The organism is Xanthobacter sp. NM-59, from assembly GCF_021401125.1.
Classification (GTDB): Bacteria; Pseudomonadota; Alphaproteobacteria; order Rhizobiales; family Xanthobacteraceae; genus Xanthobacter.
Genome location: NZ_JACBFQ010000002.1, coordinates 169,607 through 227,277 on the forward strand (window position 1 = coordinate 169,607; position 57,671 = coordinate 227,277).

The 57,671-nt window shown below is 68.0% G+C and carries 46 protein-coding genes (2 of these 46 running past the window's edge); 24 read left to right on the top strand and 22 right to left on the bottom strand.

Features of this window, described 5'->3' with window-relative positions:
- On the top strand, positions 1-750 hold the 3' portion of the coding sequence (locus L0966_RS06140) for a sodium:proton antiporter (protein ID WP_370640659.1). The gene continues 702 nt to the left of window position 1, outside the view; 750 of the gene's 1,452 nt are visible here — the last part of the coding sequence; its start codon lies off the left edge, out of view; the stop codon is at positions 748-750.
- A gap of 118 nt (positions 751-868) precedes the next feature.
- Here the strand turns inward: L0966_RS06140 and L0966_RS06145 are convergent, their stop codons facing one another.
- Positions 869-2,140, bottom strand: a complete 1,272-nt coding sequence (locus L0966_RS06145) for a cyclopropane-fatty-acyl-phospholipid synthase family protein (RefSeq protein WP_234050986.1) — start codon at positions 2,138-2,140, stop codon at positions 869-871.
- Between the two features lie 495 nt (positions 2,141-2,635).
- Here L0966_RS06145 and L0966_RS06150 point away from each other — a divergent pair, with 495 nt between their 5' ends.
- Positions 2,636-3,217, top strand: a complete 582-nt coding sequence (locus tag L0966_RS06150; RefSeq protein ID WP_234050987.1) for a YqaA family protein — start codon at positions 2,636-2,638, stop codon at positions 3,215-3,217.
- A gap of 188 nt (positions 3,218-3,405) precedes the next feature.
- Here L0966_RS06150 and L0966_RS06155 read toward each other — a convergent pair whose 3' ends face one another.
- Positions 3,406-4,239, bottom strand: a complete 834-nt coding sequence (locus L0966_RS06155; protein WP_234050988.1) for a PepSY domain-containing protein — start codon at positions 4,237-4,239, stop codon at positions 3,406-3,408.
- 561 nt (positions 4,240-4,800) lie between these two features.
- Between L0966_RS06155 and gltB the strand changes: the two genes are divergently transcribed.
- Both gltB and L0966_RS06165 read left to right on the top strand, forming a co-directional pair.
- Positions 4,801-9,513, top strand: a complete 4,713-nt coding sequence (gene gltB, locus L0966_RS06160; RefSeq protein ID WP_234050989.1) for a glutamate synthase large subunit — start codon at positions 4,801-4,803, stop codon at positions 9,511-9,513.
- Between the two features lie 279 nt (positions 9,514-9,792).
- Positions 9,793-11,214 (top strand): glutamate synthase subunit beta, encoded by a 1,422-nt coding sequence (locus L0966_RS06165; RefSeq protein WP_234050990.1) that lies wholly within the window; start codon positions 9,793-9,795, stop codon positions 11,212-11,214.
- A 272-nt stretch (positions 11,215-11,486) separates the two neighbouring features.
- On the opposite strand, the gene L0966_RS06170 is transcribed toward L0966_RS06165, so the two are convergent.
- Both L0966_RS06170 and L0966_RS06175 read right to left on the bottom strand, forming a co-directional pair.
- Entirely contained in the window at positions 11,487-12,062 is a 576-nt protein-coding gene (locus tag L0966_RS06170) for a hypothetical protein (protein WP_234050991.1), read from the bottom strand.
- A gap of 219 nt (positions 12,063-12,281) precedes the next feature.
- Positions 12,282-13,277, bottom strand: coding sequence for an AraC family transcriptional regulator (locus L0966_RS06175; RefSeq protein ID WP_234050992.1), 996 nt, complete (start codon positions 13,275-13,277; stop codon positions 12,282-12,284).
- A 165-nt stretch (positions 13,278-13,442) separates the two neighbouring features.
- Between L0966_RS06175 and L0966_RS06180 the strand changes: the two genes are divergently transcribed.
- The 6 genes from L0966_RS06180 (at position 13,443) to L0966_RS06205 (ending at position 21,063) form a co-directional block, all read left to right on the top strand.
- Positions 13,443-15,113, top strand: coding sequence for an acyl-CoA synthetase (locus L0966_RS06180; protein ID WP_234050993.1), 1,671 nt, complete (start codon positions 13,443-13,445; stop codon positions 15,111-15,113).
- Positions 15,114-15,148: 35 nt separating this feature from the next.
- Entirely contained in the window at positions 15,149-15,916 is a 768-nt protein-coding gene (locus L0966_RS06185; RefSeq protein WP_234050994.1) for a 3-hydroxyacyl-CoA dehydrogenase, read from the top strand.
- 20 nt (positions 15,917-15,936) lie between these two features.
- Positions 15,937-17,127, top strand: coding sequence for an acetyl-CoA C-acyltransferase (locus L0966_RS06190; RefSeq protein WP_234050995.1), 1,191 nt, complete (start codon positions 15,937-15,939; stop codon positions 17,125-17,127).
- A 472-nt stretch (positions 17,128-17,599) separates the two neighbouring features.
- A complete protein-coding gene (locus tag L0966_RS06195; protein WP_234050996.1) occupies positions 17,600-18,727 on the top strand; it encodes an acyl-CoA dehydrogenase family protein in 1,128 nt (375 codons plus the stop codon).
- 268 nt (positions 18,728-18,995) lie between these two features.
- On the top strand, positions 18,996-20,168 hold the full coding sequence (locus tag L0966_RS06200) for a CaiB/BaiF CoA-transferase family protein (RefSeq protein WP_234050997.1): 1,173 nt from the start codon (positions 18,996-18,998) through the stop codon (positions 20,166-20,168).
- A 241-nt stretch (positions 20,169-20,409) separates the two neighbouring features.
- Positions 20,410-21,063 carry an FABP family protein gene (locus L0966_RS06205; RefSeq protein ID WP_234050998.1) on the top strand — a complete coding sequence of 218 codons (654 nt, stop codon included), beginning with the start codon at positions 20,410-20,412 and terminating at the stop codon, positions 21,061-21,063.
- Positions 21,064-21,189: 126 nt separating this feature from the next.
- Here L0966_RS06205 and L0966_RS06210 read toward each other — a convergent pair whose 3' ends face one another.
- The 6 genes from L0966_RS06210 to L0966_RS06235 form a co-directional block, all read right to left on the bottom strand.
- On the bottom strand, positions 21,190-22,305 hold the full coding sequence (locus L0966_RS06210; protein WP_234050999.1) for an NAD(P)/FAD-dependent oxidoreductase: 1,116 nt from the start codon (positions 22,303-22,305) through the stop codon (positions 21,190-21,192).
- 367 nt (positions 22,306-22,672) lie between these two features.
- A complete protein-coding gene (locus L0966_RS06215) occupies positions 22,673-23,431 on the bottom strand; it encodes an ATP-binding cassette domain-containing protein (RefSeq protein WP_234051000.1) in 759 nt (252 codons plus the stop codon).
- Positions 23,428-24,324, bottom strand: coding sequence for an iron chelate uptake ABC transporter family permease subunit (locus tag L0966_RS06220; RefSeq protein ID WP_234051297.1), 897 nt, complete (start codon positions 24,322-24,324; stop codon positions 23,428-23,430). The genes L0966_RS06215 and L0966_RS06220 overlap by 4 nt, the downstream gene beginning before the upstream one ends.
- 61 nt (positions 24,325-24,385) lie before the next feature.
- Positions 24,386-25,321: an ABC transporter permease gene (locus tag L0966_RS06225; RefSeq protein ID WP_234051298.1), complete on the bottom strand. Its 936-nt coding sequence runs from the start codon at positions 25,319-25,321 to the stop codon at positions 24,386-24,388.
- 65 nt (positions 25,322-25,386) lie between these two features.
- Positions 25,387-26,331, bottom strand: coding sequence for a siderophore ABC transporter substrate-binding protein (locus tag L0966_RS06230; RefSeq protein ID WP_234051001.1), 945 nt, complete (start codon positions 26,329-26,331; stop codon positions 25,387-25,389).
- 747 nt (positions 26,332-27,078) lie between these two features.
- Complete coding sequence (locus tag L0966_RS06235; RefSeq protein WP_234051002.1) at positions 27,079-27,282, bottom strand: DUF2934 domain-containing protein; 204 nt, start codon at positions 27,280-27,282, stop codon at positions 27,079-27,081.
- A gap of 296 nt (positions 27,283-27,578) precedes the next feature.
- Here L0966_RS06235 and L0966_RS06240 point away from each other — a divergent pair, with 296 nt between their 5' ends.
- The 3 genes from L0966_RS06240 (at position 27,579) to L0966_RS06250 (ending at position 30,986) form a co-directional block, all read left to right on the top strand.
- On the top strand, positions 27,579-29,096 hold the full coding sequence (locus L0966_RS06240) for an aldehyde dehydrogenase family protein (RefSeq protein WP_234051003.1): 1,518 nt from the start codon (positions 27,579-27,581) through the stop codon (positions 29,094-29,096).
- A 352-nt stretch (positions 29,097-29,448) separates the two neighbouring features.
- Positions 29,449-30,285, top strand: a complete 837-nt coding sequence (locus L0966_RS06245) for a DUF2092 domain-containing protein (protein WP_234051004.1) — start codon at positions 29,449-29,451, stop codon at positions 30,283-30,285.
- Positions 30,285-30,986, top strand: a complete 702-nt coding sequence (locus L0966_RS06250; protein WP_234051005.1) for a hypothetical protein — start codon at positions 30,285-30,287, stop codon at positions 30,984-30,986. Before L0966_RS06245 ends, L0966_RS06250 begins: the two co-directional genes overlap by 1 nt.
- 120 nt (positions 30,987-31,106) lie before the next feature.
- On the opposite strand, the gene L0966_RS06255 is transcribed toward L0966_RS06250, so the two are convergent.
- Positions 31,107-31,682 (bottom strand): TetR/AcrR family transcriptional regulator, encoded by a 576-nt coding sequence (locus tag L0966_RS06255; RefSeq protein WP_234051006.1) that lies wholly within the window; start codon positions 31,680-31,682, stop codon positions 31,107-31,109.
- Positions 31,683-32,174: 492 nt separating this feature from the next.
- Here L0966_RS06255 and L0966_RS06260 point away from each other — a divergent pair, with 492 nt between their 5' ends.
- The 3 genes from L0966_RS06260 to L0966_RS06270 all read left to right on the top strand — a co-directional run bounded on the left by L0966_RS06260 (position 32,175) and on the right by L0966_RS06270 (position 36,449).
- Entirely contained in the window at positions 32,175-33,371 is a 1,197-nt protein-coding gene (locus L0966_RS06260; RefSeq protein ID WP_234051007.1) for an acyl-CoA dehydrogenase, read from the top strand.
- Between the two features lie 126 nt (positions 33,372-33,497).
- On the top strand, positions 33,498-34,688 hold the full coding sequence (locus L0966_RS06265) for a CaiB/BaiF CoA-transferase family protein (RefSeq protein WP_234051008.1): 1,191 nt from the start codon (positions 33,498-33,500) through the stop codon (positions 34,686-34,688).
- A 138-nt stretch (positions 34,689-34,826) separates the two neighbouring features.
- Entirely contained in the window at positions 34,827-36,449 is a 1,623-nt protein-coding gene (locus L0966_RS06270; protein ID WP_234051009.1) for a cisplatin damage response ATP-dependent DNA ligase, read from the top strand.
- A 69-nt stretch (positions 36,450-36,518) separates the two neighbouring features.
- Here L0966_RS06270 and L0966_RS06275 read toward each other — a convergent pair whose 3' ends face one another.
- Entirely contained in the window at positions 36,519-37,196 is a 678-nt protein-coding gene (locus L0966_RS06275) for a helix-turn-helix transcriptional regulator (RefSeq protein WP_234051299.1), read from the bottom strand.
- A gap of 281 nt (positions 37,197-37,477) precedes the next feature.
- On the opposite strand from L0966_RS06275, the gene L0966_RS06280 reads away from it, so the two are divergent.
- On the top strand, positions 37,478-37,822 hold the full coding sequence (locus L0966_RS06280; protein WP_234051010.1) for a DUF952 domain-containing protein: 345 nt from the start codon (positions 37,478-37,480) through the stop codon (positions 37,820-37,822).
- A 6-nt stretch (positions 37,823-37,828) separates the two neighbouring features.
- On the opposite strand, the gene L0966_RS06285 is transcribed toward L0966_RS06280, so the two are convergent.
- Together L0966_RS06285 and L0966_RS06290 are read right to left on the bottom strand one after the other, a co-directional pair.
- Positions 37,829-39,166 (bottom strand): MATE family efflux transporter, encoded by a 1,338-nt coding sequence (locus tag L0966_RS06285; RefSeq protein ID WP_234051011.1) that lies wholly within the window; start codon positions 39,164-39,166, stop codon positions 37,829-37,831.
- 10 nt (positions 39,167-39,176) lie between these two features.
- On the bottom strand, positions 39,177-39,449 hold the full coding sequence (locus L0966_RS06290; protein ID WP_234051012.1) for a DUF6460 domain-containing protein: 273 nt from the start codon (positions 39,447-39,449) through the stop codon (positions 39,177-39,179).
- 391 nt (positions 39,450-39,840) lie between these two features.
- Between L0966_RS06290 and L0966_RS06295 the strand changes: the two genes are divergently transcribed.
- Positions 39,841-41,121 (top strand): VWA domain-containing protein, encoded by a 1,281-nt coding sequence (locus tag L0966_RS06295; protein ID WP_234051013.1) that lies wholly within the window; start codon positions 39,841-39,843, stop codon positions 41,119-41,121.
- Positions 41,122-41,199: 78 nt separating this feature from the next.
- Here the strand turns inward: L0966_RS06295 and L0966_RS06300 are convergent, their stop codons facing one another.
- Positions 41,200-42,792 (bottom strand): sodium/solute symporter, encoded by a 1,593-nt coding sequence (locus tag L0966_RS06300; protein ID WP_234051014.1) that lies wholly within the window; start codon positions 42,790-42,792, stop codon positions 41,200-41,202.
- Between the two features lie 309 nt (positions 42,793-43,101).
- Between L0966_RS06300 and ffh the strand changes: the two genes are divergently transcribed.
- From ffh to L0966_RS06325, 5 genes are all read left to right on the top strand, one after another.
- The gene (gene ffh / locus L0966_RS06305; protein WP_234051015.1) at positions 43,102-44,655 is read left to right on the top strand and encodes a signal recognition particle protein; all 1,554 of its coding nucleotides are present in this window, start codon (positions 43,102-43,104) and stop codon (positions 44,653-44,655) included.
- A 10-nt stretch (positions 44,656-44,665) separates the two neighbouring features.
- Positions 44,666-45,175, top strand: a complete 510-nt coding sequence (locus tag L0966_RS06310; RefSeq protein WP_234051016.1) for a hypothetical protein — start codon at positions 44,666-44,668, stop codon at positions 45,173-45,175.
- 14 nt (positions 45,176-45,189) lie between these two features.
- Positions 45,190-45,564, top strand: a complete 375-nt coding sequence (gene rpsP, locus L0966_RS06315) for a 30S ribosomal protein S16 (protein WP_234051017.1) — start codon at positions 45,190-45,192, stop codon at positions 45,562-45,564.
- A 1,039-nt stretch (positions 45,565-46,603) separates the two neighbouring features.
- Complete coding sequence (locus L0966_RS06320) at positions 46,604-48,100, top strand: leucyl aminopeptidase (protein WP_234051018.1); 1,497 nt, start codon at positions 46,604-46,606, stop codon at positions 48,098-48,100.
- A gap of 149 nt (positions 48,101-48,249) precedes the next feature.
- Complete coding sequence (locus L0966_RS06325; RefSeq protein ID WP_234051019.1) at positions 48,250-48,699, top strand: DNA polymerase III subunit chi; 450 nt, start codon at positions 48,250-48,252, stop codon at positions 48,697-48,699.
- 185 nt (positions 48,700-48,884) lie between these two features.
- Here the strand turns inward: L0966_RS06325 and L0966_RS06330 are convergent, their stop codons facing one another.
- Positions 48,885-49,742: a LysR substrate-binding domain-containing protein gene (locus L0966_RS06330; protein ID WP_234051020.1), complete on the bottom strand. Its 858-nt coding sequence runs from the start codon at positions 49,740-49,742 to the stop codon at positions 48,885-48,887.
- A gap of 95 nt (positions 49,743-49,837) precedes the next feature.
- On the opposite strand from L0966_RS06330, the gene L0966_RS06335 reads away from it, so the two are divergent.
- Positions 49,838-50,284: a VOC family protein gene (locus tag L0966_RS06335; RefSeq protein WP_234051021.1), complete on the top strand. Its 447-nt coding sequence runs from the start codon at positions 49,838-49,840 to the stop codon at positions 50,282-50,284.
- A 131-nt stretch (positions 50,285-50,415) separates the two neighbouring features.
- On the opposite strand, the gene L0966_RS06340 is transcribed toward L0966_RS06335, so the two are convergent.
- The 6 genes from L0966_RS06340 to L0966_RS06365 all read right to left on the bottom strand — a co-directional run.
- Complete coding sequence (locus L0966_RS06340) at positions 50,416-51,951, bottom strand: EAL domain-containing protein (RefSeq protein WP_234051022.1); 1,536 nt, start codon at positions 51,949-51,951, stop codon at positions 50,416-50,418.
- Between the two features lie 368 nt (positions 51,952-52,319).
- Complete coding sequence (pyrC, locus tag L0966_RS06345; protein WP_234051023.1) at positions 52,320-53,369, bottom strand: dihydroorotase; 1,050 nt, start codon at positions 53,367-53,369, stop codon at positions 52,320-52,322.
- A gap of 99 nt (positions 53,370-53,468) precedes the next feature.
- Complete coding sequence (gene gltS / locus L0966_RS06350; protein ID WP_234051024.1) at positions 53,469-54,677, bottom strand: sodium/glutamate symporter; 1,209 nt, start codon at positions 54,675-54,677, stop codon at positions 53,469-53,471.
- Between the two features lie 123 nt (positions 54,678-54,800).
- Positions 54,801-55,310: a YqhA family protein gene (locus tag L0966_RS06355; protein ID WP_234051025.1), complete on the bottom strand. Its 510-nt coding sequence runs from the start codon at positions 55,308-55,310 to the stop codon at positions 54,801-54,803.
- A gap of 55 nt (positions 55,311-55,365) precedes the next feature.
- Positions 55,366-56,829, bottom strand: a complete 1,464-nt coding sequence (locus L0966_RS06360; protein ID WP_234051026.1) for a GntP family permease — start codon at positions 56,827-56,829, stop codon at positions 55,366-55,368.
- Between the two features lie 18 nt (positions 56,830-56,847).
- A protein-coding gene (locus tag L0966_RS06365) for a patatin-like phospholipase family protein (RefSeq protein WP_234051027.1) crosses the window boundary here: on the bottom strand, positions 56,848-57,671 show its 3' portion. Its footprint extends 202 nt past the window's final position; 824 of the gene's 1,026 nt are visible here — the last part of the coding sequence; its start codon lies beyond the right edge, outside the window — the gene reads right to left on this strand; the stop codon is at positions 56,848-56,850.

The following is a 57,671-nucleotide window of genomic DNA, read 5'->3' on the forward strand; positions in this document are numbered from 1 at the left end:
CTGCTCGACCGCTATTTCTATGCCAAGGAAGGCGGCCGCCGGCCGAAGATGGACCCCACGCCCGACACCGAGGGCCTGGGCCTGCGCGGCGCGCAGAACATTCCGCTGCTGGGCGGCATCATCGGCGCCATCCTGCTGTCCGCCCTGTGGAAGCCCGGCATCGTCTTCAACGTCTACGGCACCCATGTGGAGCTGCAATGGATGGTGCGCGACGTGCTCCTGGTGCTGATCGCACTCGTGTCGCTTGCCATCACTCCCAAGATCATCCGCGAGCGCAACGGCTTTGACTGGGAGCCCATCCTGGAGGTGGCCAAGCTCTTCGCCGCCATCTTCCTCACCATCATTCCCGTCATCGCCATCCTGAAGGCGGGGCTGGACGGGGCCTTCTCGCCGCTTGTTCAGATGGTGACGGGGCCGGGCGGGGAGCCGGTGAACTTCTGGTATTTCTGGCTTACGGGCGCGCTCTCCGCCTTCCTGGACAATGCGCCGACCTATCTGGTGTTCTTCAACCTCGCCGGCGGCGACCCCCACCACCTGATGGGGCCGCTGGCGGTGACGCTGGAGGCCATTTCGGCCGGCGCGGTCTTCATGGGCGCCATCACCTATATCGGCAACGCGCCCAATTTCATGGTGCTGTCCATCGCCCGCCACCGCGGCGTGAAGATGCCGACCTTCTTCGGCTACATGGCCTGGTCGCTCACCTTCCTGCTGCCCTGCTTCGCGCTGCTGACCTTCCTCTACTTCCTGTGAGGCAGGGGAGGCCCGGCATGCCGGGCCTCCGGAAAGAACAACGCCCGCCCCGTGGAACGGGACGGGCGCGGGGATTATCGCGGGAGCGCTGATTCGCCGGGGCGGAAGCGCTTTCGCCTCACTCTCCCGCCAGGCGCAGGGGCGAGCGCTGGCGGGTCTCCACGGCGCGCAGGCGCGCCTCCTCGGCCTCGATATAGCCGCGCGTGAGCGGCACCGCCTCCTGCCGGGCCGCGAGCTGAATGTGGAACACATTCAACCCCTGGTGGCGAAAGCCCATCTCGCTGCCGGCGAGGTAGAATTCCCACATGCGGCAGAAGCGCTCATCGGTGAGGCGCGCCGCCTCGTCCCACCGGGCCAGGAAGCGTTCGCGCCAGGCCTTCAGCGTCTCCGCATAATGCAGGCGCAGCAGCTCCACATCCGTCACCACCAGCCCGGCGCGCTCGATGTGGGGCAGCACCTCCGACAAAGCGGGGATATAGCCGCCGGGGAAAATGTATTTGGCGATGAATGGGTTGGTGACGCCGGGCGGGTCCGAGCGGCCGATGGAATGCAGCAGCATCACCCCATCGTCCTTCAAGAGGGCGCGGACCTTGCGGAAGAATTCGCCGTAGTGGGCAACGCCCACATGCTCGAACATGCCGACGGAGACGATGCGGTCGAATTTCTCCGGGATATCCCGATAGTCCTGCAGGCGGAATTCCACCCGCCCCGCGAGGCCCGCTTCGTCAGCGCGCTCGCGGGCGAGAGCGAGCTGCTCTTTCGACAAGGTGACGCCCGTGACCTTCGCCCGCGCCATCTGCGCCAGATAAAGGCCGAGGCCGCCCCAGCCAGAGCCGATGTCGAGCACCCGCAAGTCCTCCCGCTCCAGCATCAGCTTGGCGGCGATGTGGCGCTTCTTGGCGAGCTGCGCGTCGTCCAGGCTTTGGCCGGGATACTCGAAATAGGCGCAGGAATATTGCCGGTCCGCATCCAGGAACAGGGAATACAGGCGCCCATCCAGGTCGTAATGGTGCGCCACGTTACGCTGGGAGCGCGCGCGCGGATTGAACTGCGCCAGCCGCCGCACCAGCATGCGCGCCCAGAAGAAAACCTTCGAGGTGACCGTCGTCGTCGATGTGGACGTGGCCGGCTGAGCCATGAGCAGATCGAGCAGATCGGCGATGGAGCCTTCCTCCATCACCAAGCAGCCGTCCATATAGGCTTCACCGAGCTTGAGCTCGGGATCGAGGAGAATGGCCCGCTGGATGGCAGGTGTGGTGAAGCGCACTGCCACAGGCGGCCGATCCGGCGCCGGATGACCGATCGTCACCGTGCGGCCAGAGGCCATGGTCACCTTCAAGCCGCCATTCACCACCACGCGACGCAAGACACTTTCTAACAACCGCGACATCGGCCGTCTCCGCGCTCATGGTCGAGATCTGCCCAGGCCTTTCTCCCGTTGCCGGCTACGTCCGCCGCCAGGGAACCCGACTGAAGCGCCGGCCTCCGGTCGCGTCGCGCACCCGTTTTCCGGGTGATGCCGCCATTCCTCATTCATGCCTGCATACCGGGCGTTTGCAATCTACCGGATGGGATATCCCAGAGGCACAATCGTCGTATCACGACCGAAAGGGCGTAGCCGGTGGAATGAAACCACCAAGAATTTCACAAGACAAGTTTCGCGCCGCCCCTGGCGCATAATTTTTCGCCGCTCAGACACATCGCCCAAGATAGAGGCAGCCTCGACGCCCGTGCTACGGGCCTGCCCCGCCGCCCAAGAGCACCGCCACCCAAGAGCACCGCCACCCAAGAGCACCACTGCGCGCAGCGCCGCAGGCCGCGCGCCTTTACTCCGCCGCGAGGGGCCCTTAAGCGAAAGCCACCTTTCGCAAAAAAGTTCCCCCTCATGCTCCGCAAACTCTATGACTGGGTCATCGCCTATTCGGCGAAGCCTTCCGCCCCCTGGGCCCTCGCCTTCGTGTCGTTCGCGGAGAGTTCGGTCTTTCCCATTCCGCCGGACGTGCTCCTGGTGCCCATGACCCTGGCCCGGCCCGAAAAGGCGTGGCACTACGCGCTCATCTGCACCATCGCCTCAGTGGTGGGCGGGCTCGTGGGCTACGCCATCGGAGCGCTGCTTTATGAGAGCGTCGGCAAGTTCCTGATCGACCTCTACGGCTACGGCAACAAGGTTGACGCCTTCCGCGAGGCCTATGCCCATTACGGCCACTGGGTGATTTTGCTGAAAGGACTGACGCCCATCCCCTTCAAGCTGGTGACGATCACGTCCGGCTTCGCCGAATACAATCTCGGCTGGTTCATTGCGCTGTCCATCATCACGCGCGGTGCGCGCTTCTATTTGCTGGCGGCGCTGCTGCATTATTTCGGGCCATCCGCCCGCGAATTCATCGAGAAGCGGCTCGGCCTCGTCACACTCGGCCTGCTGGCGGCGGTGGTGCTGGGGCTGTTGGCGGCAGCCTATCTGGTCTAGCTCGCCTGCACGCGCAGCCAAGCCCGGGCGCGTGAAGAAGGCCCGTTCAGTCAAAAATTAAGGCATGTCCGCGATTCGCTGAAACGCAGGCATGCCCTCGCACCGCCCCTCCCTCAGAGGATCGCGGCACCACTCCAGCCGAGTGAGTTGCCGCGCTTCCCCGCATCAAAGAAAAGGTGGCCCTGCCGTCACTCGGTTCCGGCAGGGCGCGAGAGGACGGAGGCGGAACCCGCATCGGTGCTGCCGGGCGTCCCGCTACCGGCGCCGGTCGGCTCGGAAGATATCTCGGGAGCCGCCGGCTGCACCGCAGCGGCAGGCGCCGCCACCGCCCCATTGGACACGCCCCCGCCCGCCGGGGCACTGGCCGGAGTGGCGACAGCGGGCGCCGGCTCCACAGCTGCAGCCCCCGCCGGAGCGGACGTGGCGGGCGGCTGAGCAGTCGGGACCGCAGCAGGTGCGGAAAGCGCCACGTCCGCCTCTGCGGGCCGCGGCTGCGGCAAAGGTGCGCTCGGCAGGGGAGTGCTCGGCAAAGGCCTTGGCGGGGCATTGGTGATCCGCGCCGGCGGCACCATCACCGGCGCGCGGCGCGCGGGGCCGGGAGGCGGACCTGGAGGCGGGCCTGGCGGCAGGCCGGCAAGCGGCCGGACATTCAGCACCTCACCGGAATAGGCATCGACCCGCAGGCCGACGAACCCATCCTCGTCCACGGCGGTAACCTGATAGACGCGACCCGTCAGGGTGGGCCGGGAAATACGCCAATACCCCATGGCCTGCAGCCGACGGCGCACCTCCGCAGGGGGCAGCATCACATAATGCAGGGTCCCGCGCGGCGGCGGCCCGTAAACGGGCGGGCGCTCCACCACATAGGGCTCCTCCTCATAGATCAGAAACTGGGCCGAAGCCGGTGGCGCCGCGATCGCCGCGGGAATCACCACCGCCCCGCCGGCCAGCAGGGCCGCGAGGCGTACGCGCCGGCGGGCCGACATCGCGGGGGAAAACCACAAGGAAGGGGAAAAGGGCATGATCGAGCGTCACCTGCCAAGCCGAACCGGCCTGCCCCATGGGGATGGCCGCTGAGGGCACTAGAGCCGCCCAATGCGGCGGCGTTTGGACCGCTCCAAGGCCGCCGCGGCCCGCTTTCCGCCGCTTCCGCGCCAGCACGGCATCGAAACACCGTTGCGTGGCCGCGCCAGCCTCCGCACCCTTCTTTCGCGGCAGACGAGCCATGCGCAATTTTTAGTCATAAAGCCGTCAGAGAGGCCATCCTGGAGCTTGTGAAATGTTCATTTTTCTGCCATCGTCCGATGGATAGGGCAACTGTGCTGCCCTATCCCCCACATTGCCGGCCTTTCTTGCGCAGCGCCCGCGCCTGCGCGGCGGCGCGTGCGATCTGGTGGCGTGGAAGTTGCAGCACACGACGAGAGAGATAGACCATTGCGCGGTGCGCGGTGGCACGGCAGTTTGGGGCGAACGGCGGGGGCCGGATCGCGCCGGCCTGTCGGCGCGCGACGCCGCAGCGCAATGGGGCCAGCCGGGTCGGAAGCCAGTGACTTCCGACCCGACAGATGAAAAGGGACGACAAAATGGCAGGGACTGATCGCAAGGATGGCTTGAGCGGAAGCGTGGCTCCGGGTGCCGCCGCCGTGAAAGACACGGCGATCGTTGGTCGTCCGGCACCGTTCGGCCTGTTCGACCCGGCGCATGAACGGGATGCCTGCGGCGTGGGCTTCGTTGCGGACATCAAGGGCCGCAAGTCGCACAAGATCGTCGAGGACGGCATCAAGATCGTGCTGAATCTCGAGCACCGCGGCGCCGTGGGCGCGGACCCGCGCGCCGGGGACGGCGCCGGCATGCTGGTGCAGATCCCGCACAAGTTCTTCGCCAAGGAGGCCGCGCGCCTCGGCTTCACCCTGCCCGAGCCCGGCAAGTATGCCGTCGGCCACCTCTTCATGCCCCGCGACGCGGAAGGCCAGGAGATCGTGCGCGCGGTATTCGAGCGCGCGGTGGCGAGCGAGGGGCTGAGCCTCATCGGCTGGCGCGACGTGCCCACCGACAATTCCTCGCTCGGCGTGAGCGTTCTGCCCACCGAGCCCAAGCATGTTCAGGTGTTCATCGGTCACGGCGAGGATATCGCCGACGAGGACACGTTCGAGCGCCGGCTCTACATCCTGCGCAAGGTCATCTCCAACGCCGTCTATGACGCGCGCGACCCGCGCACGCAGGGCTATTACTCCGTGTCCCTGTCGTGCCGGACCCTGGTCTATAAGGGCATGTTCCTGGCCGACCAGCTGGGCGCCTATTATCCGGACCTGCATGATCCGGACTTCGAGAGCGCGCTGGCCCTCGTCCACCAGCGCTTCTCCACCAACACCTTCCCGGCCTGGCCGCTGGCCCACCCCTATCGCATGGTGGCCCATAACGGCGAGATCAACACCCTGCGCGGCAACGTCAACTGGATGGCCGCGCGGCAGGCCTCGGTGGATTCGGAGCTGTTCGGCTCGGACATCTCCAAGCTCTGGCCCATCAGCTATGAGGGCCAGTCGGACACCGCCTGCTTCGACAACGCGCTCGAATTCCTGGTGCAGGGCGGCTACTCGCTGCCCCACGCGGCCATGATGCTGGTGCCGGAAGCCTGGGCGGGCAACCCGCTCATGGATAACGAGCGCCGCGCCTTCTACGAGTATCACGCCTCCCTCATGGAGCCGTGGGACGGCCCGGCCGCCATCGTCGCCACCGACGGCCGGCAGATCGTCGCGACCCTGGACCGCAACGGCCTGCGCCCGGCCCGGTACATGGTGACCACCGACGACACCATCGTATTGGCCTCGGAAATGGGCGTGCTCACGCTGCCCGAGGAAAAGATCGTCACCAAGTGGCGCCTCCAGCCCGGCAAGATGCTGCTGGTGGACCTGGAGGAAGGCCGCCTCGTCCCCGACGAGGAGATCAAGTCCGAGCTCGCCAAGGCCCACCCCTACAAGGAATGGCTGACGCACACCCAGCTCGTGCTCGAAGACCTGCGCCCCGTGGAGGCGCGCGAGGTGCGCACTGACGTGTCGCTGCTCGATCGCCAGCAGGCCTTCGGCTACACCCAGGAAGAGCTGAAGCTGCTCATGGCGCCCATGGCCATCACCGGCCAGGAGGCCGTGGGCTCCATGGGCTCCGACACGCCCATCTCCGTGCTCTCCAACAAGTCGAAGCCGCTGTTCTCCTACTTCCAGCAGAACTTCGCCCAGGTGACGAACCCGCCCATCGACCCGATCCGCGAGGAACTGGTGATGAGCCTGGTCTCCTTCATCGGGCCGCGGCCGAACATCTTCGACCTGGAGGGCAATGCCCGCCGCAAGCGCCTGGAAGTGCGCCAGCCCATCCTCACCAATGAGGACCTGGAGAAGATCCGCTCCATCGGCTTCATGGAGGAGCGGTTCGACACCCGCACGCTGGACATCACCTATGCCGCCGACAAGGGCGCGGCGGGCCTGGAAGGCGCGCTAGAGCACCTGTGCGACCGCGCCGAGGCCGCCGTGCACGGTGGCTACAACATCATCATCCTGTCCGACCGCATGGTGGGCCCGGACCGCATCCCGATCCCGGCCCTGCTCGCCACGGCAGCGGTCCACCATCACCTCATCCGCAAGGGCCTGCGCACCTCCGTGGGCCTGGTGGTGGAGACCGGCGAAGCGCGCGAAGTGCACCATTTCGCGTGCCTGGCGGGCTATGGCGCCGAGGCCATCAATCCCTATCTCGCCTTCGAGACGCTGCTCGCCATGAAGGACGAGATTCCGGAGGAGGTGGACGACAAGGAGATCGTCAAGCGCTTCATCAAGTCCGTGGACAAGGGGCTTTTGAAGGTGATGTCCAAGATGGGCATCTCCACCTACCAGTCCTATTGCGGCGCGCAGATCTTCGATGCGGTGGGCCTCTCCTCGGAGCTGGTCAACAAGTACTTCTTCGGCACCGCCACCACCATTGAGGGTGTCGGCCTTGCCGAGATCGCCGAGGAGACGGTGCGCCGCCACCAGCTCGCCTTCTCCGACGCGCCGATCTATCGCCTCGCGCTCCCGGTGGGCGGCGAATATGGCTTCCGCATGCGCGGCGAGGACCACGCCTGGACGCCGGACACGGTCGCAACCCTGCAGCACGCCGTGCGCGGCAACGCCCAGGACAAGTATCGCGAGTTCGCCAGCATGGTGAACGCGCACAGTGAGAAGCTGCTCACCATCCGGTCCCTGTTCCGCATCCGCGAGGCGGAGGAGCTGGGCCAGCAGCCCATCGACATCACCGACGTCGAGCCGGCTTCCGAGATCGTGAAGCGGTTCGTCACCGGCGCCATGTCGTTCGGCTCCATCTCGCGCGAGGCGCACACCACGCTCGCCATCGCCATGAACCGGATCGGCGGCAAGTCGAACACCGGCGAGGGCGGCGAGGAGCCGGAGCGCTTCAAGCCCCTGCCCAATGGCGACAGCATGCGCTCCGCCATCAAGCAGGTGGCCTCGGGCCGGTTCGGCGTCACCGCCGAATACCTGGTCAATGCCGACGTGATGCAGATCAAGGTGGCCCAAGGCGCGAAGCCCGGCGAAGGCGGCCAGCTGCCCGGCCACAAGGTGGATGCGGTGATCGCCAAGGTGCGCCACTCCACCCCGGGCGTGGGCCTCATCTCCCCGCCCCCGCACCACGATATCTATTCCATCGAGGATCTGGCGCAGCTCATCTACGACCTCAAGAACGTGAATCCCGACGCGGACGTGTCGGTGAAGCTCGTCTCCGAGGTGGGCGTGGGCACGGTTGCGGCGGGCGTTGCCAAGGCGCGCGCGGACCACATCACCATCTCCGGCTTCGAGGGCGGCACGGGCGCAAGCCCGCTCACCTCCATCAAGCATGCGGGCTCGCCCTGGGAGATGGGTCTTGCTGAAACCCAGCAGACCCTGGTGGCCAATGGCCTGCGCTCGCGCGTGGCGCTGCAGGTCGACGGCGGCTTCCGCACCGGCCGTGACGTGATCATCGGCGCCCTGCTGGGGGCGGACGAGTTCGCCTTCTCCACCGCGCCGCTGATCGCGGCCGGCTGCCTGATGATGCGCAAGTGCCACCTCAATACCTGCCCGGTGGGTGTCGCCACCCAGGACCCGGTGCTGCGCAAGCGCTTCAAGGGCACGCCCGAGCACGTCATCAACTACTTCTTCTTCGTGGCCGAGGAAGTGCGCGAGTACATGGCGCAGCTCGGCTTCCGCAAGTTGGAAGAGATGGTGGGCCGCGCCGACGTTCTCGACCAGCAGCAGGCCATCGACCACTGGAAGGCCAAGGGCCTCGACTTCTCCAAGCTGTTCGCCCAGCCGGCGAAGCCCACGGACGAGCGCCTTGCCGGCATCCGCCACACCGAGCGCCAGCATCACCCCATCGAGAAGGTGCTCGACCGTACCCTCATCGAGAAGGCGGCGCCCGCCCTGGAGCGCGGCGAGCGCGTGGAGATCGAGACCCCCATCCGCTCGGTGGACCGTTCCGCCGGCGCCATGCTCTCGGGCGCCGTGGCCAAGCGCTACGGCAATGCGGGCCTGCCCGATGACACCATCCATGTGCAGCTCACCGGCACTGCGGGCCAGGCCTTTGGCGCCTTCCTGGCGGCGGGCGTGACCTTCGATCTGGTGGGCGAGGCCAACGACTATGTGGGCAAGGGCCTGTCGGGCGGGCGCATCATCGTGCGGCCCCCGGCGCACTCGGCCATCGTTCCGGAACAGTCCATCATCGTCGGCAACACGGTGATGTACGGCGCCACCGAGGGTGAGTGCTACTTCCGCGGCGTGGCGGGCGAGCGCTTCGCGGTGCGCAATTCCGGCGCCATCGCGGTGGTGGAAGGCACCGGCGACCACGGCTGCGAGTACATGACCGGCGGCGTGGTCGTGGTCATCGGCCCCACCGGCCGCAACTTCGCGGCCGGCATGTCCGGCGGCGTGGCCTATGTGCTCGACGAGGACAAGACCTTCGCCAAGCGCTGCAACCTGTCCATGGTCGATCTCGAGCCCGTGGAGGAGGAGGAGGACCTGCTGGAGCGCCTCCACCACCATGGCGGCGACCTGGAGTTCAAGGGCCGCATCGACGTGCACTCCGACATGTCGCGCCACGACGAGGAGCGCCTGCACCAGCTCATCGCCAAGCACCTGCACCACACGGGCTCGGCGCGGGCGCAGACCATCCTCGACAATTGGGCCGACTATCGCTCCAAGTTCGTGAAGGTGATGCCGGTGGAATACCGGCGCGCTCTGCGTGACATGGAGAAGCTGCGCGGCCTGGCCGCGGCTGAGTGAGCCGACACCCGCCCCCTCTCCCGCTCGTGGGGGAGGGCCCGGCGGGGAGAGCGCTGCCCTGACGGTCGCGCCTCTCCTTCCGCCGACATCGCGACACGGCGGAGGCCGCCTTTCCGGCCTCCCTCATCCCAAGCGCGGAGGAGTTGGCTGAACGGCAACCGCCGGCGCGCGCGAACAGGTTCTGCGCGCGGTTTCCGCCTCCTCAAGCTGTTCTAATTCTTGTAATGGAGCACGGTGCGCAGACGCGGCGCGCGCGGCGGCTCCCGCAACGAGGTTCCAATGGGCAAGGTCACCGGTTTCCTGGAGATTGATCGGCGCGAGCAGAAGTATCAGCCCGCCTCCGACCGCATTCGCCATTTCCGCGAGTTCACCCTGCCGCTGCCTGAATCCGAGGTGGTGAACCAGGCCTCGCGCTGCATGGATTGCGGCGTGCCCTTCTGCCACGGCCCCACCGGCTGCCCCATCCACAACCAGATCCCGGACTGGAACGACCTCGTCTATCGCGGCGAGTGGGAAGAAGCCGTCCGCAACCTGCACTCCACCAACAATTTCCCCGAGTTCACCGGCCGCGTCTGCCCCGCCCCGTGCGAGGAAGCCTGCACCCTGAACCTCGAGGACATGCCCGTCACCATCAAGACGGTGGAGCAGTCCATCGCCGACATGGGCTGGAAGAAGGGCTGGATCAAGCCCGAGCCGGCGGCCGTGAAGACCGGCAAGACCGTCGCCGTCATCGGCTCCGGGCCAGCCGGCCTTGCCGCCGCCCAGCAGCTCGCCCGCGCCGGCCATGACGTGCATGTCTATGAGCGCGAGCCCAAGGCCGGCGGCCTGCTGCGCTACGGCATCCCCGACTTCAAGATGGAAAAGAAGCACATCGACCGCCGCGTGGCGCAGATGGAGGCCGAGGGCGTCACCTTCCATTACGGTGTCAATGTGGGCGTGACCACCTCCCTCCAAGAGCTGCTGGACCGCCATGACGCGGTGCTGCTGGCCGGCGGCTCCGAGGCCCCGCGTGATCCGCAGCTCACGGGCCAGGAGTTTGAGGGCGTGCATTTCGCCATGCCCTATCTGGTGCAGTCCAACCGCCGCGAGGGCGACGAGCAGATCACCGAGCTGCCCATTCTCGCCGCCGGCAAGCATGTGGTGGTGGTGGGCGGCGGCGACACCGCGTCCGACTGCGTCGGCACGGCCTTCCGCCAGGGCGCCCTGTCCGTCACCCAGCTCGACATCCGCCCGGTGCCGCCCATGAAGGAGGACAAGCTGGCGGTGTGGCCTTATTGGCCCACCAAGTTCCGCACCTCCTCTTCCCAGGCCGAGGGCGCCGAGCGCGAGTTCGCCTGCGCCACCTTGGGCATCGAGGGTCGCAACGGTCGCGTCACGGGCGTGAAGTGCGCCCGCGTGGATGCCAAGCGCCAGCCCATTTCGGGCACCGAGTTCGTGCTGCGCGCGGACCTCGTGTTCCTGGCCATCGGCTTCGCCCATCCCCTGCACGAGGGCATGCTGGCTGAAAGCGGCGTCTCCCTCGACAAGCGCGGCAACGTCAGCGCCAATGACGAGGACTATGCCACCTCGGTGCCGAAGCTCTATGCGGCGGGTGACATGCGGCGCGGCCAGTCCCTGGTGGTGTGGGCCATCCGCGAAGGCCGCCAGGCCGCCCACGCCATCGACAAGGCGCTTATGGGCGCGAGCACCCTCCCGCGCTGACGCGCGTCGGCGCCCGGACCCCTCCGGGCGCCATTTTTGGCCGACGACAGTGAGCAAGCCGCTTTCGCAGATGTGACCGGGGTGGGATAGGCCCTGCCCCTGCGACCCAACCATTGCTTGGGAACCGCGGCCATGAGGGCAGCGACTGACGGTTGAACCGGGGCCGCCTGCCGCTCAGCTCCCTCCCCGCCAAGCCACGTCGGACACCGACCGCAACAGCTGGGCGGCATGGGAGATGGGAACGGGCGGCACGGGTGTCGTCACAGCGACAGTCACCAATCGCCGAGGTCTTGCCTCTGTTCCGGCGGCGCATATTGCGCGAAGAACTGTCGCCAAAATCGCACCACCGCATTGAACAACCTCGACGCTGGCTGCCAGCGATACTCCGCCGCGTCGGGCCCGAAGTCGATCAGCAGATATTCCTCACCCGTCACAAATGGCCTCGGGTCATCCGAATTCCCCTCATCGAGAGCAGCCTCCGCGTTGTCAAAGAGGAACGGTGCACTGGATGCGCGATGGCTGTCGAAGCTCTTTGGATGACCAAAATGCTTTGCGCCGTTGGTAAGCTCCTGAATGGTTGGAAACCACACACAGGCTGTGTCAATCCACCTAAGGAAGTCCTTCTTCTCCTTAATTTTAAGCGCCTTGCAGGTCGCATGGCCTTTCTTCAGCCAATCGCCCCACACCCATTCATGCAGGTGAAACGCGGTGATTGCGCAATTGAGCGCAAGCCGCGCCGAGGCGGGCTCTTTCTGATAGTCCGCGAAATCCGCCTCCAGCTTGTCGAGAAAATCACGGGCGGTGCGGATGTCGAACATGGCTGCGCCGGATTTCGTCTTCCTGCTCATCGCAAGACCTCGCCATTGTCCCACGGCCGCCATTGAGGCCCGCAGGCCTTGTCCGCTGGCTCGGCACCGGCCTGGGCCAGCGCCTTTCAGAATACCATGCAAAGCTCGTCGTTCCGCAACGAGGGCCAAGCACCCATTGGTCGCGGCGTCGGCCCAGCCGCCAAGCGCTGCCAGCCCAACTTGCCTCGAACGGCCTGCTCCACCACCGGCCCGCAAGCCTCACCCCTCCCCCATGGCCTCCCGCCGCCAGGCGCCCGGGCTCTTGCCGGTCCATTTGCGGAAGGCGCGGTGGAAGGCGCTGGGCTCGGAGAAGCCCAGCTCCGCCGCGATCTCCCCCACATCCCGCCCCCCTGCGGCAAGGGCCTCCATGGCCAAGGCCCGGCGCAGCTCATCCTTGATGTCGCGATAGGTCTGGCCCTCCAGGCGCAGGCGGCGCCGCAAGGTGGGCTCCGGTATGCGCAACTGGGCCGCGAGCTCCACAAAGCCCGGCCAGCTCACCGGTGGCGTCGCGCGCAGCCGCGCGCGGACCTTGGCGAGGAGGCCCGCATCGTGCCGGTAGCGCACCAGGATGTTGGCCGGCGCCCGGCGCAGGAACTCGCGCAGGGCCCGCTCGTCGCGGATAGCCGGAAGCTTCAGGAAGTCCGCGTCGAAGACAAGCCGGCTTTGCTCCTGGCCGAACCGCACCGGCGCACCGAAGAACAGGCGGTAATCCGCCCCATGGGCTGGCGGACCGCATCGGAAGTCCACCCGCCGCAGCGGAATGCGCCGGCCCACGAGCCAGCACGTAATGCCGTGCACCACGATCCAATAGGTGCGGTAGGCGAAGGCAGACCGGGGCGCGCCCGCGTCCTTCAGAACGATCTGGGCCAGCCCTTCGGCCACCACCAATTCCCCGTAGGGATCATCCATGACGAGCCGCAGAAAGCGCAGCGCGCGCTTCAGCGCCTGTTCCAGGGTCGCGGCGGACAGGATGGCGTGGCAGAGCAGCGTGAAGCTGCCCGAGCGCATGGGCCGCGCGCCCTCGCCGAAGAACTCGTCGTCGATCGCCTCCGCGATGGCGAGCCACAGCGCCCCATAACGCTCGGCCGACACCGGCTCGCTCACCTTAGCGGGTAGCCCGGCCCGGGCCAGCAGCACGGCCTCATCGATGCCGCGACGGCGCAGGCATTGCAGCGCATCGTCCACAAAGCCGGGCGAGATCATGCGCCGTTCCATCGCCCCTCCCCCGCTTCTGTCCGCCTTTGCCGGCGAATATTGTAAAATCGATCACAAAATTAGTCCCATTTGGTCATCGTATGCCACCTCCATCCATCGCTAGATCGAGGCAATCGAGAATGCGTCCCCGCCCACCGCGAAGCCGGGGACCGATGGAGGAGCACCATGGCCGACGCCCCCACACCCGCGCCCACCCATGCAGAAGCGGTTCGCGGCTTTCAGCTCGCGGACGTCGCGGCGCTGCTCGACGGCGATCTGGAGCAGGGCCTCAACGCCTGCATCGAATGCTGCGACCGCCATGTGGCATCGGGCGGCACCGCCCTCGACTGGGAGAGCGCCGACGGCCGCCGCGCCAGCTACACCTTTGCCCAGATGAAGGAGCTGTCGGCCCGCTTCGCCAATCTGCTCACCGCCCAGGGCATCAAGCCCGGAGACGTGGTGGCGGGCCTGTTGCCGCGCACGCCGGAATTGCTCATCACAATTCTCGGCACCTGGCGGGCCGGGGCGGTCTACCAGCCCTTGTTCACCGCCTTCGGCCCCAAGGCCATTGAGCACCGGCTGAAGACCTCGAGCGCGAAGCTTGTGGTCACGGACAGCCACAACCGCCCCAAGCTGGACGAGATCGAGAAAGCGCCGAAAGCCGCCCTCGTCACCCGGCCCGGCGAACCGGCGCCGCGGGTGGACGATCTCGACTTCCATGCCGAGCTGGCCCGCCAGAGCCCCGATTTCGCGCCGGTGCTGCGCAAGGGCTCGGACCTGTTCCTGATGATGTCCACCTCCGGCACCACCGGCCTGCCCAAGGGCGTTCCGGTGCCGCTGAAGGCGCTGATGGCCTTCACCATCTACATGCGCGATGCGGTGGACCTGCGCCCCGAGGACAAGTTCTGGAACATCGCCGACCCCGGCTGGGCCTATGGCCTCTATTATGCCGTGACGGGCCCGCTGCTGCTAGGCCACGCCACCACCTTCTATGACGGCCCCTTCACCGCCGCCGGCACCTACGATGTCATCCGGCGCCACGGCATCACCAACCTGGCCGGCGCGCCCACCGCCTACCGGCTGCTGATCGCCGCCGGACCGCAGATGGCGGAGAAGGTGAAAGGCCAGCTGCGCGTGGTTTCCAGCGCCGGCGAGCCGCTGAACCCGGAAGTTATCCGCTGGTTCGCGGAGCATCTCGATGCCCCCATCCACGACCATTACGGCCAGACTGAGCTGGGCATGGTGGTGAATAACCACCACCGCCTGAAGCACGAGGTGCATCCCGGCTCCGCCGGCTTCGCCATGCCCGGCTACCGCATGGCGGTGCTGAATGAAAAGGGCGAGGAGCTGCCGCCCAACGTGCCCGGCGTGCTGGCGGTGGACATGGCCCATTCCCCGCTGCTGTGGTTCACCGGCTACTGGCGGCAGGAAACCCCCGCCATGGCCGGCGGCTATTACCGCACCGGCGACACGGTGGAGCTGGAGCCCGATGGCCGCATCAGCTTCGTCGGCCGGGCGGATGACGTCATCACCTCGTCCGGCTACCGCATCGGGCCGTTTGACGTGGAAAGCGCGCTCATCGAGCATCCCGCGGTGATCGAGGCGGCGGTCATCGGCAAGCCCGATCCGGAGCGCACCGAGCTGGTGAAGGCCTTCGTGATCCTGCGCGAGGGGGTGGAGCCCACCGACGCCCTGGCCGAGGAGTTGCGGCAATATGTGAAGCACCGGCTCTCGGCTCACGCCTATCCGCGCGAGATCGAGTTCCGGACCGAACTGCCCAAGACGCCCAGCGGCAAGCTTCAGCGCTTCATGCTGCGCAACCAGGAAGCCAACAAGATCAAGGACAGCGCCGCCTGAGCGGGCAGCGCCAACGACAAATCGGGGGAAAGTCCATGCAGATCAAGGACCGCGTGTTTCTCGTCACTGGCGCAGGCTCCGGCCTTGGCGCCGCCGTCTCCCGCCTGCTGGTGGGCGAGGGCGCCAAGGTGGTGGGGCTCGACATCAATGCCGCGGCGGGCGACAGCGTCGCCACTGAGCTGGGCGATGGCTTCCGCTTCCTCAAGGCGGACGTGACCAGCGAGGCGGACGGTCTCGCCGCCGTGGCCCTGGCCAGGTCGGCGTTCGGCGCCGTGCACGGCCTCGTCAACTGCGCCGGCGTGGCGCCGGGCGAGAAGGTGGCGGGGCGCGAGGGCCCGCACCGGCTGGAGAGCTTCGCCCGCGCGGTCTCCATCAATCTCATCGGCACCTTCAACATGCTGCGCCTCGCGGCTGATGCCATCACGAAGGAAGAGCCGGGAGTGGATGGCGAGCGCGGCGTCATCATCAACACCGCCTCCATCGCCGCCTATGACGGTCAGATCGGCCAGTGCGCCTATGCCGCCTCCAAGGGCGGGGTGGCCGCGCTCACCCTGCCGGCGGCGCGGGAGCTGGCGCGGTTCGGCGTGCGGGTGGTCACCATCGCCCCCGGCATTTTCGAGACGCCCATGATGGCCGGCATGCCGCAGGAGGTGCAGGACGCCCTGGGCAAGAGCGTGCCCTTCCCCTCCCGGCTCGGCCGCCCGCCGGAATATGCGGCGCTGGTGAAGCATATCGTCGAGAACATCATGCTGAACGGCGAGGTCATCCGCCTCGACGGCGCGCTGCGCATGCCGCCGCGCTGAACATAAAAGGGAGGAAACACATGACCGCTTCGGATCCCATCGTCATCGTCGGCGCCGCCCGCACCCCCATGGGCGGCTTCCAGGGTGACTTCAAGGATGTCACCGCCTCCGCCCTCGGCGCCGCCGCCATCCGTGCGGCGCTGGCGCGCGCGGGGCTGGCCGCCGACCAGGTGGAAGAGGTCGTCTTCGGCTGCGTGCTGCCCGCCGGCCAGGGCCAGGCGCCCGCACGCCAGGCCGGGCTCGGCGCCGGGCTGCCGCTCTCGGCCGGCGCCACCACCGTCAACAAGATGTGCGGCTCGGGCATGAAGGCCGCCATGTTCGCCCACGATCTCCTCACCGCCGGCTCCGCCGACGTGGTGGTGGCCGGCGGCATGGAGAGCATGACCAACGCCCCCTATCTGCTCGACCGCGCCCGCGCCGGCTATCGCATGGGCCACGGCCGGGTGCTGGACCACATGTTCCTGGACGGCCTGGAGGACGCCTATGACAAGGGCCGCCTGATGGGCACTTTCGCGGAGGATTGCGCGGAAGCCTACCAGTTCACCCGCGAGGCGCAGGACGCCTTTGCCATCGCCTCCCTCACCAAGGCGCAGAAGGCCATGGCCGACGGCTCCTTCGCCGCCGAGATCACGCCGGTGACGGTGAAGGCCGGCAAGGCCGAGCGCGTGGTGGAAACCGACGAGCAGCCGCCCAAGGCCAAGCTGGACAAGATCCCCACCCTGAAGGCCGCATTCCGCGAGGGGGGCACCGTGACCGCGGCCAATTCCTCCTCCATCTCGGACGGGGCGGCGGCGCTGGTGCTCATGCGCCGGTCGGAAGCGGAACGGCGCGGGCTCACGCCGCTCGCGGCCATTGTCGGCCACGCCACCAATGCCCAGGCGCCGAACCTGTTCACGACCGCCCCGGTGGGCGCCATGGAGAAGCTGGCGCAGAAGACCGGCTGGGCGCTCAAGGATGTGGACCTGTTCGAGATCAACGAGGCGTTCGCGGTGGTGCCCATGGTGGCCATCAAGGACCTCGCTTTGCCCGAGGAGAAGGTGAACGTGCATGGCGGGGCCTGCGCACTCGGCCACCCCATCGGCGCCTCGGGCGCGCGGGTGATGGTGACGCTTCTGGCGGCGCTGCAGAAATACGGCCTCAAGCGCGGTGTCGCGTCCCTGTGCATCGGCGGCGGCGAGGCCACCGCCGTGGCCATCGAGCGGCTGAACTGAGGGGCACGAGCGCGGCGGGAAGACCTGCGGCGCCACCTCACCGCGTGATCCTCCGCCGGACCTGTCGCGGGTTCAGGCAATGGACGCGCGCCCATGCGGCAGGCACGCGGCCATGTGCCCCGCCGGCCACGGGCCTGCAAGCCCCCTCCCGCTCGCGGGGGAGGGTCAGCGGGGGAACGGGGCGCAGCCGCCGGGGACACCCTCTGAAGGCTGCTCCCCCGCATCCGCCTTCCGCCGCCTCGCCCGCAAAAGGGAGAGGGAGAGGGAGAGGAGCCGCGCCCCGCGCTCGCGCCCAAACCGCAGATCGCCGCAAACGACCAACCGCCCTGGCGACCGACCGCCCAGGTGCCCAACCGCCCAGGTACCCAACCGCCAAGGTGCCCAACCGCCGAGGTCACCGGCCGCCCAGGCCGCCGACCAACGACGCCAACACCTGCGACAACCGAACCCCACAGGCCCGAGGACCCCACTCATGATCCTCACCGAGACCCAGACTGATATTCGCGATGCCGTCCGCGCCTTCGCGCAGGAGCGGCTCGCCCCCACCGCCGCCGCGCGTGATCGCGCGCATGCCTTTCCCCGCGCCGAGCTCACCGAGATGGGGACGCTCGGCTTCCTCGGCATGCTGGTGCCGGAGGAGCACGGGGGCTCGGCCACCGATCTCGTCTCCTATGCGCTGGCACTGGAGGAGATCGCGGCGGCGGACGGCGCCTGCTCCACCATCGTCTCCGTGCATTCCTCCGTGGGCTGCGGGCCCATCGTGAAATTCGGATCGCAGGAGCAGAAGCAGCGCTTTCTGCCTAAGCTCGCGAGCGGCGAATGGATCGGCGGCTTCGCCCTCACCGAGCCGCATACCGGCTCGGACGCCGCCGCCATCCGCACCCGCGCCCGGCGCGAGGGCGACTCTTATGTGCTCAACGGCGCCAAGCAGTTCATCACCTCCGGCAAGAGCGGGGATGTGGTGATCGTGTTCGCCGTCACCGATCCGGATGCAGGCAAGAAGGGCATTTCCGCCTTCATCGTGCCCACCGACACCCCCGGCTATGAGGTGGTACGGGTGGAGGACAAGCTGGGCCAGCATGCCTCCGACACCTGCGCCCTCGCCTTCAACGACATGCGCATTCCCGCCGAGCTGCGCCTGGGCGCTGAGGGCGAGGGGCTGAAAATCGCGCTCGCGAACCTGGAGGGCGGGCGCATCGGCATCGCAGCCCAGTCGGTGGGCATGGCCCGCGCTGCGTTCGAGGCCGCCCGCGCCTATGCCAAGGAGCGCGTCACCTTCGGCAAGCCCATCTTCGAACATCAAGCCATCGCCTTCCGCCTCGCCGACATGGCGACGCGCATCGAAGTGGCGCACCAGATGGTGCTCCACGCCGCGGCCCTGCGCGAGGCGGGCCGGCCCTGTCTCACGGAAGCATCCATGGCCAAGCTTTTCGCCTCGGAAACGGCGGAGCAGGTGTGCTCGGCCGCCATCCAGATCCATGGCGGCTATGGCTATCTGGCGGACTTCCCGGTGGAGCGGATCTATCGGGATGTGCGCGTGTGCCAGATCTATGAGGGCACCAGCGACGTGCAGCGCATCGTCATCGCCCGCAGCCTCTGAGGCGCGGCTCCCGCCATAAATGCCCTCTCCCGCCTGCGGGGGAGGATGGGAGGGGGAGAGGCTCAATTCTTCCCCCCTCCCGCGCCGGCCACCTCTCCGCCGCGCGCCCCCCTCCCTCGCAAGCGGGAGAGGCAGAGTGCGCCGCCCCAAGCATGCGGTCTCAAGCGCTCTCGGCCTCAAGCGCACGGCAGAAAATGCGCGGCCTGAGCCGCCCTTCGACCTCCAAATCAACACAGCGGCCGCCAAGGCCCGCCCGAGGAAACGCCAGATGACCGAAGCCGCCAGCCCAGCATCGCACACCAGCCCAAAAGGCCCCCTCGCCGGCCTGCGCGTCGTCGATCTCTCGCGCCTCGCGCCGGGGCCCTATTGCACCATGCTGCTGGCCGATCTCGGCGCCGAAGTCATCGTGGTGGGCGGCGGGCGCGCGGGCGTCGCCATTCCCGAACTGTCACGCGGGAAGCGCTTCATTTCTCTGGATCTGAAAGCCCCGGCGGGCCGCGACGCGCTGCATGCCCTGGTGAAGACCGCCGACGTGCTGGTGGAAGGCTTCCGCCCCGGCGTCGCCGCCCGCCTGGGCGCGGGCTATGAGGAGCTGTCCGCGCTCAATCCGAAGCTGGTCTATTGCTCTCTCACCGGCTTCGGCCAGGACGGCCCGCGCGCCCAGGAGGCAGGGCACGATCTCACTTATCTTGCGCTATCCGGCGTGCTGGGCGGCCTTGGGCCCAAAGGTGCGCCGCCGGTGCCGCCGCTCAATCTGGTGGCCGATTTCGCGGGCGGAAGCCTCGTGGCAGCGCTCGGCATCCTGGCGGCGGTGATCGAGGCGCGCGGCTCAGGCCGGGGCCAAGAGATCGACGCGGCCATGGTGGACGGCTCGCTTTCGCTCATGGCCATGCACCTGCCCTTGTGGCACACGCCCCATTGGCCGGCGCGGGGCGAAGGGCTGCTGGCGGGCGATAAGCCTTTCTACCGCACCTATGCCTGCGCCGACGGGCGCTATCTGGCGGTAGGCGCGCTGGAACGCGGCTTCTTTGAAAATCTCTGGCGCGTCCTCGATCTCGGCGCGGTGCCGGACCACATGGCGGCGGCCAACTGGCCCACCATCGAGCGCACGTTGACCGAGACCTTCCTCACCCGCCCGCGCGATGAATGGGCGGCCCTGTTCGCGGGCACCGATGCCTGTGTGGCGCCGGTTCTGGAACCCCACGAAGTGTGGGACGAGCCCCACATCGCCGCACGCCATCCGACCTCCGGCCCCCATGAGGTGCCGGCGGTGCCGCGCCTCTCCCGCACCCCCGCCATCGCCCGCCCCCTCGACCAGTCCGACCAGAGCCGCGCGGTGCTGGGCGCGCTCGGCCTTTCCGAAGCGCAGATGGATGCCGCCATCGACCCACCGCAGAAAGCCCAGCGCACCGGCCTCGATTGGCCACCGGCCCTGCGCTGAGAGCGCACTGAGCGGAACGAAAGCGCGGCCGGCCCGTCGGCACGGACCGGCACCGCGCCCATCACACACTTAAAACGTGTATCGACTATTTCCCGAGCGCTGAAAGGTCCCATATCACCGCGCACATCCTTGTGGCCCCGCCCCTGCTCGGCTTAAACAAGCTGAAGCGTTGCAGGAAAGCCGAGACCGTGCAGACGTTCGGTTATCCCGGCGGGGTCATTTCACTTAAGGATGTTGCTCCATGTCGAACATCATCGAAGACATCTATACTGAGCCCGAGGATTTTTCGCCGGATACACTTGCCAATCTCGGCCCCCTGCGCCGTCTTGCCGGCGTGTGGCAGTCGGACACGGGGATGGACGTGAACCCCAAGGCCGATGGCCCGGAGCGCCGCGCCTTCAGCGAAGTCGTAAAGATGGAGCCCATCGACCCGCAGACCAACGGCCCCCAGTTGCTCTATGGCCTGCGCTATCACGTCCACATCACCGCGCCGGGGGAATCCGGCACGTTCCACGACCAGATCGGCTATTGGCTGTGGGAGCCGGCCACCGGCCTCATCATGCAGACCATCGCCATCCCGCGCGGCCAGGTGGTGCTTGCCGGCGGCACGGCCGGGGCGGCCGACAAGACCATTTCGGTGGAAGCGCGGCGGGGTGACACCCGCTTTGGCATCAGCTCCACCACCTTTCTCGAAGACGCCTTCCGCACCGACTTCTATCGCATCGACATTACCTTCAACGACGATGGCAGCTGGACCTATGTGACCCGCGTCGATCTGGCGATCCGGGGCCAGGAGCCGGCCTTCAACCATACCGACACCAACACCCTGCGCCGCATCCTGCGGCCGCGGCCCAACCCCATGGCGGCCACCCCCATGGAAGGCGCCGAGGGCTGATCCCCACTGCCCGTGAGCGCTGCTCATGGGCCTCGGGTCACACCCGTGCGGCGGCGGTCAAAGACCGGGGCCGATGGTGTGAAGGATCGGGCTCCCACGGCGGGAGCCCGTCCACCTGAAGCGACTTCAGCGGGGCGCGGTGCCGGCCAGCATCTTTTCCACCTCGTCGCCCAGCGCCAGGGCGCTGGTGAGGCCGGGGGACTCGATGCCGAACAGGTTCACCAGCCCCGGCACGCCGTGGACCTGCTCGCCCTGCAACACGAAATCCGGCGTCGCGCCGTCCGGCCAGTCCAGCTTGGGGCGGATGCCGGAATAGCCGGGAATGAGGTCGTCCTCCGTCACGTCCGGCCAATAGCGGCGGATGGAGGCGAGGAAGGGTGCGCGGCGCGCCGGGTCCACCGCGTAATCGCGCGTCTCCACCCATTCCACATCGGGCCCGAACCGCCCCTGCCCGCCCAGATCGAGGGTGAGGTGGGTGCCAAGGCCGCCCGGTTCCGGCACCGGATAGATGAGGTGGCGAAACGGCACCTTGCGGGCGCAGGTGAAGTAATTGCCCTTGGCATATTTCGGCCGGGGCACGAAGCGTGCCTCCAGCCCCTCAATGCGCCCGGCCACAGTGGTGGCGTCGAGCCCCGCGCAATTCACCAGGACCCGGCAGCCGAGGGTCAGCGGGGCTTCGCCGCCCGCCTCCACCACGAAACCGTCATTGCCCACCTCAGCCCGCACGAAGGGCGCGGCGAGCGCCACCATGCCGCCCGCTGCCTCCAGGTCCCCTTGCAGCGCCAGCATCAGGCCATGGGAATCCACGATACCGGTGACGGGCGAGAACAGAGCCGCGTGCACGGACAAGGCCGGCTCCAGGGCCTTCACCTCGGCGGCATCGAGCAGGCGCAGCTCTTCCACCCCGTTGGCCTCGCCGGTGGCCTTCAATTTCTCCAGATAGCCCACCTCGTCCGCACTGCCGGCGACGATGAGCTTGCCGATGCGCGACACCCCCACCCCATGGTCGGCGCAATAGCCATAGAGCGCGCGGCGCCCGGCCACGCACAAGCGCGCCTTGAGACTGCCGGGGGCGTAATAGATACCGGCATGGATGACCTCGGAATTGCGGGCGCTGGTGACGGTGCCGATGGCGCCTTCCGCTTCCAGCACGATCACGTCGTGCCCTGCCTGCGCCAGCGCCCGCGCCACCGCGAGCCCCACCACGCCCGCGCCCACGACGATGCAATCCACCCGATCCATGCCCGCTCCCGTTCTCTGCCTGCGGCGAAACGCACCATAATGCGCGGAGGTGTGCTTTCAAGCCGAGCGGGTGGCCCGTTTTCGGGTCACAGCGCGCTCCCGCGAGACGCAGAACCCGATCGTCATTCGACGCGGGCAGTTCACGAATGGCGCATTCCCGCTCCCGCTTGCCGGAGAGGGAGGGGCCGGCGTGTTCCGGCGATGCAGACGACAGGCATTGAACGCGCCATCGCCCTTCGCAGCCCCCCGTTCGCCTTGCTGCTCCGTGTTCGTGCCCAGCCCGCTGGTCCCCTCCCCCGCAGGCGGGAGAGGGAGAAGCGGCCGGGCGCTGAGCGGTCGGGTCGGCCGCCAGTCGGTGGCCCTCCCGTCAGCGATAGAACAGGCCCACTTTGTCGCCCGCCACGTCCATCACCGTGATGTCCATGTCGTAGATGGCGCGCAGCACATCAGAGCGCATCAGCTCGGCGGGCGGGCCCTGGAACGCAAGGCGGCCGTCGCGCATGGCCACCACGCGGTCGGCATGGCAGGAAGCGAAATTGATGTCGTGGAGCACCACCACCACCGTCTTGCCCAGCTCGTCCGCCGCCCGGCGCAGCAGGCGCATGGTGGCGGCGGCATGCTTCATGTCGAGATTGTTCAGGGGCTCGTCGAGCAGCAGATAGTCCGGGTCCTGCGCCAGCACCATGGCGATGAAGGCGCGCTGGCGCTGGCCGCCGGACAGCTCATCCAAGAAACGGTCCTTCAGCGCATCGAGGTCCACATAGCCGATGGCGCGCGCGACCATGTCTCGGTCCTCGCCCGTCAGGCGTCCGCGCGAATAGGGGAAGCGGCCGAACGCCACCAGTTCCGCCACCGTGAGGCGCGGCGTCACCGCATTGGCCTGCCGCAGGATGGCGAGCCGCCGCGCCAGCACGGGACCCGGCACGGCGGTGACATCCTGACCGTCAAGGGTGACATGGCCGCCGCTCGCCGGCATCAGCCGCGCGACGATGGACAGGAGCGTGGACTTGCCCGCCCCGTTCGGCCCGATGAGCGCGGTGAGCCCGCCGGGCGGCAGGTCGAAGGACACGCCATCCAGCACCCGGGCAGCGCCATAGGCCTTGGCGAGATTGCGGATTTCAATCACGACCGGTCCCTCCGCAACAGCAGCAGGATGAAGACGAGCCCGCCCACGAACTCGATGACCACGCTCAGGGTGGTGCCCAGGTTCAACAGCCGCTCCAGCACCATCTGTCCGCCCACTAGGCAGATGACGGCCACCAGCACCGCCGCCGGCAGGGTGTAGCGGTGACGATCCGTGCCCGTGAGGTGATAAGCAAGGTTCGCCACCAGCAGGCCGAAGAACAGCACCGGCCCCACCAGCGCCGTGGACACGGAAACCAACACCGCCACCAGCGCCATCAGCAGCGCCACCACCCGGCGATAATCCACCCCCAGATTGATGGCCGCCTCGCGGCCCAGGGACAGCACGTCCAGCACCGGCGCCAGCCAAAGGGCGAGCGCGCTGCCCAGCACGATCACCACCCCGGCGAGGGGCAACAGCGTGGTGTCCACCGCATTGAACTGGGCGAACAGCAGCCCCTGGAGCACGGCGAAGGCATTGGGATCCAGCACCCGCTGGAGCAGGGCCGCGAGGCTGCGGCACAGCACGCCAAACACCACGCCCGTGAGCAGCAGCAGATGCAGGCTGTTGCGCCCGTCGGCGAACAGCAGGCGGAACAGCAGGAGCGCCGCCGCCACCATTACCAAGGCCTCGCCCAGAAAGCGCAGGCGCGGATCCAGCATCAGCACCGCCTGGGCGCCGAAGGCGAACACGGCAAGGGTCTTGAACACCACGAACAGCGCATCGAAGCCCATCACCGCCGGGGTGAGGATGCGGTTCTGCGTGAGCGTCTGAAACACCACGGTGGAGACCGCCACGGCCGTCGCCACCGCCATCAGCCCGGCGAGCTTGGTGCCGCGAAAGGTGAGCACGAAGCTCCAATTGCCCCGCGCCCCCACGGTGAGGAAGGCCGCCATGGCGAGCAAGGCGAGGGCGGCGAGCAGCAGCAGCGTCCGCGCCGGCCTTTGGGAGAAGAGGCTAGCCAAGGCGATAGCGCCGCCCGAGCAGGAGATAGAGAAACACCGCGCTGCCCACGACACCGGCCACGGTTCCCACCGGGATCTCATAGGGAAAGCGGATGAGCCGGCCGATGATGTCGCAGGCCAAAAGGAAGGCGGCGCCGCACAGCGCCACCCAGGGCAAGGTGCGGCGCAGATTGTCGCCCATCACCAGCGCCACCACGTTCGCGACGATGAGGCCCAGAAAGGGCACCGTGCCCGCCGTGACCACGCAGGCAGCCGTCACCAGCGAGACGATGACGAGGCCGAGCGCCACTACCTTGCGATAATCCAACCCCAGATTGGTGGCGAAGGCATCGCCCAGCCCCGCCACCGTGAACCGGTCCGCCGCCACATAAGCGAGCACGGCAAGGGGCACGCTGATCCACAAGAGCTCATAGCGCCCCCGCAGCACGCCGGAAAAATCCCCCGTGGTCCAGGCGGCGAGCGCCTGCAGCAGATCGAAGCGATAGGCCAGGAAGGTGGAGACGGAATCGATCACTCCGCCCAGGATCAGCCCCACCAGCGGGACGATGAGCGTGGTCTTGAGGCTCAGCCGATCGACGATGCGCAGGAACAGGAAGGTGCCGGCGAGGGCGAACAGGCCCGCCACCAGCATCTTGGCCAGCATCGGAAGATCAGGCGCCGCCACCATCACCACCACCAGGCCCAGGCGCGCCGCCTCGGCGGTGCCGGCGGTGGTGGGCTCCACGAAGCGGTTGCGGAACAGCATCTGCATAATCACCGCAGCCACCCCCATGGAGAGGCCGGCGAAGATCAGGGCCAGAGTGCGCGGCACCCGGCTCGCCAACAGCACCAGCAGCGCCTGGCTCTCCCCGCCCGACCACAGGGCGGAAAGGCTCATGTCGCCAACGCCGATGAAAAGGCTCGCCGCCGCCAGCACCATGAGCAGCATGAACGCGGCCGCGAACGCCCCCGGAGCCACCGGCCACCGGCCGGCCGCCCCCGCCTGAACGGCGCTCATCGGGCCACGCCAGCTTCCGGCGGCGCCCCATCCGCGCGGGTGCCATCGAGCGCCGAAGCGAGGGATTCCAGCGTCTCCGCCACGGCCCGGCCGCCGCCCGCCGTCAGATACCAGCGAGGCGCGTCGAGATAGACGATACGGTCGGCCTTGGCGGCGGCGGTTGCGGCGATGATGTCGTTGTCGAGCACCACCTGGGCCGCCCCGGAGGCACGGCCCACGGCCGCGTCGCGGTCCAGCACCAGCAGCCAGTCCGGATTGGTCTTCAGGATGTATTCGAAGGAAATGACGTCGCCGTGGGTGTCCCCCGCCTGGCCGGTGGCCACCGGCGTCAGGCCGAGATCGCCATAGAGCCAGCCGAAGCGGGAGCCGGCGCCATAGGCCGAGAGCTTGCCGCCATTGACCATGATCATGAGCACGCGGCCCGCCTGCGGCGCCACCGTCTTCACCCGCGCGAGGGCCGCCTCGATCCTGCCATTGAGCGCGGCGGCCTCGCCCTGCTTGCCGAACACGCGGCCCAGCGTCTCCACATTGGCCCGCGCCCCGGCGATGAAATTCCGCGGATCGACAGTGAGGTCGATGGTGGGGGCAAGGGCCGCCAGCTCCGCATATTTCGGCGCCGAGCGGCCGCCGACGATGATGAGATCCGGCGCCAGCGCCGCAACCGCCTCATAATCGGGCTCGAACAGGGTGCCGACTTTCACATGGCGGCCGTCGCCATAGGCCTTCAGCGGCCCGGGCAGAACCGCATCTGGCACGCCCACCACCGCCACGCCCATGGCGTCCAGCGTGTCGAGGGAGGGCGCGTCGAACACCACCACGCGGGTGGGGCGCTGGGCCAGCACCGTCTCTCCGCGTGCATGCTTTACCACCACCGGGTTCGCCGCCGCCGGCAACGCCGCGAGCGCTGCCAGAAGGACGATGGCCCAAAGGAGGGGGGCCAAAAGGACCGGGGCCAGGAGACAGGCGGCCGGGCGGAAGAGCCTCGGTCGCATGAGAAGGCCCAAGGACCGGCGCGCAAGCGCGAGCGCCGGGCTCCACCGTCCAGCCGCCGTCACGGCACCCGGCCAGCGGGCCACGGGGCACACATGCCGCAACGAAAAATGAGAGTGGAAGCTCTGGAAGCGGCTATTGATTGAAATTAGAATAAATAAAAACAAGAGCCGAACCTCGATCTTATCGAGAAAATTGCAGACTCTCGGCGCGCCACCGAAATGTTGTTTCTCCGCCGATGCTTCCCTCACTCATCTTATACATGCCCATGGGCGTCAAGCCACTCGCTCATGCGCGCGATGGGTCGAATACAAGCCTGGAAGCGCCTGGAGTGAACCGCCTGGAATGACGGATCAGGAAACGAAGGATCCGGCAACGGCCGCGCGGATGAGGCACGGCATTCAAGCCGCACAATGCGGAGGCCGGCGAACGGGGAACCGCGCCGCCCTCGGGTTCCCTCGCACGTCGCGAGACCCCTGCGGGGGATGAGCGAGGGGCGATCAGGCGCCCCCGTCGCTTTCCCGTGCCGCACACACACGCTCTCGCTCCTCGCACACGTTCATGCGAGGAGCGGACGCATTTCCACTGCCCATTTTCCCGGCCCCAAGAAGCGGGAAAATGCGCCCAGGCCACGCCAGCGGGTAGCTGCCCCCTGCCCTGTCACTCCTCCCATCCGGTGACGGAGTGGCGCGGAGGCGTCAGGGCCGCAAGCCGTTTTTCAGCACCTGCAGTTCGGCCAGGGCCCAGTGCTCGCGATCCCGTCCGGCGGGACATCCTTCCTCGCGCCAGATGGCGCGCGCGCGCCGACGGATCTGGTCCCGCTCGAATTCCGAAAGCGCAGCCCGCCCGCTCTCCGATGCGGCCGGGGAAGTGGTTCCGGTGGTATTCGCGGCATCGCTCATGTCGTCCTCCCTATGGCTGCTCGGGCGCATCCGGGCTCCCTTGACCTCAGCCTCTGTTGCATCAGGCTCTCCTGCCTCAGGCCCCCTTGGCCTCGTCCCCGGGGGCCCGGACCGGAGCACCCTCGCCTCTTTGGAAACGACGCGGCGGCCGGCTGGTTCCCTCCCCATGCGCGAGCGCCATTCCCTCGGCGCCGCTCCGGCGTTATGGGAGGGATCCGCGAGCGGACGGGCGGACCACGCGCCGCCCCACCAAGGACACGAGGAGACGGGCGGTGACGGCGGCGAACCTTCCTCCCATGAACACGTTTCCCGATGCGGCGCGGGAGATCCTCGCGCGCCTCGGCGTTCCGGCCACCCGCCTCGCCGGCCCGCGCGCCGCGCGCACCCCGCTGACCGGCGAGATCCTCTCCCATGTTCCCGAGGCCGGGCCGGACCAGGTCGAAGCCGCCCTGGCGCAGGCAGGCGTGGCCTTTCGCGCCTGGCGCGCTCTTCCGCCGCCGCGCCGGGGCGAGCTGGTGCGCCTGTTCGGCGAGGAGCTGCGCGCCGCCAAGGGCGACCTGGCCCGCCTCGTCACCCTGGAAGCGGGCAAGATCCCCTCGGAGGGGGCCGGCGAAGTCCAGGAGATGATCGACATCTGCGATTTCGCCACCGGCCTTTCGCGCCAGCTCCACGGCCTCACCATCGCCAGCGAGCGCGCCGACCACCGCATGATGGAGACCTGGCATCCGCTGGGGCCGGTGGGAGTCATCTCCGCCTTCAATTTCCCGGTGGCCGTGTGGGCATGGAATGCGGCCCTGGCGCTGGTGTGCGGCGACCCGGTGGTGTGGAAGCCCTCGGAGAAGACCCCCCTGACCGCCCTGGCGGTGGAAGCCGTGTTCGCCCGCGCCACCGCCCGCTTCGGCGGTGCGCCGGAAGGGCTGCTGAGCGTGCTCATCGGCGGGCCCGAGGTGGGCGAGGCGCTGGTGGACGATCCGCGCGTACCGCTGGTCTCCGCCACCGGCTCCACGGCCATGGGCCGGGCGGTGGCGCCGCGGCTCGCCCAGCGTTTCGCGCGGGCCATCCTGGAGCTTGGCGGCAACAATGCCGCCATCGTCTGCCCCTCCGCGGATATCGAGCTGACGGTGCGGGCCGTGGCCTTCGCCGCCATGGGCACGGCCGGCCAGCGCTGCACGACCCTGCGCCGCCTCATCGTGCACGAGGACATTCACGACACCCTGCTGGAGCGCCTCGGCCGCGCCTATGCATCGGTGAACGTGGGCGATCCCCTGGCGGCGGGCACCCTCGTCGGCCCGCTCATCGACGAGGCCGCGTTCGAGGCCATGCAGGTGGCCCTGGAGGCCGCGCAGGCGTCGGGCGGCCGCATCGTCGCGGGGGGCGAGCGGGTGGGTGGCGAGGCCCTGCCCGGCGCCTTCTACGCGCGCCCCGCTTTGGTGGAGATGCCGGAGCAGACCGACACGGTGGCCGCCGAAACCTTCGCCCCCGTCCTCTATGTGCTGCGCTATCGCGACCTTGACGCCGCCATCGCCCTGAACAATGCGGTGGGGGCCGGCCTTGCCTCGTCCATCTTCACCACCGACCTGCGGGAGGCGGAGCGCTTCCTTTCAGCGTCGGGCTCCGATTGCGGCATTGCCAATGTGAATATCGGCCCCTCGGGCGCCGAGATCGGCGGGGCCTTCGGCGGCGAGAAGGACACTGGCGGCGGGCGCGAGGCGGGCTCCGACGCCTGGAAGGCCTATATGCGCCGCGCCACCAACACCATCAATTACGGCCACACGCTGCCGCTGGCTCAGGGGGTCGCCTTCGACATCGGCTAATCGGTGCCCGAATGCGGCCTGGCGCCGCACGCCCGGCGCCGCCAGGCCAACGGCCCGCGGCCTGGCCAGTGCCGGCTTCCACCGCAGGTCGCAGCCCCGGCCGCTTTCGCTATGGGGCTGATTTGCTCTAGCGTTAGGGCAAGTCGATGCAAGGGCGAATCGGCGCCCGCGCGCGAGGCGCACCGGCCCCCCGGGGCCGCCGCGCCTTTTTGCCCGATGTTCGAGGGGGCGAGCCATGCTGATCGAACGAACCGCGCATCGCCCGCCGCCACCGCGACCTTGTCACAACACGCCGGATCACGGGGGCATTGGCGCCCTTCCGGCATCCCACCCCAGCAGGAAAGGCATGCTCATGCTGCATCCCAAAGGCCTGATCAGATCCATGGCGGCGCTTGCCGTCGCGGGGCTGGTCACGGGCACCGGCGTTCCGCTTGCCCTCGCGGCGCCGCCCGAGCAGATGGAAGATCGCGCCGCGACCACCATCGACCCCGCAGCCACCGCCGCCCTCTCCGCCATGGGCAAGTATCTCGCCGGCCTGAACAGCTTCGAGCTGACCGCCCGGACCACCATCGAGGTGGCGCTGAAGGACGGACACCAGGTGGAGATCGGCGGCCTCGTCCATTACTGGGTGAAGCGGCCCGACCGGGTGCGCATCGACAGCGAGACGGACACCGTCTCCCGCCAATATTTCTTCGACGGCAAGACCTTCACCGTCGTCGCCCCGCTCCACGGCTACTTCGCCCAGACCGCGGGCAAGGGCAGCATCGGCGAGACGCTCGCCGCCGCCGCCGACACCTTGAACATCGAGGTGCCGCTCGCCGACCTGTTCGCGTGGGGCACGCCGCAGACCCCGCTCAAAGAGTTTGATCGCGGCTTCTACGTGGGCACCGCCAAGATCGACGGCACCGCCACCGAGCATTACGCCCTCATCGGCAAGGACATGGACCTGGAAATCTGGGTTCAGCAGGGTGATGTGCCGCTGCCGCTGAAAATCGCCCTGGTGGATCGTCGCGTCGCCGGCAGCCCGCGTTTCTCCGCTACCCTGGCCTGGGTGCCGGCCGCCACCATTCCGGACAGCATCTTCACCTTCGCCCCGGCCGACGGCATGGCCCGCATTCCGTTCGGTAAGGCGAATGGCGACACGCCAGCCGGCGCCGCCCCCGCCGACGCGCCCAAGGGAGGCAAGTGATGAAACCTGCGATGTCGAAGCCACGCGCGCTTCGCACCCGCGCGCTGCGGCGCGCCGGCGCCGCCCTCGCTTTGGCCGCCCTCGTTTCGCAGCCGGCGTCCACCGCTTTGGCCGCCGGCTTCCATGGCGGCGGCGGAGGCTTCGGCCACGGCGGCATCTCCATGGGCGCGCCCCACTTCAATGCCGCGCCCAGCTTCAACGCGAATCCCGCCTTCAACCGGCCGATCCCGCCCGGCCACGCCTTCGTGCCGCCGCCCGGACCCCATCCCATGCCCGGTCCCCATCCGGTGCCGCCTCCGCCGGGACCGGGGCCACTGCCTCCGGGGCCGCACCCGCTCCCGCCTGGGCCTGGTCCTCACCCGCTGCCGCCGGGGCCGCACCCCTTGCCGCCGCCTCCCGGGCCGGGGCCCCATCCCATGCCTCCTCCGCCGCCTCCGGGGCCCGGGCCTTATCCGCCCTATCATCCCGGCTATTGGCCCGGCCCCTATTATCCGAACAATTGGGGCGCGGCGGCCGCTGGCGCTGCGGTGGGCGCGGCCATCACGGCCGCGGCCATCGGCTCCTACGTCTATTCGCTGCCGTCCACCTGCTCGCAGGTGATCGTCAACGGCATCGCCTATCAGAGCTGCGGGCCGAACTGGTACCTGCCGCAGTTCCAGGGCGGCAGCGTCGTGTATGAGGTGGTTCCGAACCCCAACTGACAGCAAAGCTGGCGGCGCTTCCAGGCGCCGCCTGCCCCTTCCCAGCTGCCGCCGGCCTTCCCTGGCGCCGCTAGCCTTGCCGGCCAGCGCATCAGCGGGCGCCCGGCACGATGGCGCGCCTTAGCCCGGCAGCAGGCCGCGCACCAGAAGATCGTGATATTCCAGTGCCACTTCCTCGGCCGACTTGCCCCGGCCCGGGCGGAACCAGCGCACCATCCAGCTCAGCAGCGACAGCACGGCACGGCCGCTCATCGCCTCGCCCACGGCGCGGAACGAACCGTCCGCCACGCCATCGGCGATGATCTCGCGCAGCAGCCCCTCATGGGCGTCGCGCAGGGCCAGCGCATCATCCTTCAGCTCACTGTTCGCCATGCCGGAGAAGCCCACCAGCATGGTGACGAAGCAATCATAATTGTCCGCCAGGAAGCGGGCATGCGCCACCATGTATTGGCGCAATTGGTCCACCGGCGGATCCTGCCGGTTCACCGCGATGGCCGAGGCCTCATACAGGCCGGTCAGAGTGAAAATGATGATGGCGTCATAAATCTCCTGCTTGGAGGAGAAGTAATTGTAGATGGCGCCTTTGGAATAATTCATGGCGCGGGCAAGCTCCGCCAGGGAGCCGGAGGAAAAGCCTTTCTCGGCAAACAGCCGCGCCGCCTGCTGCAGGATTTCCGCGCGCGGATCATCGAGCAAGGGCGGACGCCCCAGCGGCCGCGGCGCCGTGGCCTTCGAGGCAGCTGCCCCGCGGGGCGCGCTGGCAACCTTCGGCGTGCTGGCAACCTTGGGCGCACCCGCGACAGCGGGAGGACCAGACGGCGACGCCGCCCGTTCGCCGCCCGCTTTCGTCGCCCGCGCCTTGCGGCTCGGGGCAGGAGGCCTGGTTCCGACATTGCCAGCCATCTCCACCGGGGGCGCGAGGCTCGACGCCTTGCCGCGCCGGACCCGCGCCGGCTTTAGCTCCTTCTCGCTCAACCCATCCTCCCCGGCACGCCTCGATGCGCGTCTTGTTCCTGCCGCGCGGCCATCGGCAGCCTCGGGCTACCCCGCTCTTAACGTTCGCAGGGCGCAGGCGAAACCCACCCGGTGCGGCGCGGCGCACAAGGCCCTTGACCGCACCCTTCGAATTATATACCGACTGGTCGGAAAGTAAATCACGGCGACCAACCATACCGAGGAGACACGTCCATGGCCGCATCTTCCGCCAAGCCGAAGTTCGACTGGGCCGATCCGTTCGATTTCGAGAGCCAGCTCAACGAGGAAGAGCGGCTGGTGCGCGACACCGCGCGTGACTATGCGCAGGAAAAGCTGCTGCCGCGCGTGACCTCCGCCTATCTCGACGAGCGCTTCGACCGCGAGATCATGAATGAGATGGGCGAGCTCGGCCTGCTCGGCTGCACCATCTCCCCGGAATACGGCGGAGCCGGCCTCAACTACGTGTCCTACGGCCTCGCCGCCCGTGAGGTGGAGCGGGTGGATTCCGGCTATCGCTCGGCCATGAGCGTGCAGTCGTCCCTCGTCATGCACCCCATCAACGCTTACGGCACCGAGGAGCAGAAGAAGAAGTATCTGCCCAAGCTCGCCACCGGCGAGTGGGTGGGCTGCTTCGGCCTCACCGAGCCCGACGCCGGCTCCGACCCGGCCGGCATGCGCACCCGCGCCGAGAAAATCGACGGCGGCTATCGCCTCAAGGGCGCCAAGATGTGGATCACCAACTCCCCCATCGCCGACCTCGCGGTGGTGTGGGCGAAGTCGGCGGCCCATGACGGCGCCATCAAGGGCTTCGTCGTGGAGCGCGGCACCAAGGGCTTCACCACCCCGAAGATCGAAGGCAAGCTCTCGCTGCGCGCCTCCATCACCGGCGAGATCGTGCTCGACGACGTGGAGATCCCGGAAGAGAACCTGCTGCCCAACGTGTCCGGCCTCGCCGGCCCCTTCGGCTGCCTGAACCGCGCCCGCTACGGCATCGGCTGGGGCGCCATCGGCGCGGCGGAAGCCTGCTTCGCCCAGGCCCGCCAGTACACGCTGGACCGCAAGCAGTTCGGCCGCCCGCTGGCCAACACCCAGCTGGTGCAGAAGAAGCTGGCCGACATGGCGACCGAAATCGCCCTGGGCCTGCAGCTCGCTCTGCGCGCCGGCCACATGATGGACGCGGGCACGCTGCCGGTGGAGACCATCTCCTTCCTGAAGCGCAACAATTGCGGCAAGGCCCTCGACATCGCCCGCGTGGCGCGCGACATGCACGGCGGCAACGGCATCTCGGCCGAGTTCCACGTGATCCGTCACGCGGCCAACCTCGAGACCGTGAACACCTATGAGGGCACCCACGACATCCACGCCCTCATCATCGGCCGCGCCATCACCGGCCTTCAGGCGTTCTTCTGATCGGCGCTCTCCCGAGCGCCCTTGTGCCCTCTCCCCTCGCGGGAGAGGTTAGGGCGAGATTCCGCCCCGCCTTTCCCCTCTCCCCCGCGGGAGAGGGGCCCTTATTTCCGAGTTGGAAGAGTTGACATGTCCGCCGAAAAGCCCGCCCCCCTTGCTGGTCTTCGCGTCCTCGAACTCGCGCGCATCCTTGCCGGCCCCTGGTGCGGCCAGATGCTGGCCGATCTCGGCGCGGAAGTGATCAAGGTGGAGCGCCCGGGCGCCGGCGACGACACCCGCACCTGGGGCCCGCCCTTCCTTAAGGGCGCCGACGGGGCCGAGCTGGGCGCAGCCTATTTCCACGCCACCAATCGCGGCAAGCGTTCCGTGGCCATTGATTTCGAGACCGCCGAGGGCCAGGCGGCCATCCGCGCGCTGGCGTCCCAGTGCGATGTGGTCATCGAGAATTTCAAGCTCGGCGGCCTCAAGAAATACGGGCTCGATTATGAGAGCCTGAAAAAGGTCAATCCGCGCCTCGTCTATTGCTCGGTCACCGGCTTCGGCCAGGACGGCCCCTATGCGCCGCGCGCGGGCTATGACTTCCTGGTGCAGGGCATGGGCGGCATCATGGACCTGACCGGCGACCCCGACGGCGAGCCACAGAAGGTGGGCGTCGCCTTTGCCGACATCTTTACCGGCCTTTACGGCACCATCGGCATTCTCGCCGCCTTGCGGCGCCGCGAGACCACGGGCGAAGGCGGCTATGTGGACATGGCCCTGCTCGACACCCAGGTGGGCGTGCTCGCCAACCAGGCCATGAACTACCTCGCCTCCGGCAAGGCGCCCAAGCGCATGGGCAATGCGCACCCCAATATCGTGCCCTATCAGGTCTTCCCCTGCGCGGACGGCTATTTCATCGCCGCCGTGGGCAATGATGGGCAGTTCACCCGCTTCTGCGCGGTGCTGGGTGCGCCCGAGCTTGCCGGAAACGACGACTTCAAGACCAATCCGGCCCGCGTTGCCCATCGGGCGGACCTGGTGCCGCAGCTCTCGGCCCTCACCCAGACCTTCAAGCGCGATGACCTGCTTGCCGCCCTGGAGAAGCAGGGCGTGCCGGCCGGCCCCATCAACACCGTGCCCCAGGTGTTCGCCGATCCGCAGGTGATCCATCGCGGGCTGCGCGTGGACCTGCCCGAGGCCGGCGGCGGCACGGTGCCGGCCGTGGGCAGCCCCATCGTCCTCGATGGCGAGCGGCAGGTGGCCAAGACCGCCAGCCCCCGTCTCGGCGCCGACACCGAGGCGGTGATGGCGCTCATCAAGGACATCATCGGAAAGGTGTGACGGCGAAAGCCGTCTCACCCGTCGGACGGCGGCGAACGGGCGGGGGTCCGCCCGCCGTCCGACCACCCCCTCCGAGGCCGCCGCCTTGCTCGCGCCACCGGGAAGTGACATGGGTAAAGAGCCCATGATCCGCCTCCCATGAACCGCTTCGCCGCCCTCATCGACCGGCTCGGCTTCGAGCCGGGGCGCAATGCCAAGATCCGCCTGATGGCGGACTATTTCCGCTCGACCCCCGATCCCGAGCGCGGCTTTGCCCTGGCCGCCCTCACCGGCGCCTTCTCCTTCGCCAATGCCAAGCCGGCTTTGGTGCGCACGCTCATCATGGAGCGGGCGGACCCGGTACTGTTCGAGATCTCCTACGATTATGTGGGCGATCTGGCGGAAACCGTCGCCCTCATGTGGCCCAAGGCAGAGGGCGCGGAGGCGCACGCGCCCCTGCTCTCGCGGATCGTGCAGGACCTTGCCACCCTGCCCAAAACGCGCCTGCCGGGCGCGCTCGCCACCTGGCTCGACGGGCTCGACGAAACCGGCCGCTGGGCGCTCTTGAAGCTCATCACCGGCGCGCTCCGCGTGGGCGCCTCCGCCCGGCTGGCCAAGACCGCCGTGGCGAGCCTCGGCCCCCTCACCGCCGACGACGTGGAGCTGGTGTGGCCGGGCCTGAGCCCGCCTTACACCACGCTGTTCGCCTGGGCGGAGGGCCGGGGCCCGCGCCCGGAAACCACCAATCCCGCACCCTTCCGCCCCGTGATGCTGGCTCATGCCATCGAGGAGGCGGACTTCTCCACCCTCGCGCCGGGCGACTTTTCGGCGGAATGGAAATGGGACGGCATCCGCGTGCAGGCGGTGGCGGGCGTGGATGGCGCCGGGCAGAAGGTGACGCGCCTTTATTCCCGCACCGGCGAGGACATTTCCGCAGCCTTTCCCGATGTGCTGGAGGCGCTGGACTTCGAGGGCGCGCTGGATGGCGAGCTGCTGATCGTGCGCGCGGGGCGGGTGGAGCCGTTCGGCGTTCTCCAGCAGCGGCTCAACCGCAAGAGCGTCACCCGCAAGCTGCTCACCGATTTTCCCGCCCACATCCGCGCCTATGACCTGCTGGCGGAGGGCACGCAGGACCTGCGCGACCAGCCCTTCACCGCGCGGCGCGCCCGCCTGGAAGCACTGGTGGCGAAAATGGGCTCTCCGCGGCTCGACATCTCAGCCTTGGTGCCGTTCTCAAGCTGGGACGACCTCGCCGCCGCCCGCGCCACCCCCGCCGCGGCGGGCGGGGATGCGGAAGCCGTGGAAGGCGTGATGATGAAGCGCGCCGACAGCCTTTATCTCCCCGGTCGCCCCAAGGGGCCATGGTGGAAATGGAAGCGCGATCCGCACACGGTGGATGCCGTTCTGATGTATGCCCAGCACGGTCACGGCAAGCGCTCATCCTATTATTCAGACTACACTTTCGGCGTCTGGACGGCGGGGGAGGACGGCGATGTCCTGGTGCCCGTGGGCAAGGCCTATTCCGGTTTCACGGACGAGGAGCTGAAGACCATCGACGCCTTCGTGCGCAAGAACACCGTCAACCGCTTCGGGCCGGTGCGGGAGGTGGTGCACGAGAAGGAGGCGGGGCTGGTGCTGGAGGTGGCGTTCGAGGGCCTTTCCCGCTCGCCGCGTCACCGCTCCGGCCTCGCCATGCGCTTTCCCCGCATCGCGCGTCTGAGATGGGACAAGCCACCGGGAGAGGCGGACCGGCTGGAGGCGCTGGAAGCGCTCCTGAAATAGACCGCGCCGACGCCTGATCCGCCTCAAGCTCCTGCCGCAAGCCGTCGTCCGCTTCGCTTGAAAGCGCCCCTATTGGCTTGCCCACACGATGCGGGCCATCCACTCCACCTGGTCGAGAGGCAGCAGGCGGTCCTCGTGGGCGGGGTTGAGGGAGCGCAGCTCGATCTGCCGGGCGGTCTTGCGCACCAGCTCCTTGGCCATCACCTCGCCCTCGCGGGTCTTCACCACCACCCGGTCGCCCCGGCGGATGTCCGCCTGGGGCGAGACCACCACGATGTCGCCATTGCGATACACCGGCTCCATGGAATCCCCGGCGATCTCCAGCGCGTAAGCGTGGGGGTCCTTCACCTCGGGAAACATGATCTCGTCCCAGCCCGCCCCCACCGGAAACCCTGCATCGCCGAAAAAGCCGCCGCGGCCGGCCTGCGCGAAACCGATCTGGGGAATGGAATGGATCGTTCCCTTCATGGGCGTCGCTTCCTCCTCGAAGCCGTCGCCGCCCAGATGGCCGGACAGCTCCGGCTCCAGCAAAGCGAAGAAATGCTCCACGCTGGTGCCGGTGGCATCCAGCGCCTTGGCGATGCTCTCGGTGGAGGGCCAGCGCGGCCGCCCATCCGTGGTGACCCGCTTCGAACGATTGAAGGTTGTGGGATCGAGCCCCGCCCGCTTGGCGAGACCGGACGTGGACAGCCCATGCTGCTCGGCCAGCTGATCCACCGCCCTCCAGATCTGCCCGTGGGTGAGCATGGTCATGTCGTGTCCTCGCGAGCCTTGCACATGATATGAATTTGTTCCCTATTTGTCCAGGAACCAAATCCTATTGCAACCTAATCACAACCATACCGCGCATTATGGCGTGTGTTATGCACGAAAATCACGGGGCTCCGCCTGTCCGGATGAATCAGGGCTTAAATCAGGGCCCGTATCGGGGGAGGACGCCAGGTCCCTTCGCCTTTGCCTCACCGGCGCCCGGTTCGCGTGGAAAAGGCTGCGGATAGACCCATGATCCAATGCCGCAGGGAGCCCCCATGTCTCGCCCCATCTACAAGATCAGCCCCTCGGGCCTCTGGGCCAGGGCCGAGGCCGAAGGCGCCTTCACCGGTGCGGCGGTGGATCTGGCGGACGGCTTCGTTCATTTTTCCACCGCCGCGCAGGTGCGCGAAACGGCGGCGCGCCACTTCGCAGAGGCCACCGACCTGAAGCTGGTGGCCGTGGATGCGGCCGCCTTGGGCGATGCGCTGAAATGGGAGCCCTCGCGCGGCGGCGCCCTGTTTCCACACCTTTACGCACCATTGCCCCTTTCCGCGGTGATCTGGGTGAAGGATCTCCCCCTCGGCGCCGATGGCGCCCACATCTTCCCGCCGCTGGATTGACGCGCTTCAGGCAACCGCGAACGTGCGGCGCATCAGGGATGGCAGGCGCAGGGCCTGCAGCACGCCGCGCGCCACCAGGAACACCATCAGCGCGGCCCACAGCCCGTCATTGCCGAATGATCGCAGGGCCCACCAAGCGGCGAGATAAAAGCCCACCGCCACCAGCATCAGGTTGCGCATCTCGCGCGACCACAGGGCGCCGATGAAGACCCCATCGAAAGCAAAGGCGCCCACCCCCACCACCGGCAGCAGCGCCGCGTAGACAAGGTAGCGCCGCGCCTCATCGCGCACCTGCGCGCTGGTGCTCATCAGGTCGATCAGCGCCGGCCCCACCAGCAGGTAGAGCACGCCGGCCGCGAGGGCGAAGCCGAAACCCCACATCAGCACCAGCTCGATGCCGCGCGCGAAATCGCTCCGCCGGCGCGCACCCACGGCGGCCCCGCACACCTGCTCGGCGGCGGTGGCGAATCCGTCGAGGAAATAGGCGGCCAGAAGGCCCAGATTCTGCAGCAGCGCATTGGCCGCCAGGGTCACATCCCCCGCCCGCGCGCCCTGTGCCGCGAAGAAGAAGAAGGCGAACATCAGCGCCGCCGTGCGGATCATGATGTCGCCATTGAGCAGCAGGGCCTCGCGCAGCCGCGCGGCATCGCGCAGCACCGCCCCGGGGACGCCGCGAAACAGGCCTGCCGGCCCGCCGCCCAGCAGGCGCACGCACACCGCGAGCCCCGCCACCGTGCCCGCCGCCTCGGCCACCAGCGTTCCGGCCGCGGCCCCCGCGATACCGAGCCCCGCGCCCAGCACCAGCACGATGGTGAGCGCCATGTTGAGCAGGTTCATGCCCATCTGCACCGCCAGCGCCCGCCCGGTGCGCCCAAGCCCCGTGAGCCAGCCCAAAATCGCGTAATTGGCCAGGCTGAACGGCGCTGCGAAGATGCGGACATGGTAGTAATCTGCGACCGCCCCGCTGACCTCGGCGCTGGCCCCCGCCAGCTTCAGGGCCAGGGCGAGAATGGGCACCTGCAGCAGCACCAGCCCCCCGCCGCAGAGCATGGCGATGAGCAGCGCGCGGGCGAGCACCGCCCTCTTCTCCACCCCATCGCCCCGCCCCACCGCCTGGGCGGCGAGCCCCACCGTGCCCATGCGCAGGAAGCCGAAGCCCCAGAACAGCATGTCGAAGATGACGGATGCCAGCGCCACCCCGCCGAGCAAAGCCGCATCGCCGAGGCGCCCCACCACCGCGGCGTCCACCACCCCCAGCAGCGGCGTGGTGAGATGCGCCACCGTCATGGGCAGGGCGATGGCGAGCACCCGCCGGTGCGTGACGGGCCCCTCGCCCCCGCTCATGGGCGCCGTCTCAGCGCCGAGCGCTCGCGATGCGCAGGATGAGCCACAGCGGCACCACGATGACCGCGCCCAGCAGGAAGTAGCGCCACAGCCGCTCAACCGCCTCGAAGCCGAAGGAGAACAGGCTGCGCACCAGCCGTTCCAGGCTCTGGAAGATGTTCATGGGGTCGAGCCCCAGCGCCGCCAGGATCACGCCCACCACGACCGACAACACCACGAGGCGCACCAGCACCCAGGCGGGCGAGCCGCCAAAGAAGCGGGTGAGCTCGTTATTGTCCGACATGGCGCGTCTCCTGTGCTCTGCGTCGTTTAGAGCAAATTCAGCCAAAGTGTAACGCGGTTTTGCGTCCGCATCCGCGATCTCCCAAGACGCCGGGGCAGGTTCCAGCAACCCGTGCGCGAGCATCGTCCCCCAGCGCAGGCCCGGTCGCGCCGGGACGATTCTCGCACACAAACTGCGGGACCACATCGCCCATCCCCTGCAACGGGGGCGCCCCTTGGCAGGGCGCTCGGGCGAAGGGCGCCGGGCCATGATCCGCTCGACACGGGACGCGTCTGCCGCTACGGCATTGCCGCAGCTTCGCACGCGCCCTCGCACGGCGCGTCGCAGGACCATCGACGGACACATGCGGGCGCCGGCGAAAGCACGCGGCCGCGAGGAGATGAGGCCCCCGATGACTTTCACCCTGCCCCGCCTTTGCGCCGCGTTCGCCCTCGCCCTGTCGCTCCTGCTGGGTCCGGCCCCCGCCTCTCCGGCCAGGGCCGCCGCGGAACCGGCGCGGACCATCATCATTCTCGACGGTTCCGGCTCCATGTGGGGGGTCGCCGGTGGCAAGCGCAAGCTGGTGGTGGCGCGGGAGACGGTGGAGAATGTGATGTCCCGGCTGCCGGCCGACCGCGAGGTGGGGCTGATGGCCTATGGCCACCGCCGCAAGGGCGACTGCGGCGACATCGAATTGCTGGTGCCGCCCGCCGCGAATTCCGGCCCGGCCGTGCGCGAGGCGGTGAAGTCCCTGCGCTTTCTTGGCATGACGCCGCTCTCCGCCGCCCTGCGCAAGGCCGCCGAGGCCCTACGCTACACCGAGGGCCCGGCCACCGTGGTGCTCGTGACCGACGGCATCGAGACCTGCGACGCCGACCCCTGCGCCACCGCCGCCGAGCTGGAGAAGGCGGGCGTCGCCTTCACCGCCCATGTGATCGGCTTCGGCCTCACGCGCGAAGAGGGCGCCCAGGTGGCCTGCATCGCGCAGAAGACCGGCGGCCGCTATATCGAAGCGCGCGACGGCGCCTCCCTCGACAAGGCCCTCACCGAAACCGTGAGCGACGCACCGCCCGCCAAGCCGGAACCCCAGCCCAAGGCGGCACCCCACCATCCCGGCGCCCCCATGATGCTGAATGTGGGACTTACCCCCACCGGCCGGACCACGGCGACCAAGGCCACCCCGGTGACGCAGCCCAGCTTCCCGCCCACCGGCACCATCGCCCAGTGTGAGGCCGCCTGCACCGCCGATGCCACCTGCGCCGCTTGGCGCTATGAGCCCAAGGGCAGCTATTTCATCGACCATGCGCGCTGCGCCCTGTTCGACGGCGGGACGGAATTCGAGATCGAGCGCTTCGACCCTGCCGACGGCTGGGCCTCCGGAATCAAGGACGGTCATCGGATGCTGGTGCGTCCGTATCTCATCGCCGTGACCTTCCAGGCCGACGGCGCCGATGCGCCCGTCTCCTGGTCGGCCGTGCCCGCCCCCGGCCAGACCCTGCCGCCCGAGGCCTGGGGCGCGGCCGAAGCCAGCGCCGACCCGGTGCGCGGCGAATTCCTGCCCGGCACCTATGACGTGCTCGGCACGGTCACGGAGGGCCCCTCGGCCGGCGCCACCTTTGGCGCGCAGGTGAAGATCACCCCCACCAGCCAGACCGCCTTCACCATCCCCCGCGCCGCCAACCCGGCACGATAGGGCGCCTCAAACGAAGGGGATCCCCCCTCGCGCTGAGAGGGCGCGCCAACGCAATGGTCCGGGGTCTGGCGCCTCCCTTCAGCGGAAGATCCAGACCACGCAGGCCACCGCGAGCAGCACCAGCAGCGCCGGCAAGCGATAATCCGCGACCCCGCGCCAGGGGCCGCAACTGTCCGCCCGTCGCCACAGGCTGATGTCGCTCCGTTCCGGTCCCGGCTTCGGAAAAATGCGGCTGACGCTCACGCCCACCAGCGCGGATGCGAGGGTCGAGAGGCCCGCCACCACCGTGAAATGCGGCAGCGGATCCATCATCCCGCTCCGCGCGAAATAGGCGCGCAGCACCAGCAGCCCGAGCCCGAGCCCATGGCCAAACACCAGCGTGGTGAGGGCACCGATCGCCGTCATGCGCGGCCAGAACATGCCGAGCAGGAACACCGCCACCACGGGCGGCACCGCATAGGAGAACACCTGCTGGATATAATTGAAGAGCCCGGGAAAATCGCGGATCACCAAGGGCCAGAAGGCGGCCACGACGATGAACAGGCCGGTGACCACCCGCCCCAGGCGCACCGCCCTCTTAGGGCTCCAGTCGCGGCCGTGTGCACCCGCGAAATCATACATCACCAGGGTGGCGGCCGAATTAAGGGTGGAATCGATGGTGGACATGATGGCGGCCAAGAGCCCCGACAGCACCAGCCCCACGACGCCCACCGGCAGGAAATGGCTCACCATCATCGGAAACACCTGGTCGCCCTTGTCGAGGGGCGGCAGCAGCGCCACCGCGAGCGCCGCCGGCAGGGCCATCATGAACAAGGGCAGGATTTTCAATGCCGCCGCCAGCAGCGCCCCTCGCCGCGCCGCCTCCAGCGAGCGCGCGCCGAGCACCCGCTGCATGATGTATTGGTTCGCCCCCCAATAATAAAAGCCGAGCACCGGCAGACCGAGCAGCACCCCGGTCCACGGCATGCTTGGATCGGAAGCCGGGCGAACGAGGCTCAAATGCTCCGCCGGCACCGCCGCCGCCATGGCCGAAAAGGAAAAGCCGAAGCGCGCGAACACCTCATAGCTGAGCGCCATCGAGCCGGCGATGAGCACCAAAGCCTGGATGACATCCGTATAGACAACACCGCGCAATCCGCCGGCCAGGGTATAGGCCCCAGCGAACAGGGCGAGGCCGATGCAGGCGGGCACGAACGGCAGACCCGGCACCAGAACCTGAAGCACCAGGATGCCCGCATAGACGCTGCCGGCCGCATCCACGAAAATGGAAAGGAAGATCGTCAGCGCCGACACATAGCGCTGCACGCCCACGCCGAACCGCCGGCCCAGATATTCCGGAATGGTGGTGAGATGGGTGCGCAGTAGCACGGGAATGGTGAACACCGCCATGCCCACCAGGATCACCGCCGCCCACAGCTCGTAGTGAGCAACCCCGATCCCATCCGTATAGGCCGCTCCCGCGACGCCGATGAGCGTGGTGGAGGAGATGTTCGACGCGAACAGCGACAGGCCGATAGCGACGCCACCGAGACTGCGACCGGCCAGGAACAACTCTTCCGCCGAAGTGGATTTACGCGAGACGATGACGCCGATGACGGCCACCACCACAAGATAACCGACGATGACACCGAGATCGATGGAATGCAGAGAGATCATATCGGGCGACGTCACGTCCCTTCTGTCTCGAAGATGCGCAAACATCTTCTGCCATTGGAGGACGGCGCCGAGATCCACGGGCACCGATGCGAGGAATGCCTCGGGGTAACACAGCCCAGTTCAGGTGTGAACCCGCACGGCGCCGCGCTGCCCGCCGGATTTGCTTCCCAGCTGGAAACCTGCTAAGCACCGCCACTTCACGAGGACGGCTACGCCGATCCGCCGACCGGACCCAAGGGTCCGGAGGTCACCGCCCGACAGCGCGTTGCGCCCTCGGGCGCGTTTGGCGTTGCCTCCACGCTCGTGAACCGAAACAGGACGCCCATGTTCGATAACCTCTCCGACCGCCTCGGCGGCATACTCGACAAGCTGAAGCGACGCGGCGCGCTGACCGAAGCCGACGTCGGCGAGGCCATGCGCGAGGTGCGCCGCGCGCTCATCGAGGCGGACGTCGCCCTCGACGTGGTGCGCTCGTTCACCGACCGCGTGAAGAAGCGCGCCGTCGGCATCGAGGTCATCAAGTCGGTGACCCCCGGCCAGATGGTGGTCAAGATCGTCCATGACGAGCTGGTCGCCACCCTGGGGTCGGATGCAGATCCCATCGATCTCAATGCGCCCGCGCCTTTGCCCATCCTGATGGTGGGTCTCCAGGGCTCGGGCAAGACCACCTCCACCGCCAAGATCGCCAAGCGCCTCACCGAGCGCAACAAGCGCCGGGTGCTGATGGCCTCGCTCGACACCCGCCGTCCGGCGGCCATGGAGCAGCTGGCCACCCTCGGCACCCAGGTGGAAGTGGCCACCCTTCCCATCGTCGCCGGCCAGAGCGCGGTGCAGATCGCCAAGCGCGCCATCGATGCCGCCAAGCTCGGCGGCTACGACGTGGTGATGCTCGACACCGCCGGTCGCGTCACGCTGGACGAGGCGCTGATGGCGGAGGTGGCCGAGGTGAAGGCCGCCACGGGCCCGCACGAAGTGCTGCTGGTGGCCGACAGCCTCACCGGCCAGGACGCGGTGAACACCGCCAAGGCGTTCGACGAGCGCGTGGGCCTCACCGGCATCGTGCTCACCCGCGCCGACGGCGACGGGCGCGGCGGCGCGGCGCTCTCCATGCGCGCGGTCACCGGCAAGCCCATCAAGCTGCTCGGCACCGGCGAAAAGATGGACGCGCTGGAGGATTTCGACCCCCATCGCGTGGCCGGCCGCATCCTGGGCATGGGCGACGTGGTGGCCCTGGTGGAGAAGGCCGCCGAGGCCATCGATATCGAAAAGGCCAAGGCCACCGCCGAGCGCATGCGCAAGGGCACCTTCGACCTGGAAGACCTGCGCGGCCAGCTCATCCAGATGCAGAAGATGGGCGGGCTCGGCGGCCTCATGGGCATGCTGCCCGGCGTCGCCAAGGTGAAGAACCAGATCGCCTCCGCCAATCTGGACGACAAGGTGTTCAAGCGGCAGGTGGCCATCATCGGCTCGATGACGGCCAGGGAGCGCGCCCACCCCAAGCTGCTCGACGCCTCGCGCAAGCGCCGCATCGCCGCCGGCTCCGGCACCAAGGTGGAGGAAATCAACCGCCTCCTGAAGATGCACCGGCAGATGGCGGACGTGATGAAGGCCATGGGTGGCAAGGCCGGCAAGCGCGGACCGCTGGCGGGCCTGGCCAACATGATGGGCTTCGGCGGCGGCGCACCCTCACCCGAAATGCTGCAGGACATGGCTGAGAAGATGGGCGCGGGCGGCGCCGGCGCGGCGGGCGGCGGCCTGCCACCGAACTTCCCCGGCCTGCCCGGCGGAGGCCTGCCGCCCAGCTTCCCCGGCGGCCTGCCGGGCTTGCCGGGACTTCCCAAGGGCCTGCCGGGACTGGGGAAGCCCAAGAAGAAATGAGTTTTGAGAGATGAGCCCGATCACGGCGTGGATATTGGAAAATATCCAGATCGACTTGGGCAACCTGGTTGTCGGCGTGGCCACCATCTTCATCGCGATGGTCACGCTGAGAACGACGATGGCCAACATCCGGATGGAAGCCAATCATCGGATTGCCTCCTTCCGGGTGACCTGGATCGAAGAACTGAGAAGCAACGTTTCAAAATTCATTGGAGCCGCGCACATCCTGAAAGGCAAGGTACTGGAGAATACGAAGGCCGAAACAGACGATCTTCATACCGACATCATGAAGATCGAAACCTACATTCTCCTGATGCTGAACCTGCATGAAGAGGAGCAGCGGCTCCTGAAGGACGAATTGGAGCAGACCCGGACCACCCTCATCCGCTTCGCGGAGACAAAGGACCCGAGCCTGGGCCAAGTCATCGACGAAAACCTGACGACGATATTGGAAGCAACCTCGAAAATCTTGAAGACAGAGTGGGACCGCGCGTCCGCTGAAATCAAGAAGAAGAACTGAAGAAAGGTAGTATCATGTCCCTCAAGATCCGTCTCGCCCGCGGCGGCGCCAAGAAGCGTCCCTATTACCGCATCGTGATCGCCGACAGCCGCTCTCCGCGTGATGGCCGCTTCATCGAGAAGATCGGCACCTTCAATCCGCTGCTGGCCAAGGATGCCGTCGAGCGCGTGGTGCTCGACACTGAGAAGGCGAAGGCCTGGCTCGAAAAGGGCGCCCAGCCCACCGATCGCGTGGCCCGCTTCCTGGACGCCGCCGGCCTCATGAAGCGCGACGCGCGCAACAACCCCAAGAAGGCCGAGCCCGGCGAGAAGGCCAAGGAGCGCGCCAAGGAGAAGGCCGAGAAGGCCGCCGCCGCTGCCGCCCCGGCCGAGGAAGCCCCGGCCGAGTGAGGCTGAGCGTGGCGCGTGGGGTCTCTCCCCGCCGCGCCGCCCGCCGGCGCATGCTGACTGGCGCCGGCCTGAACACCGCACGGGGCACCCGCCCCGTGCCTTGTGTACCGATCACAAGCCTTGAGCGGCTGCAGTGCACCCTCACACACGTCGGGCGGAACCGCCCCGGATCGCATGAGTCCTCATCCGACAGAGCGTTTCCGAGCGAGGTGGGAACCGGTGCGCGTGCAGGACACGCGTGGAAACAGACCACCCCGCGGCGAAGAAGCCGGTTCCGGGCGACACCGGCCGAAGCCCCCCTCGCGCCTCTGCGCGGCCTATCCTGGGGCCCGGCGCGCGGGGAATGCCGGCGCCACGGCGCACCGAAAGCGCAGTGGCTTCGGTGGGCATAGCGCCACAGCTCATGCCTTGGGCACGGCAAGGACCGCGCGAGCTCTCAGCCCCCAAGACGGAGAGGCACACGAGACCGACGGGCGCGTACCCGATGCGGCGCCCGGCGTCGCCAATGTCCCTCTTGCTCAAGGGCATGGGTGCAGGTCCGGATGAGCGCGCGTCGTTCGCGCCGGAATCTTCGTTCGGGCCCTGGCCCTGCACTTTGCCCCCTTCGTTGGCCGCGAAAGGAACCCCGTTGGCGCACGCGCCTTGACGCCCGCCCCTGCGCCCTATCTCAACCACGACGCGCGCCTCCGCCCCCATCGCAGCGTCATTCGGCGCGGCGGGATACCGTTCCGGCTGAAGAAACGGCTGTGACTCCATAGCGTTGAGGATGATCTTGGCCTCCGCGAAGCGGGGAGAAGGCTCAAGGCCGCATCGGGAACCTGACGCGCGCGATCCAGCCCGGGGGATTTACACTCCCCTCCCGCTTGCGCCCCGTTTGCGCCCGCCCAGGCTCACGGGGCCTTTGCAGCGTGGGCGGGACTTCCTATCTAAAGCTCTACCGCCCGTCCGCCGGCCTGTTCGGCGCCTCGCGCCGGCCCGCATCTAGACAAAGGCGCCTGCGCGCCCCATTCCTTCACCCCCTTTTCTTCTGGAGCGCTTTATGTCCGAACCCCTGACCCTCTCGTTCGCCAAACTCACCTCCGCCCCCAAGGGCGTGGTGATCGTGCTCACCGACGAGACGCTGGCGTTCGGCACCGCCACCCAGAAGCTGCTCAAGGGCGTTGACGGCGCCTTGACCCGCGCCTTCGACGCCGAACGTTTCAAGGGCAAGGCTTTCACCGGCGTGGACCTGCTGGCGCCCGCCGGGCTTGACGCCCCGCGCCTCATCGTCCTGTCCGTCGGCAAGGCGGCGGAGCTGAAGGCCACGGATTTCCTCAAGCTCGGCGGCGTCATCGCCGGAAAGATCCCGGCCAGCGCCCGCGAGGCCAGCGTGGTGGTGGAGCTGCCCGGCACGAAGATCGCGCCCGAATCGGTGGCCGAGATCGCCCTGGGCGCCAGCCTGCGGGCCTATGAGTTCGACCGCTACAAGACCAAGAAGAAAGAGGACAACGAGCGCGGCCCGCTCACCCTCAATGTCCTGGTTTCCGAAGAGGCTGCGGTGAAGCGCGCCTGGGCCGCCCGCGAGGGCGTGGGCGAAGGCGTGCTCATCGCCCGTGACCTGGTGAACGAACCCGCCAACGTGCTCGACCCGGCCGAGTTTGCCCGCCGCATCGAGACCCAGCTCGGCGCCGTGGGCGTCGAGGTGGAAGTGCTCGGCGATGCGCAGCTTCACGAGATCGGCATGCGCGCGCTGCTCGGCGTCGGCCAGGGCTCCATCAAGGAAAGCCGCGTGGTGGTGATGCGCTGGAACGGCGGCGCCAAGGATGACGCGCCGGTGGCCTTCATCGGCAAGGGCGTCATCTTCGACAGCGGCGGCATCTCCATCAAGCCCGCCGCCGGCATGGAGGACATGAAGGGCGACATGGGCGGGGCCGCCTGCGTCACAGGTCTGCTTTACGCGCTCGCCGCCCGCAAGGCGAAGGTGAACGCGGTGGGCGTGGTCGGCCTGGTGGAGAACATGCCCGACGGCGCGGCCCAGCGCCCCGGCGACATCGTCACCTCCCTGTCCGGCCAGACCATCGAGGTCATCAACACGGACGCGGAAGGCCGGCTCGTTCTGTCCGACGTGCTCTGGTACACGAAGGACCGCTTCAAGCCCAAGTTCATGATCGACCTTGCAACCCTCACCGGCGCCATCCTGGTGGCCCTGGGGCAGGAATATGCGGGCTTGTTCTCTAATGACGACACCCTGTCCGCCAACCTCACCAAGGCCGGCACCGAGACCGGCGAGAAGGTGTGGCGCCTGCCCATGGGCCCGGAATACGACAAGCTGATCGACAGCAAGTTCGCCGACATGAAGAATACGGGCGGGCGCAATGCCGGCTCCATCACCGCCGCCCAGTTCCTCCAGCGCTTCGTGGAGAAGACCCCCTGGGCGCATCTGGACGTGGCCGGCACCGCCATGTCGTCGCCCGCCTCGGACATCAACAAGAGCTGGGGCTCGGGCTGGGGCGTGCGCCTGCTCAACCAGCTCGTGAAGGACAATTACGAGGCCTGAGGTCCGCCGCAACTGTCTATTGACGGGGCCGCTCCGCCGGCCCCGTCTGCTGCACGTGGCGGGAGTGAATGCCGTTCCCAGCGGCCCTCCCTTGCGCCGCCCGCGCAGCCGCGTGAAAAAGGCGGACATGCAGAGGTCCGCCAGCCGCCATGACTGAAGTCCTGTTCTATCATCTCGAGCGCCGCCCTCTGGAGCAGGTGCTGCCGACGCTGCTGGAGAAGTCCCTGGAGCGGGGGTGGCGGTGCGTGGTGCAATGCGGGTCGCCCGAGCGGCGTGATGCACTCGATTCCCATCTGTGGACCTATAATGAAGCCTCCTTCATGCCCCACGGCACGGAGGCCCAGCCCCAGCCCGAGCGCCAGCCGGTGCTGATCGCCACCACCGAGGCCAATCCCAACGGCGCCCAGATCCGCTTTTTGGTGGATGCCGTGCCCCTCTCCGACGCCAGCGCCTATACCCGCGTCGTCCACCTGTTCGATGGCCGTGACGAGGAGCAGGTGGCCGCCGCCCGCGATCGCTGGCGCGAGGCCAAGGCCCAGGGCCACGCCCTCACCTATTGGCAGCAGGAGGAAACCGGCCGCTGGGTGCGCAAGGCCTGACGCCGAAGGCCGGCGAGGCTGGCGCGCCTCCCATCGCGCGGCTCGTTCAGCGGCGGTCAAGGCCGACACCGATGGCGCCCCGCTTCGAGTGTTTCCGCGCGACATGGAAACCGGTTGGCGTGAAGGACTTCCGCGAAAACAGAGGGATGGACTGTTTCACCCTCTCCCTGAAACACTGAAACAACCTAGGTCGCCAGCGCCTCCATGAGCGCACGCAGGGCCGGCGCGCGCGGCGGCAGCGCGGCATGCAGGCATACGATGCGCCGGGCATGGGCCGCAGCGTCGGGCAAGGGCAGGACGTGGACGCCCGCGTCCTCCAGCCCCGGCCACAGGGGCACCAATGCGTGCCCCATGCCGCGAGCCACCAGAAGGGCGATGGTCTCCAGCGCGTCGAGGTCGCAGCGCACCTCCGGATACAGGCCGCGCGCCTTCATATAGTCGGCGATCAGCCGCCCGCCCCAGGAGGATGGATCATAGCGGATGAACGGCTCTGCCTCGATGGATGCCGCCACCTCCTCCACCCCCACCGGCTCGCGGCTCAGCAGCACCAGGGGTTCCGTGCGCAGGGCGTGGCAGGCGACAGCCTTGGGCAACAAAAAGGGCGGCGCCACCAGGATGGCGGCGTCGAGCTCGCCGCGCAGCAGCAGCTCGTAAAGGTGGGCCGAAGAGCCGGGCACCAGTTGCAGCTTCAGGCCCGGCGCGGTGCGCGACAGGGTGTCGAGCACCTCCGGCATCAGCCCCGTGAGCATGGTGGAGATGGCCCCCACGGAGAGCTCGCCGGCCAGGGCATCCCCCGCAATGTCGTCCTTCAGCAGGGCCGCTTCGCTCAACAGGCGCCGCGCCCGCGGCAGCAGGGCAAGGCAGGCCTGGGTGGGCTGGGCGGCGTGGGCGGTGCGGGCAAGAAGCGCGCAGCCCAGCTCCCGCTCCAGTGCCTGCACGCGCTGGCTCACGGCCGCCGCGGTCAGCTTCTCCCGCCGCGCGGCGGCCGCGATGGAGCCCGTCTCCGCCACCGCCACGAGGCTCTGAAGGAAGCGCAGATCCACAATTTTTCCTTATGCTGAGACATGGGATTATGTAGTTTTTATATCGTATGGCCTGCGCTAATCAGCAGTCAAACCTCGCAGCCCCGGAGCCGCCCATGACCGCCGACAACACAGCCCAGACCATCCCTGCCCGCTCCCTGTTCCACCTGGCGTTCCACGTCACGGACCTTGATGCCGCCCGCAAGTTCTACGGCGGCGTGCTGGGCTGCGCGGAAGGCCGCTCCACGGATACCTGGGTGGATTTCGACTTTTTCGGGCACCAGATCTCCCTGCATCTGGGCACCCCCTTCCCTGTCACCCGCACCGGCAAGGTGGGCGATCACATGGTGATGATGCCGCATTTGGGCGCCGTGCTGCCGCTGGATGACTGGTTCGCACTGGCGGACCGGCTGCAGAAGGCGGGCATCGCCTTCGACATTCCGCCCATCATCCGCTTTGAGGGCGAGCCCGGCGAGCAGCGCACCATGTTCTTCTTCGATCCGGCTGGAAACCCCATCGAAATCAAGGGCTTCAAGGACTTCGCGGGCGTCTTCGCCCATTGATGATCAAGGGCCCGTGGGTGCATCTCACGGGCCGCCACGCCAGCCTTGCGGCGGGTCGTGAAGACGGCCGGTGCCAGCCGAGGGCCGCGCCCGTTGGGATGAAGCCGTGCCGGGCGCACGCTGCCGCGATTTCAGAGCCGATCCACCGGCACCGGCTTTCCAAACAGCCAGCCCTGCGCGATGGCTTCCGGGAACAGAGCCAGGATGTGTGCCGCCTGCTCCGGCTCCTCCACCCCCTCCACCACCAGATCCACCTTCAACGAGCGCGCCGTGGCGCAGATGGTCTCGACGATGGCTGAACTCGCGGCCGCCTTGCCGATGGCCCGCGTGAACATCTTGTCGATCTTGATACCGCTGATGGGCAGCCGGGCCAGATAGGCCAGGTTGGAATAACCGGTGCCGAAATCGTCGATGAAGAACTTGTAGCCGCGCGCGCGCAGGGTCTCGACCGCTTCCTTGAGCTGGTCATGGTCGGCCGTGGAGCGCTCCGTCAGCTCCACCACCACCCGGGCGGGCGCGACGCCATGGCGCTGCACTTCCGCGTCCAGGTAGTTCAGCAACTTCATGTCCAGCAGATCCGTGACGGAGAAGTTGATGTGGACGTCGAAGTCTTCATCACCCGTCAGCCGGTCGCGCATCTCCGCAAGGCTCATGCTGATGACGCGGCGCGTGATGACGCTGATGAAGCCCTTGTGCTCCGCGATCGCGATGAAGATATCCGGAGAAATGAGGTGGTCCTGCTCGTCGGTCAGGCGCGCCAGCGCCTCCACCCCAACAATGCGTCGGTCGCTGAGGCGCACGAGCGGCTGATAGACCATGAAGAGCCGGTCAAGCGCCACCGCGCGTCGGATCTGTTCGGGCAGGGAGGCAAGCTTCCGGCGGCGCAGCGCCAGCGCCAGGCCGAGGGACCCCGCCGTCACCGCCCCCGCCGCGCCGAGGCCCAGCCAGATGGCCGCCGGCTGCTTCAGAATGCTGACATTCGAGAGCGATGCCACGGCACAGATGTCGATGCTCTCGGCACAGGAGGCCGTCATCAGCCGCGGGCCGAATTCAAAGGGCTTCTGGCGCGTGCCGAGCCGCTCCTTCATGCCGCGCGTGTCGCCGAATGAGCGAAAGACATAGCTGCCGTCTCGGGTCAGGACCAGGGCCGCATGGCCATGGTCCGGCGCCTCGTAAAGCTTGAAGGCCGCCGGCGCCGTGAAAGCGATGACCGAGCCCCGCCGGGCCATGGACACCATCAGGCGGGGATCCATGGGGCTGCGCACATGCCGCCACAGCTCGGTGCCGCTCGCCTGGCGGCGCTGCGGCGGATCCAGCTCCACTGGCTCCGGCAGATGCCCCCAACCTGCCGAACAGACGACGCGGTTATCCACGACACGGGCGATGTCGCTCAAATACTCGTTCAGGAACAATGCATAGCGCATGTTCTCAAGGTCCCGGGCGGAGCAGATCTCGGCGCCATGGCGCTCGACCTCTTCCATGGTCCTAACCTGCGCCTGCGCGACAGCCACCGACCTTTCGAGCACGCCATTCAGATAGCTCGTCAGGCCCGCCCAGGAGATCTCCACCAGCGCGATCTGCCCCGCCAGGATGAACAGGAGCGCCCCCACGGCCGCGAAGGCCAGGATGAGGATGTGATCCCTGTTGGTGGTCCGCATGCGGCCCATGTCCACCAGCCTTTCGGCGCCCCCGCCGCCCGTGCGCGCCAGCGCGTCGGGACATGTTTTCCATTTTGAGCGGCACGGGGCCCGCCCTGCCACCATCGCTTCGCTACAGCGAAGCTCACCCCCGCATCAAGACCAGCGCCCCTGGCACAATCGACCCGCGTCTTTGATCTGCGGTCGGCAGGCACGACCACAGGCCCATGAGCCAAGCTTACGAACATCGGGTCTTAGCGCGTCGCCGTCCCCGCGGTATTGCGCTGGCGCATTGCCGCGACGAGAATCGTCCGCGCGACGCGAGAAAATGCGCCGCGCGAACGAGACATGACGAAGAATGACCGGCGCCGAAACCGCCCCGCCCCGGCGGGACGGCTTCAGCCGGCGACGCTCCAATGCAGCGGGAAGGTGGGATCGAACACCGTCAGCATCCCCTCGGCGGTGGGGATCTTGCGCGGATAGTCCACGACATCCCCCTTGGTGAGGGTGATGCGCGCCTCGTTCGGCGGCAGGCGGTAGAAGGCCGGGCCGTTGAGGGAGATGAACGCCTCCAGATTGTCGAGCGCGCCATCCTGCTCGAACACCTCGGTCACCGCCGAAAGGGCGTTGGTGGCGGTGTAGCAGCCGGCGCAGCCGCAGGCGCATTCCTTGGCCGGGTCGAGATGGGGCGCGCTGTCGGTGCCCAGGAAGAAGTGGCGGTCGCCGGAGGTGGCGGCGGCCCGCACCGCCAGGCGATGCTCCTCGCGCTTGGCCACCGGCAGGCAGTAATAATGGGGCTTGATGCCGCCCACCAGGATGTGGTTGCGGTTGATGATGAGGTGCTGGACCGTGATGGTGGCGGCGATGTCGTCGCCCCCCTGGCGCACATAATCGACGCCCTCACGGGTGGTGATGTGCTCCAGCACCACGCGCAGGCCCGGCGTGCGGCGACGCAGGGGCTCCAGCACGCGCTCGATAAACACCGCCTCGCGGTCGAACACGTCCACCGCCGGGTCGGTCACCTCGCCGTGCACGCACAAGGGCAGGCCGATCTCGGCCATGGTGTCGAACACCTTCTGCACCTTGGAGAAATCGCGCACGCCCGAGGCCGAATTGGTGGTGGCGCCGGCCGGATAGAGCTTCACCGCATGGATGAGGCCATCCGCCTTGGCCGCCTTCAGGTCGGCCGGGTCGGTCTGCTCGGTGAGGTAAACGGTCATGAGCGGATCGAAGCTCATGCCCGCCGGCACCGCCGCCAGGATGCGCTCGCGATAGGCCGCCGCCTGGGCGCCGGTGACCACGGGAGGCACCAGGTTCGGCATCACGATGGCGCGGGCGAAGTGGCGCGCCGTCTCGCCCACCACCGCCTGCAGCACCGCACCGTCACGCAGATGCAGGTGCCAGTCATCCGGCCGGCGGAGGGTGAGGGAGCGGGGGGCTTCGGCCATGGTGGTTCCTTCGCAATGCTTGCAGGCGCGCGCACGGGCCCGCCTTCGCCGCGGAAATCGCCATGGAAGCGCGCCCGATGCAAGCCCCTTTGGCGCCCCTCAACGGATCATGAAGCCGATGGCGATGGCATTGGCGATGTCGATGAAGAAAGCCGACACCAGAGGCAGGATGATGAAGGCGGTGGGCGCCGGGCCGTGGGTCTTCGTCACGGCCGTCATGTTGGCGATGGCGGTGGGCGTGGCGCCCAGGCTGATGCCGGTGAAGCCGGCCGAAATCACCGCCGCCTGGTAGTTCTTCCCCATGGCCGGGAACACGATAAACAAGATGTAGGCCACCGACACCAGGGTCTGCAGCCCCAGCACCACCGCCAGCGCCGGCCCCAGGCCGCCAAGGGTCCACAGCTGCATGCTCATGAGCGACATGGCGAGGAAGATCTTCAGCGACAGGTCCGAGATCAGCGCCAGCGCCGGCGTGCGCGCCGGCCAGGGCGCGCGGCGCAGCACCAGCGGCACCGTGTTCGTGATGATGATGGCCACCAGCAGGCACACCACGAACAGGGGCAGCTTGATGCCCGTCATCTCGACCAGATCCTCCAGCCCATAGGCGATGAGGATCACGATGTTGAGCACCAGCAGCGAGCTGAGGATGTTCGTATAGGTGACCTTGCCCGCGTCGGGCCCCACATCCTCCTCCGGCAGGCCGACCATGGGCGGCTGGATCTCGTCGGAGCGCAGCTTGAAGCGATTGATGAGGATGCCGGCGATGGGGCCACCCACCACGCTCGCCAGCACCAGGCCCAAAGTGGCGCTGGCGATGCCGATTTCCAGCGCGTTGGCGAGGCCGAACCGCTCGGAGATGATGGGCGCCCAGGCGATGGTGGTGCCATGCCCGCCGATCAGCGACACCGAGCCCAGAAGCGGCCCGATGCCATAAGGCAGCCCCAGCACCGCGGCGCCGCCCACCGCCACCACATTCTGCACCACCAGATAGACCACTGTGAGCAGCAGCAGGATGAGGAGCGGCTTGCCGCCAGTCGCGAGATCGGACAGCCGCGCATTGAGGCCGATGCCGGTGAAGAAATACAGCAGCAGCATGTCCCGCGCGGTGAGATCGAACGAGATGGCCAGCCCGAACACTCGATAGGCGATGAGGGTGCAGATGGCGGCCAGCAGGCCGCCCGTCACCGCCTCGGGAATGTTCCAGCGCCGCAGCGGCGCGATGATGCCGTTGAGGCCCGCCCCCACGAAATAGACCAGGATGGCGATGGTGAAGGTCAGCAGGCCCTGGGCCTCGTAGGTCGCCGGCATGTCGCTCCCGTTGGTTGTTGGCAGAAGGGTCGAACGCCCTGCATCAGGGTGTCCAAGGAAGCACAAAATGGCGGAGGCCTCACCCCCGCATCGCATCGCGGGCTCAATGCCGCCAAAGGCCACTCAGCCGCGCTCGCCCCCTTGATGGTGGGTGAAGTGGTCGGTCAGGGCCAGGACCGCATAGCCGCAGATGAAAATGACATTGGCCAGGGCCAGCCACTTCACCTGTGCCTCGCTCACCGAAATTTCCAGCTTCATGAGAGCCTTGAGCAAAGTGATGCCGGCAATGGCCATCATGGAGGCGAACAATTTCTGCTTGAGCCCGGAAAAGCTCACCCGGCGCATCCAGCCCGGCCAGCCCTCCGCGTGGCGGCGGTCGATTTGACCCACGAAATTCTCGTAGCCGGAACAGATGATGATGACCAGCAGCCCGCCCACCAGGGTGAGGTCGATGAGGCTCAAAAGGCCCATCAGCACCTCGGTCTCGCTGGCGGAGGCGAGGCGCCAAGTGAAGGCCCAAAGCTGCATGAAGAAGGAGGCGACCGCCAGCACCAGGGCGAATGCGAGGCCCAGAAACAGCGGCACCAGGGCATAGCGGCAGAGCACCACGAGCAGCGAGATCAGCAAGGCCATGCGCCCTCCGCTGCGGAAGCCGGCGCCGAGCCTTCGCCCGGCGCCGCATATGGCGTCAGAAGCTGCCCACGGCGGAGCCCAGGACGATCACCACCACCAGCGCCAGCAGGGCGCTGACGATGCCGGACATGACGATGTCCATGTAGCCGTCCTTGTGGCTCACCCCGCAGACGGACAGCAGCGTGACCACCGCGCCATTGTGCGGCAGGCTGTCCAGGGTGCCCGAGCCGATCACTGCCACGCGATGCATCAGCTCCGGATTCATGCCGATCTGCTGGGCGATCTGCATGTAAGTGGGCCCCAGCGCGTCGAGGGCGATGGTGAGGCCGCCCGAGGCGGAGCCCGTGAGCGCCGCCAGGATGTTGGTGGCCACCGCCAGCGACACCAGCGGCCCGCCCTCGATGCCCAGCACCCAGTTGCGCACATCCTCGAAGGCCGGGGTTGCCGCCACGATGGCGCCGAAGCCGACCAGGCTCGCCACCGACAGGATGGGCAGGACCGAGGCATTGGCGCCCGCAGCCATGGTGGCGCGCAGCACCGGCACCGAGCGGAAATTGATCGCGACCACAGTGATGATGGCCGCGATCAGGGCCGTGATAACCGACCACACGCCGCCCACGGCCGCCAGGGTCACGCCACCCCAACGCTCTTCGGCCAGGAACGACACGTCGATGTTCGGCAGCACCGCGAAGGACATCAGCAGGTTCACCGCCACCACCACGACGATGGGCAGGGCCGCGAGGAGGATGGGCGGGCCCACCGGGCTCTCATCGCTGTGCTCGATCTCCGCCGGGTCGAACGCGCCGGAGGTGGTGGCGCGCTCACGCACGATGGGGTCTTCCGCCGCCTTCTCCACGCTTTCCGCCGGGTCCAGCACGATACCGCCGAAGCCCTCGCCGCGGGCGCGCGCCTTGCTCTCCGCCCGCTTCAGCCACCACAGGCCGAAGCCGAGCATCACCGCCGAGGCGATGAGGCCAAGGCCCGGCGCCGCGAACGGCGTGGTGCCGAAGAAGGGCATGGGAATGGCGTTGTTGATGGAGGGCGTGCCGGGCATGGCCGACATGGTGAAGGTGGTGGTGCCGAGCGCCACCGCCGCCGGCATCAGCCGGCGCGGCAGCTGGGCCGCCCGGAACAGCTCGATGGCCATGGGCACCAGCACGAAGAAGGCCACGAACAGGCTGACGCCGCCATAGGTGACGATGGCACCCGCCAGCACTACCGCCAGCACCGCTCGCTGCGCCCCCAGCTTCTGCGTCATGAACTGGGCGATGGAGGTGACCGAGCCGGAATCCTCCATCAGCTTGCCGAACACCGCGCCCAGCAGGAACAGCGGGAAGAATTGCGCGACGAACTGCGCCGCGTTGGGCATGAAGGTCTGGGTCCAGCTCGCGAGCAAGGGCTCGCCCGCGAACGCCGCCACCAGAAGCCCCGCCACCGGCGCGATGATGAGGATCGAGGAACCCTTGAAGGCGAAATAGATAAGGACGGCGAGGCCGACCAGGATGCCGAGGAGGCCCATAGGTTCAGCTCCGCTGGTTCAAAGTTCAGACAGGAGTTGTTCGAAGTCCACGGTGGACGCCTTGCCGATGTCGTTGCCGTGCTCGGTCAGGAACACGTCCGCCGCCTTGCGCCCCTCGTCCCTCAGCCAGGAGATGAACTCCCATTCTGCATTGAGCTTGGAGGAAAAGCCGAGCGCATTCATCACCGGGTTGCGCACCACATGCACGCGCATGCGGGCCCAGTCGCAGGCCTCCGTGTCACCGGTCAGCTGGCTCGCGTGGCGCTGCAGCAGCGCCATCATGTAGAGTTCCTTCACCGCCACCGAATTGAACGACACCTCGTTCAGCCGGTTGAGGATCTCGGTGGGCGTCTTGGGCGTGCCGGCCCGCTCCAGCGGATTGATGGGGATGAGGATGGTGTCGTCGCTCTTCAGCTCGCTCACCAGCGGCGCCAGGGTCGGATTGCCCGAATAGCCGCCATCCCAATAGGCCTCCCCGTCGATCTCCACGGCCTGGAACAGGGTGGGCAGGCAGGCCGAGGCCATCAGCGCCTCGGGCGTGATGTCGGCGTTGCGGAACACGCGCGGACGGCCGGTGCGCACATTGGTGGCGGTGATGAACACCTTGATGGGGGACTGGCGCAGCCGCTCGAAATCGATCTGCTTTTCCAGGATTGGCGCCAGCGCGTTGCGGCCCATGGGGTTGTACTGATAGGGCGAGAACACCCGCGTCATCAGGTCCATGAACAGGAAGCCCGGCGCCGTGTCGAGCGACCAGCGGCCCATGACCTTGTCCCAAAGGGAGCGCTGGAAGGGGCTGAAGCGCGCTTCCTCCGAGACATGGCGCCAATAACGCGCCAGCG

Excerpts from the sequence above, each read along its gene's own strand:
- L0966_RS06290 (WP_234051012.1), bottom strand. The coding sequence starts at position 39,449 with ATGTCGGACAATAACGAGCTCACCCGCTTCTTTGGCGGCTCGCCCGCC.
- L0966_RS06335 (WP_234051021.1), top strand. The coding sequence starts at position 49,838 with ATGACCGCCGACAACACAGCCCAGACCATCCCTGCCCGCTCCCTGTTC.
- L0966_RS06235 (WP_234051002.1), bottom strand. The coding sequence starts at position 27,282 with ATGAGCGATGCCGCGAATACCACCGGAACCACTTCCCCGGCCGCATCG.
- L0966_RS06275 (WP_234051299.1), bottom strand. The coding sequence starts at position 37,196 with ATGCTCACCCACGGGCAGATCTGGAGGGCGGTGGATCAGCTGGCCGAG.
- L0966_RS06170 (WP_234050991.1), bottom strand. The coding sequence starts at position 12,062 with ATGAGCAGGAAGACGAAATCCGGCGCAGCCATGTTCGACATCCGCACC.
- L0966_RS06195 (WP_234050996.1), top strand. The coding sequence starts at position 17,600 with ATGATCCTCACCGAGACCCAGACTGATATTCGCGATGCCGTCCGCGCC.
- L0966_RS06320 (WP_234051018.1), top strand. The coding sequence starts at position 46,604 with ATGTCCGAACCCCTGACCCTCTCGTTCGCCAAACTCACCTCCGCCCCC.
- L0966_RS06280 (WP_234051010.1), top strand. The coding sequence starts at position 37,478 with ATGTCTCGCCCCATCTACAAGATCAGCCCCTCGGGCCTCTGGGCCAGG.
- L0966_RS06270 (WP_234051009.1), top strand. The coding sequence starts at position 34,827 with ATGAACCGCTTCGCCGCCCTCATCGACCGGCTCGGCTTCGAGCCGGGG.
- L0966_RS06240 (WP_234051003.1), top strand. The coding sequence starts at position 27,579 with ATGAACACGTTTCCCGATGCGGCGCGGGAGATCCTCGCGCGCCTCGGC.
- L0966_RS06210 (WP_234050999.1), bottom strand. The coding sequence starts at position 22,305 with ATGGATCGGGTGGATTGCATCGTCGTGGGCGCGGGCGTGGTGGGGCTC.
- L0966_RS06265 (WP_234051008.1), top strand. The coding sequence starts at position 33,498 with ATGTCCGCCGAAAAGCCCGCCCCCCTTGCTGGTCTTCGCGTCCTCGAA.
- L0966_RS06190 (WP_234050995.1), top strand. The coding sequence starts at position 15,937 with ATGACCGCTTCGGATCCCATCGTCATCGTCGGCGCCGCCCGCACCCCC.
- L0966_RS06225 (WP_234051298.1), bottom strand. The coding sequence starts at position 25,321 with ATGCTGCTCATGGTGCTGGCGGCGGCGAGCCTTTTCATCGGCGTTGGC.
- L0966_RS06325 (WP_234051019.1), top strand. The coding sequence starts at position 48,250 with ATGACTGAAGTCCTGTTCTATCATCTCGAGCGCCGCCCTCTGGAGCAG.
- L0966_RS06310 (WP_234051016.1), top strand. The coding sequence starts at position 44,666 with ATGAGCCCGATCACGGCGTGGATATTGGAAAATATCCAGATCGACTTG.
- L0966_RS06150 (WP_234050987.1), top strand. The coding sequence starts at position 2,636 with ATGCTCCGCAAACTCTATGACTGGGTCATCGCCTATTCGGCGAAGCCT.
- L0966_RS06250 (WP_234051005.1), top strand. The coding sequence starts at position 30,285 with ATGAAACCTGCGATGTCGAAGCCACGCGCGCTTCGCACCCGCGCGCTG.
- L0966_RS06165 (WP_234050990.1), top strand. The coding sequence starts at position 9,793 with ATGGGCAAGGTCACCGGTTTCCTGGAGATTGATCGGCGCGAGCAGAAG.
- L0966_RS06260 (WP_234051007.1), top strand. The coding sequence starts at position 32,175 with ATGGCCGCATCTTCCGCCAAGCCGAAGTTCGACTGGGCCGATCCGTTC.
- L0966_RS06245 (WP_234051004.1), top strand. The coding sequence starts at position 29,449 with ATGCTGCATCCCAAAGGCCTGATCAGATCCATGGCGGCGCTTGCCGTC.
- L0966_RS06145 (WP_234050986.1), bottom strand. The coding sequence starts at position 2,140 with ATGTCGCGGTTGTTAGAAAGTGTCTTGCGTCGCGTGGTGGTGAATGGC.
- L0966_RS06200 (WP_234050997.1), top strand. The coding sequence starts at position 18,996 with ATGACCGAAGCCGCCAGCCCAGCATCGCACACCAGCCCAAAAGGCCCC.
- L0966_RS06355 (WP_234051025.1), bottom strand. The coding sequence starts at position 55,310 with ATGGCCTTGCTGATCTCGCTGCTCGTGGTGCTCTGCCGCTATGCCCTG.
- gltS (WP_234051024.1), bottom strand. The coding sequence starts at position 54,677 with ATGCCGGCGACCTACGAGGCCCAGGGCCTGCTGACCTTCACCATCGCC.
- gltB (WP_234050989.1), top strand. The coding sequence starts at position 4,801 with ATGGCAGGGACTGATCGCAAGGATGGCTTGAGCGGAAGCGTGGCTCCG.
- L0966_RS06340 (WP_234051022.1), bottom strand. The coding sequence starts at position 51,951 with ATGGGCCGCATGCGGACCACCAACAGGGATCACATCCTCATCCTGGCC.
- L0966_RS06295 (WP_234051013.1), top strand. The coding sequence starts at position 39,841 with ATGACTTTCACCCTGCCCCGCCTTTGCGCCGCGTTCGCCCTCGCCCTG.
- L0966_RS06360 (WP_234051026.1), bottom strand. The coding sequence starts at position 56,829 with ATGGGCCTCCTCGGCATCCTGGTCGGCCTCGCCGTCCTTATCTATTTC.
- ffh (WP_234051015.1), top strand. The coding sequence starts at position 43,102 with ATGTTCGATAACCTCTCCGACCGCCTCGGCGGCATACTCGACAAGCTG.
- pyrC (WP_234051023.1), bottom strand. The coding sequence starts at position 53,369 with ATGGCCGAAGCCCCCCGCTCCCTCACCCTCCGCCGGCCGGATGACTGG.
- L0966_RS06175 (WP_234050992.1), bottom strand. The coding sequence starts at position 13,277 with ATGGAACGGCGCATGATCTCGCCCGGCTTTGTGGACGATGCGCTGCAA.
- rpsP (WP_234051017.1), top strand. The coding sequence starts at position 45,190 with ATGTCCCTCAAGATCCGTCTCGCCCGCGGCGGCGCCAAGAAGCGTCCC.
- L0966_RS06285 (WP_234051011.1), bottom strand. The coding sequence starts at position 39,166 with ATGAGCGGGGGCGAGGGGCCCGTCACGCACCGGCGGGTGCTCGCCATC.
- L0966_RS06155 (WP_234050988.1), bottom strand. The coding sequence starts at position 4,239 with ATGCCCTTTTCCCCTTCCTTGTGGTTTTCCCCCGCGATGTCGGCCCGC.
- L0966_RS06220 (WP_234051297.1), bottom strand. The coding sequence starts at position 24,324 with ATGGCGGCCTTCCTCACCGTGGGGGCGCGGGGCAATTGGAGCTTCGTG.
- L0966_RS06180 (WP_234050993.1), top strand. The coding sequence starts at position 13,443 with ATGGCCGACGCCCCCACACCCGCGCCCACCCATGCAGAAGCGGTTCGC.
- L0966_RS06205 (WP_234050998.1), top strand. The coding sequence starts at position 20,410 with ATGTCGAACATCATCGAAGACATCTATACTGAGCCCGAGGATTTTTCG.
- L0966_RS06185 (WP_234050994.1), top strand. The coding sequence starts at position 15,149 with ATGCAGATCAAGGACCGCGTGTTTCTCGTCACTGGCGCAGGCTCCGGC.